Origin of the sequence: Pseudarthrobacter sp. NPDC058196 (assembly GCF_042882685.1) — a bacterium.
Taxonomy (GTDB): domain Bacteria; phylum Actinomycetota; class Actinomycetes; order Actinomycetales; family Micrococcaceae; genus Arthrobacter.
The window spans coordinates 56050-105571 of record NZ_JBHVVN010000015.1 but is presented as its reverse complement, the minus strand read 5'-3'; the positions used below and the strand labels follow the sequence as shown (position 1 = coordinate 105571).

Below are 49522 nucleotides of genomic sequence, written 5' to 3'. Positions count from 1 at the left end.
CAAAAGCGCCGGGTCCCGCTGCGTTGGGTAGTATGAAAAGGCGCCGTGCGGCGCCGTGCCAGCCGGCCGCCGTCGGACTTCCTGCGGAGCCATACCCGGCCGGCTGACGTTTGTTCCCAAAGGAGTTTTGTGTCTTCACATCCGATCCGTGTTGCAATCGTTGGCGTGGGTAACTGCGCCGCTTCGCTGGTGCAGGGCGTCCAGTACTACAAGGATGCCGATCCCGCGGAGACCGTTCCGGGCCTGATGCATGTTGAGTTTGGCCAGTACCACGTTGGCGACGTTCAGTTCGTTGCCGCGTTCGATGTTGACGGCAAGAAGGTCGGCGTTGACCTTTCTGACGCCATCCTGGCCAGCGAGAACAACACCATCAAGATCGCCGACGTCCCGCCCACGGGTGTGACGGTCCAGCGCGGCCACACCCTGGACGGGCTGGGCAAGTACTACCTCGAGACCATTGAGGAATCCACCGAAGAGCCCGTGGACGTGGTCCAGGCGCTCAAGGACGCCAAGGTTGATGTCCTGGTCTGCTACCTGCCCGTGGGTTCCCAGCAGGCGGCGGAGTTCTACGCGCAGGCCGCAATCGACGCCGGCGTGGCCTTCGTCAATGCACTGCCGGTCTTCATCGCCGGGACCAAGGCCTGGGCTGACAAGTTCACTGCCGCAGGCGTGCCGATCGTGGGTGACGACATCAAGAGCCAGATCGGTGCGACCATCACGCACCGCGTCATGGCCAAGCTGTTCGAAGACCGCGGCGTGACCCTGGACCGGACTTACCAGCTGAACGTCGGCGGAAACATGGACTTCAAGAACATGCTCGAGCGCGATCGGCTCGAGTCGAAGAAGATCTCCAAGACCCAGGCCGTGACCTCGAACGTTGAGGCCGAACTGGCTGCCAAGGACGTGCACATCGGCCCGTCCGACTACGTGCAGTGGCTGGATGACCGCAAGTGGGCGTTCGTGCGCCTGGAGGGCCGGAACTTCGGTGACGCCCCCGTCTCGCTGGAGTACAAGCTCGAAGTCTGGGACTCCCCGAACTCGGCCGGTGTGATCATCGATGCCATCCGTGCGGCGAAGATCGGCCTGGACCGTGGCATCGGCGGCCCGCTGCTGTCGGCGTCGAGCTACTTCATGAAGTCCCCGCCGGAGCAGTTCAACGACGACCTCGCCCGCGAAAAGGTCGAAGCCTTCATCCGCGGCGACCTCGAACGCTAACCCCTCTCTAGGGCGCTCCCTCACCCACGGGTGGGGGAGCGCCTTGTTTTAACACGCCCGCTCACCTTTGACATGTTTTACCCTAACGCCCGCTCACCTTTGACGTGTTTTACCCGAACGCCCGCTCAGCTTTGACGTGTTTTCCGCCCTCATCTGGCGGGGCAATCCCGCCTCCTGCGTGGGTCACGTGTTGGCGAAGCCCGAGGCAGTCACAGGATTGGTGGCGGAATTCCTGAGGGCGTGCCTGACTCTCTTGAGCGCACCAGCGAAACCGTCATCCTGATCGGTCTTGTCGACGATGATGACGGCCCAACCGGCTCGTTCGAAGGCCTTGTCCCTGCGCCGATCGATCCGTTTCTGCGGTTCTGAAAGGTGATGGCCGCCGTCGTACTGAAGGGCAACTCTGTGCTGGCGAAAGCCGAGGTCGGCTGATGGCGAGCGGGGGTCCCCCGGGCGAAGTCCAAGCTGCAATTCCGGTTCAGGAAGACCAGCGTCCAGCATGGACAATCGAAGGAATGTCTCCGGCGCAGAGTCCGCCCCTACCCGCATCAGGTCCAGTGCTTGCCGGGCACGGACAACGCCCTGAAGATTTGGATGTCGGGCCACCAAAGCCCGTAATTCCTCAAGTGTTGAGTACGAGCCCTCTCTGCCCTCGAATTCCGGCCGGGGTATCCGGATGAGTTGGTCTCCCGTGGCCACCTAATCGTTCAATGGGAGTTGCCGTGCCATATCCAGCCACGTCCGGCCCCTGGTGCTGAGCCAAATCCCTTCCACGAATTCAATCTCGCCAGGCTTCACAATGACCCGATGTCCAGAAATCCCTCTTCTCCGTGCTCCGGGAAGGCCACTGGGTTTGCTGAGGTGCAGCTCGTTGGAGTCTGTAAGCCAAGGCGGCAGGATGAAGCTCCGGAGTCGAGCCGCGGTGACATGGGAAACCCACGCCCCAGGCGTGGCCTCCGACAGGCCGCGGGCAGCGTCCTCCAAACAGAAATCCCAACCGGCCGGACGATAGAGCCCTCGGCTTACTCGCTCAACGTCTGTGCGCCGCAAGCGGCTGTAATGTAACCCCGCGCGCCTGGAACTCTCGAGAGTGAACGGGCTGCTGGCCAGGTGAGAGGGCAGCGGCGGCTGTGATCGCATACTGCATTCTTATTCAAGCAGCCGACGACCGTCGGGAGTTATCCACAGGCACTCATTCGGTCCCGTCAAAGGTGAGCGGGGGTTTGTTGGAGTCCCGTCAAAGGTGAGCGGGGGTTTCAGGTGAGGCCCACCGCGTTACCGTCGGCGTCCACGTCCATGCGGAGCGCGGCCGGCACGGGTGGAAGGCCGGGCATGGTCATCACGGCGCCTGTCAGCGCAACGATGAAGCCAGCCCCGGTCTTGGGCAGCAGGTCGCGGACGTGGATGGTGAAACCCTTGGGGGCGCCCAGGCGGGAGGCGTCGTCCGTGAAGGAGTACTGGGTCTTGGCCATGCACACGGGCAGCCCACTCCAGCCGTTCCGTTCGATATCGGCCAACCGTTTCAAGGCCGGCACGGAGAAGTCCACCCCATCTGCCCCGTAGATCTCCTGGGCGATGGTCCGGATCTTGTCCTCCACCGACAATTCCAGCGGGTACAGGTGCCGGAAATTGCCGGGAGCGTCCACCGCCTGTGCCACCAGCGCCGCGAGCTCGTCACCGCCGTCGCCCCCTCCGCCGCGGCCCCACACGTCCGCGACGGCGGCATGCACTCCCTCCGCGGCGCACCAGGCCAGCAGCCAGTCCAGTTCCTCCTGCGAATCGGACGAGAACTTGTTGATGGCCACCACCGGTGTGACCCCGAACTTCTCCACGTTGTGGACGTGCCGGCGCAGGTTCGCCACGCCTGCCTCAAGTGCGGCCAGGTCCGGGCGCGTCAATGCGTCCTTGGCCACGCCGCCTTGCATTTTGAGGGCACGCACCGTCGCCACCACTACGACGGCGGAGGGGGCTAGGCCGCCGTACCGCGCCTTGATGTCCATGAACTTCTCGGCTCCCAGGTCGGCGCCGAAACCGGCTTCCGTCACCACGAGGTCCGCCAGCCGCCGCGCGGTTTGGGTGGCAATGAGCGAGTTGCAGCCGTGCGCGATATTGGCGAACGGACCGCCGTGCACCAAGGCGGGAGTTCCCGCGATGGTCTGCACCAGGTTGGGCTTGACCGCCTCCTTTAAGAGCAGGGTCAGGGCACCCTCGACACCCAGGTCTGCCACCGTCACCGGAGTCCGGTCGTAGGTGTAGCCGAACGTGATCCGGCCCAGCCGCGTCCGCAGATCCGACAGGTCCGTGGCCAGGCAGAAGACGGCCATGATTTCGGACGCCACGGTGATGTCGAATCCGTCCTGCCGCGGTACACCCTGCGTGGGGCCGCCCAGCCCGATGACCACCTCGCGCAGCGCCCGGTCGTTCATGTCCAGCACGCGCTTGAACGTCATCCGGCGCGGATCGATGTTCAGCGCGTTGCCCTGGTAGATGTGGTTGTCCACCAACGCCATGAGCGCGTTGTTGGCCGAGGTGATGGCATGGAAGTCGCCGGTGAAGTGCAGGTTGATCTCGTCCATGGGCAGCACCTGCGAGTAACCCCCGCCGGTGGCGCCGCCCTTCATCCCGAGCACGGGTCCCAGGGACGGCTCCCGGAGCGCAATCATCACCTTGTGGCCTGCGCGGGCCAGGGAATCGGCCAGTCCCACGGTGGTGGTGGACTTCCCCTCGCCGGCCGGGGTGGGGGACATCGCCGAGACCAGCACCACCTTGCCGTGCGGGGCGGGGGCCTGGAGCCTGGCCGGATCGATCTTCGCCTTGTACCGCCCGTACAGTTCCAGGGCGTCGGCATTGATCCCGGCCGCAGCCGCGATCTCTCCGATGGGCCGGATCCGGGCAGCGCGGGCAATCTCAAGATCAGAAGGCAGACCAGACATCGTTGTCCTTTCCTGTACCGGCCGGCGCCGGACACCTGCCCCTAAGCTAACAGCACCCGGGCCAGGCCCGGAGGAACAGCCGTCAGCGGGACCGGCATTCGAAGCAGGTGCGGACGGTCGTCAGGAGGCGGGCACCGCCGGGGCGAGGCGGTGCCCCGAGTAATGGTCGACGGCGGCATGGTAGCTTTCGAGCGTGATGGCCGCAGTGCGCTGCCAGCCGGAGCTCTGGGCACGGATGGCGGCGGCCCGGCCCAGGTCCTCGCGGGTGGCGGGGTCGTCGTAGAGGGCCTCCAGCGCGTCGGCCCAGTCGGCCGCGTGATGGCCGTCCACCAGCAAACCGGTCCGGCCATGGAAAATTGCGCGGGACAGGCCGCCCACCCGGGTGGCCACCACGGGCGTCCCGCAGGCTTGGGCCTCAAGCGCCACGAGTCCGAAGGACTCGCTGAAGGAAGGCATCACCACCACGTCTGCCGCGCGGAACCAGGATGCAAGCTCAGGTGCCTTCACCGGCGGAAGCTGCGTGACGACGTCGTCCATTCCCGCCTCCGCCACCAGGCAGCGGAGGTTGAATTCCTTGTTGCCGCTCAAGGCGCCCAGGATGGTGACCCGAAGGTCGATGTCCGGGCGGCGTTTCCGCAGCAGTGCCGCGGCCTTGACCAGGACCTGCGGACCCTTGAGCCGCTGGATCCGGCCCGCGAACACCAAGTGGAAGGTGTCGGAGCTGACGCCGTGCTGCGCCCGGGACCGCGCCCGGAATGCCGGGGTGAAGGTGCTCAGGTCCACCCCGGGCGGCGCGATGTCGATCCGGTCGTAGGTGGCACCGTAGTGGGATACGAGTTCGGCGGCCTCGGAACTGGTGTTGGCGATAAGCCTGGCCGCGCCCTCCACGATGCGGTGCTCGCCCAGTTCGCGCCGGCGGGGTTCGGGCTGTTCGCCGGACTCCAGCAGCAGGTTCTTCACTTTTGCCATGGTGTGCATGGTGTGCACCAGCGGCACGTCCCAGAGCCGTGACAGCTCCAGGCCGGCGATCCCGGATACCCAGTAGTGCGAATGGATGACGTCGTACCGGCCGTGCGGCTGGCGGCGGCGGATCTGCTCGATTTCCGCCACCATGGCGTGCAGCAAGCCCGGCAGCTCCTCCTTGGGGACCTTGGTGGGCGGTCCGGCCAGGACGTTGTGAACGCAGACGCCGGGATCCGGGTGTTCGACGGCGGGCTGGTCGGCGGAGGTGGCGCGCGTAAAGATTTCCACCTCAACCCCGGCCTCCGCCAGCGCCGAAGCCAGCTCACGGATATAGACGTTCATTCCGCCGGCATCGCCGGAGCCCGGCTGTTCCATGGGGGAGGTGTGGAGGGAGAGCAAAGCGACCCTGCGGATCAGTGCCACGGGACCTCCTTCCGGCCGCCGGCGCGCGTGAGCGGAGCCGGTCGAGTGCACATTCGATAAAACATTACTCCTTCACCCAACGCCCGCCGCCCGCCCAGATCTTCCCCAGCGCCGGAAAAGCCTGCTCGTAACCGTCCAGCAGCCGGGCGGCCAGGTCCGTCGAAGCCACGAGCGGGTGCCGGGCGAAGGCCTGCACGGCGGCGTCACGGTTGCCCTCGGTAGCAGCCAGGACGGTGAGCCGTTCGACGTCCTTGACCTGCCGGATCAGTTCGAGCTGCGGTCCGGCGGGCGCTTGCTGGGGCAGGGGGACGGCGCCGGCGGGGGTGACAGTGCACGGAACCTCGACGACGGCGTCCGCCGGCAGGCCGGGGATGGCGGGTTGGGGAATACCCGGGTCTGCCGTGGCCGGCAGGGGAGCGGGACGTTCCGCGGCCGCTTCGGCGGATTGGCCGGCGGCCGGGAGGACGTTGCGGGTGTTGAGGATCAGCTGCGTGTCCCCGCCGCCGGCGAGGGCGCGCATGGCTGCGAGGGCAACACGCTCGTAGCCGCCGCCGGCCAGGTCTTCCTCGTTCCGGCGCTCGCCGGCACCCCGGGCTTCGGCCAGGTATCCCTCTTCGCGGGACCTGCGGGCCTCTTCCCACAGCCGGTAGGCGTCCGGGCCGGCTGCGGCAAGCCGGGGATACAGCTCCTGCTGCTGGCTGTGGATGGCCTCGCCGCGGGTCTGCGCCATGGCGTCCATGGCTTGCCGGGCGGCGTCGCGCCGATAGTAGTAGTACAGGTATTCGTTGGGGAGCATGCCCAGGCTGGCAAGGAATGGCTCCGGGAAGAGCCTGCCTTCTTCGAACGACTGGAGGGCCGGCGCGCTGGCGAGCAGGTCCGGCAGCACGTCCCGGCCGCCCGCTTCCAGCCGGTACAGCCAGCCAAGATGGTTCAGCCCGTAGTAGCCGACGCCGCTCAATCGTCCCTCCGGCAGGGGGACACCGGCGGCCGAAGCAGCCCGCTGCACCAGGCCGGCCGCTGAATCGCAGATTCCGATGACCCGGTGCCCCAGGACGGGGAGCAGCGCCTCCGTGACCATCCCCGCGGGGTTGGTGAAATTGATCAGCCACGCGTCCGGACAGTGTTCCCGCATCAGCCGGGCCAGCTCGAGCATGGGGGGAATGGTCCGCAGGGCGTACGAAATCCCGCCGGCTCCCGTGGTTTCCTGGCCGAGCAGGCCCAGGCCCTGCGGCACCTTTTCATCGATGATCCGGCCTGCGGTGCCGCCGGGCCGGATCGCGGCGAACACCATGGAAGCTCCGGCCAGGGCCCCGGCGGGATCGGTAGTGGCGTGCACGGCAGGCCCGGCACCCGAGCCGCCGGACATGCTGGCCAGAACGGCCGTGACGGCTTTGAGCCGGGCAGGATCGACGTCGTACAGGACCACCTCGGTGACCAGCCCGGAATAGCGGCCTGACGTCAGTGCCCGATATATCAGGGGCACACGAAAACCCCCGCCGCCCGCAATCAGAAGCCGCATACCATGCAGTCTAGGACCCGGGCCGGACAGCTTGTCCACACCGTTCCTCCGCCCCTACCGCGGCATGGCGGCACAGCGTATTGTGCCGAACATGGACGCGATTCCCGCACGCCCGTTCGATCCCCTGGCCGCCGTCCGTTCACCCGTCGAGCCGGGCTTCGATCTGTTGCTGGCCGGGACCGTTTTCCAGGACATCATCTTCACCGGCCTGCCGCACGGGCCGGAGCCCGGAACGGAAGTCTGGAGCGACGGCATGGGCAGCTGCCCGGGTGGGGTGGCAAACCAGGCCATCGCCGCCGCCAGGCTGGGCCTGCGCACCGGGCTGGCGGCAGCTTTCGGCGATGACGGGTACGGCGACTTCAACTGGAAGATCCTGTCCAGCCAGGAACATGTGGACCTCAGCCTCTCCCGCCGCGTCCCGGGCTGGCATTCCCCGGTGACGGTATCCCTGTGCGTGGACCAGGACCGCTCGATGGTCACCCACGGCCATTCAGCACCGGTGACCAACTCCGAGCTGATCGGGGAGCCACCCCCGGCGCTGGCCGGCATCGCGGAGCTGGGTGTGGAAGTGGAACCGTGGGCGAAGGCCGCCCACGCGGCGGGAGTCCGGCTGTTCGGCGACGTTGGCTGGGATCCCAGCGGGGAGTGGGCACCGGTGCGGCTCGAGAACCTGCAGCACTTTTACGCCTTCCTGCCCAACCAGCGCGAGGCCATGGCGCTCACCGGCAAGGACAACCCCTGGAGTGCCCTCTACGCGCTGGCGGACCGGGTTCCGGTGGCTGTGGTGACGCTCGGCGCCCAGGGCGCCATGGCGGTTGATTCCCAGACCGGGGAGGAGGAATGGGTTCCGTCCCTCCCGGTCAAGGCGCATGACCCAACGGGGGCCGGCGACTGCTTCGACGCCGCGTTCATTGTGGGCACCTTGGCCGGTTGGCCACTGGGGGACCGGCTGCGGTTCGCCAACCTGTGTGCCTCGTTGGCGGTCCAGGAGGTAGGCGGATCGCTGGCAGCCCCGGGCTGGGGGGACATCGCCGACTGGTGGAAACGCGCCAACGCCCGCCCTGAACGGCAGACGAGCCAGTGGCTGCGGCGCTTCGGCTTCCTCGCGGACATCGTCCAGGACGTGCCGCTCGCAGCCCAGCGCAGGGCGGCCGCCACCATCGCGCACCTTTCGGACGCCTGAGGCGCCCAGGCTGCCGCCGATTATTCGGCGCGAAGTGCCCGCACTAGAATCACTTAGGTGACTTACCCCGCAACAAACGGTGAATTCAGTGCTGCCTCCGGGCCGGACCCCCGCCACGAACGGTCCGCCGTGATCGACCTGGACGCCATCCGGCACAACGTCGGCCGGCTGGCCGACGCCGCTTCCCCCGCGAACGTCATGGCCGTGGTCAAGGCCGACGCCTACGGGCACGGCGCCGTTCCCGTGGCCCGCGCGGCCCTGCAGGCGGGCGCCACCTGGCTGGGGGTGGCCCACATTTCCGAAGCCCTTGCGCTCCGGGCCGCCGGCATCGACGCACCGCTGCTGGCCTGGCTGCACACCACCGACAGCAACTTTGGCGCCGCCGTTGCTGCCGGCGTCGACATTGGCTGCTCGGGGTGGGAACTGGAACGGATCGTTGCTGCCGCCCGCGAACAAGAGCGTCCGGCCCGGGTGCACCTCAAGGTGGACACCGGCCTGGGGCGCAACGGTGCCACCCCCGAAGCCTGGGACCGCCTGGTGGGCGAAGCCGTGGAATACCAGGACCAAGGACTGCTTCGCGTGGTGGGAATCTTCTCCCACCTTGCCGTGGCCGATGAGCCCGACCGCCCTGAAACTGATGACCAGTTGGCGGCGTTCCGGGAAGCGCTGGCCATTGCCGAGGACGCGGGCGTTGATCCGGAAGTCCGGCACCTGGCCAACACCCCCGCCACCTTGTCCCGGCCGGATACCCACTTTGACCTGGTGCGGGTTGGCCTGGGCATCTACGGGCTCTCGCCGTTCGAGGGGCAGGCATCCGCGGAGCTTGGCCTCCGCCCTGCCATGACGCTTCGGACGCTGGTGTCCCAGTGCAAGGGGGTTCCCGCCGGGCAGGGCGTTTCCTACGGCCTGCACTACCGGACCAAGGAGGCCAGCACCCTGGCATTGATTCCGCTGGGCTATGCCGACGGCGTCCCGCGCGCCGCCACCGGCGGGCCCGTCCGCGTGGCCGGGAAGACCTACCCGGTGGTGGGGCGGATCGCGATGGACCAGATGGTCATCGACCTTGGGCCGGCGGCCGCAGATTCCGGCCTGCCCGGTGCCGAAGCGGAGCTGTTCGGGGACGGTGCCGACGGCGGTCCCACGGCTGACGACTGGGCACAGGCGGCAGGGACCATCAACTACGAAATCGTCACCCGCATCAGCCCCCGGGTACCGCGCCGCTTCATCAATGAGGACCAGCCGGCCGGCAGCAGCCCCGGCCTGGCGGACGTACCCGGTCAAGCGGGGACGGCGTGAGCGGGACAGGGCAGCCGGCCGCCAACTGGGAAAAGGCGCTGACGGCCACGACGGCGGAGCAGACGCAGGCGTTCGGCCGCCACGTGGCGGAGGTACTGCAGGCCGGAGACCTGCTGGTGCTCTCCGGTGAACTTGGCGCCGGAAAAACCACTTTTACCCAGGGCCTGGGGGAAGGGCTGGGTGTCCGCGCGGGCATCATTTCGCCCACCTTCGTCCTGGTCCGCATCCACCCCAACCTTCCGGACGGTCCCCGTCCCGGCGGCCCGGACCTGGTGCACGTAGATGCCTACCGGTTGGGATCTGCGGCTGAGATTGATGACATCGACCTCGAGAACACGATGGACTCGTCGGTGACCGTGGTGGAGTGGGGCCATGACCGGGTGGAGCACCTGAGCGAGAGCCGCCTCGAGATCGACCTGCACCGCGCCATCGGTCTTGGCAGCGCCGCGGAAGCCCCCGGTGACGCCGGCACCACGGGCGGCGCGTCCGGAATCCTGGACTTTGACGACGACACCGACGAACCGCGAACCATCGTGGTGCGCGGATACGGGCCCCGCTGGGCGACGGTACCGGCGCTGGGCGGTTTTGAAGGGGGACTCCCATGCTGATCCTCGCCATTGACACCTCCGCGGTGGCCAGCGCCGCCCTGGTGTCCGACGACGCCCCTGAAAGCGTGCTCGCGAGCTTCGCGACGGCGGACACCCGCAGCCACGCCGAGGTGCTCGCCCCCGGGATCGACGCCATGCTGTCCGAGGCCGGAGTCAACGGCGCGGACATCGATGCCCTGGTGGTGGGCGTCGGCCCCGGACCGTTCACGGGGCTGCGTTCGGGCATTGCCACGGCCCGCACACTTGCGTTCGTTTGGGGCAAGCCCCTGCACGGCCTGATGAGCCTGGATGCCGTAGCCCTGGAAGTAGCCGAATCCACCGCTGCCGTTCCGGAATTCCTGGTGGTCACCGATGCCCGGCGCAAGGAGGTCTACTGGGCCCGCTACAGCTTGGCCGATGGCCAGTTGCCCCTGCTCCAAGACGGGCCGCACGTCAGTTTCGCCGCGGCCCTGCCTGACCTGCCCGCGTTCGGTGCCGGTGCCGGGCTGTACGGCGACGTCCTGAAAGCCCACCCGGAGTTCGCCGCCGAGCAGCCGGATGCGCTGTACCTTGGCCAGTTCGCCCTCGCCAGGTTGGCGTCCGGGGAAGCCCTCTTGGACTCCACCCCCCTGTACCTGCGCGAATCGGACGCCCAGGTCCCCGGACCACGGAAGAGGGCACTGTGACCACCATGCCGGATCCGCGGATGGCGGGAATCACGGTTCGCGACATGACCCTGGACGATGTTCCCGCCGTCGGACTCCTCGAACACCGGCTCTTCCCGATCGATGCCTGGCCCGTGCAGATGTTCCTGGACGAGCTGTCCCAGCCGGAAACACGCCGCTACCTGGTGGCGGAGGGCAACGATGGCATCGTGGGCTACGCCGGCCTGATGTGCATCGAACCGATTGCCGACGTGCAGACCATCGCCGTCGTCCCGGAGTACGAGGGGCGTGGCATCGGCAGCGACCTGCTCACCCGGCTCATCGGGGAGGCCCGCCGGCGGGGCGCCGCCGACATCCTGCTCGAAGTCCGGGCGGACAATCCGCGGGCCCAACAGCTGTACCTGCGGTTCGGTTTCGAGCAGATCCACATCCGTCCCCGCTACTACCGCGACGGCGTGGACGCCCTGATCATGCGGCTGCCGCTGGGCGCCGAGACCGCCCCTGACGAAGCATCGGAAGCAGGCAGCCAATGAACCGCGCACAGCCCCTGGTACTGGGCATCGAATCTTCCTGCGATGAGACAGGCGTGGGCGTGGTCCGCGGCACCACCCTCCTGGCCAACACCGTCTCCTCCTCGATGGACGAGCACGTCCGCTTCGGTGGCGTCATCCCTGAGATCGCCTCCCGTGCCCACCTCGACGCTTTCGTTCCCACCCTGGAGCAGGCACTGGCGGACGCCGGCGCGCGCCTGGCGGACGTGGACGCCATTGCCGTGACGTCAGGCCCGGGACTCGCCGGCGCGCTCATGGTGGGGGTCTGCGCCGCGAAGGCGCTCGCCGTCGCCACAGGGAAGCCGCTGTACGCGATCAACCATCTGGTGGCCCACGTTGGTGTCGGCCTCCTGGATGACCGGACAACCGGGAAGACGCAGGAACTGCCCTCCAACCTGGGCGCCCTGCTGGTGTCCGGCGGCCACACCGAAATCCTGCGGATCAACAGCATCACCAGCGATGTGGAGCTCCTGGGTTCCACCATCGACGACGCCGCCGGCGAAGCGTACGACAAGGTGGCACGCATCCTGGGCCTGGGCTACCCCGGGGGGCCTGCCATCGACAAGGTGGCCCGCAACGGCAACCCCAAGGCCATCCGCTTCCCCCGCGGATTGAGCCAGCCCAAGTACATGGGCACAGCGGATGAACCGGGCCCGCACCGGTACGACTGGTCCTTCAGCGGGCTCAAGACGGCGGTGGCCCGGTGCGTGGAGCAGTTCGAGGCGCGCGGGGAAGAGATCCCGGTGGCTGACATCGCCGCCGCGTTCCAGGAAGCGGTGGTGGATGTGATCTCGTCCAAAGCCGTCCTGGCCTGCCGCGAGCACGGAATCAAGGACGTCCTGCTGGGCGGCGGGGTGGCGGCCAATTCACGCCTGCGGGAGCTGACCGGGCAACGCTGCGCCTCCGCCGGTATCCGGCTGCACGTCCCCCCGCTGGACCTCTGCACCGACAATGGGGCCATGGTGGCCGCCCTCGGTGCGCAACTGGTGATGGCCGGTGTGGAACCCAGCGGAATCGGTTTCGCCCCGGATTCGTCGCTGCCCGTCACCTCGGTGTCGCTGCAGGCCTGACGGCAGAAGGCCCGGCGTCAGCGAACCGTCGCGGGGCGTTTTGGCGGCCCCGTCGTCGTACATCGCGACGGCGGCCGGCGTGTCCGTGCCGAAGTGCCCCACTTCGGCAGCAGCACGCTAGGCGGTGGGGCCGTTGCGCATCTGCTTGACCAGGTCCAGCACCACGGCCTGCAGGTTTCCGCCGTTTTCAGCTGCCACCCGGCGCTGGCGCTGGTACCCGGCCCCGCGCCGGATGATCTTCTCCACATCGGCGAGTTCGTCGGCGCAGCGCAGCTTGGCCGCCACGGGCTCCAGCCGGTTCAGCGTCTCCAGCAGGTGGTCGGTAACCAGCTGCTCCTTGCCGGCCGCGTCCAGGATGATGATGGCATCCATGCCGTAACGGGCGGCGCGCCACTTGTTTTCCTGGACATGCCACGGCGGCATGGTGGGGATGGTGCCGCCGTTGTCCAACGTGGTGGAGAACTCATCCACCAGGCACTGCGTGAGGGCGGCGATGGCACCCACTTCCTCCAGCGTTGCCAGGCCGTCACAGATCCGCATTTCGATGGTGCCCAGGGCCGGCACCGGCCGGATGTCCCACCGGATCTCTGAAATGGTGTCGATGACACCCGTGGTGAACATGTCCTGGACGTAGGACTCGTATTCCGCCCAGGATTTGAACTGGAACGGCAGGCCCGCGGTGGGGAGCTGCTGGAACATCAAGGCCCGCTGGGACGCGTAGCCTGTGTCCTCACCGCCCCAGAAGGGACTGGACGCAGAGAGCGCCTGGAAATGCGGGAAGTAGTTGACCAGTCCGTCCAGGATGGGCAGCGCCTTGTCCCGGCGGTCCAGTCCCACATGGACGTGGACGCCGTAAATGACCATCTGCCGTCCCCACCACTGGGTCCGGTCGATCAGCTTGGCGTAGCGCGCCTTGTCCGTGACCGGCTGCAGCTGGGGCGGGCTGAACGGGTGGCTGCCCGCGCAGAACAGCTCCACGCCCATGGGATCGGTGATTTCGCGGACAGCGGCCACCGACCGGCTGAGGTCCTCTTTGGCTTCGGCGGCTGTCTCGCAGATCCCGGTGACCAGTTCCACGGTGTTGAGCAGGAGTTCCTGCTTGATGTGCGGGTGTTCGTCGTCTTCGTTGAGTTCCGGGTGCCGGGAGGCCACGCCGCGGAGCACCTGGTTGGCGACGGAGGCGAGCTCGCCCGTCTTCCCGTCCACCAAAGCGAGCTCCCACTCAACACCGAGGGTTGACTGCCTCGATGACGCGAAGTCGATCTTCACACGTTTCCTTACTGTCCGGTTTGCCGCTGGCTGGTGCCGCTCACAGGCTGCAGCCGGCAGGCGAACGGATGGTCCAAGTCTAGTCCAGGGGTAGCATCGTACTGATGGCCTCGTTCCCGCTGCGTCACAGTCCCGCCAAATACTTTCCCCTCATCCTCGCTTTGTCAGCCGTTGCCCTGGGCTCCTGCACCGCCTCGCCAAGCGCCGTTCCGCCGTCGTCCCCGGCACCTGCGCCCAGCGCGTCCGCCGCGGAAAGTACGACGCCGGCAGCGCCTTCCGCTGCACCCTCGCCTGACGCAGGTTCCCGGCCCCTGGGGTGGGGACCGGAGCAGCGGGACCAGGACGCCGCCGCGGCCGCTGTGGCGGCCATGTCGCCGGAGGGAAAGGCCGGCCAGGTCCTGCTCCCGTTCTTCAAGGGCAACCAGGTGGAAGCCCAGGCGGCGCTCATCCAGCGCCTGCACCTGGCCGGGTCCATCATCATGGGCGACAACGTCCCGCGCGGCCCCCAGGGGAAGGTGGACGTGGCCGCGATGGGGGCCGTGAACCAGCGGCTGCGTCAGGCTGTGGCCGCGGACGGCCGGCCATGGCCCGGGATCATCGGCGTGGACCAGGAAGGCGGCGCAGTGGCACGCCTGGGCGCCCCGCTGACCGAATGGCCGGTGCCCATGAGCTACGGCGCCGCGGGCAGCGAAGACCTGACCCGCCAGGCCGGCAAGGCGCTGGCCGCCGAGCTGCTGCCGTTGGGGTTCGACCTCGATTTCGCGCCCGACACGGATGTGACCATCGGCCCCACGGACCCCACCATCGGGGCGCGGTCCATGTCCGCCGATCCGGCCGTGGCGGCGTCGCAGGGCGTGGCATTCTCCCGGGGCATGCTGGACGCAGGCATCCTCCCCACCGTCAAGCACTTCCCGGGGCACGGCTCGGTGACAACCGATTCCCACCTCAACCTCCCCGTCCAGCCTGCCACCGTCGACGAGCTTCGGGGCAGGGACTGGAAACCGTTCCAGGCCGCCGTGGCCGCCGGCTTGCCGATCGTCATGACCGGGCACATTGCCGTGCCCGCGCTGGAACCCGGTGTGCCGGCATCGCTCTCCGCGCCAAGCTACGCGGCGCTGCGGAACCTTGGCTTCCAGGGTGTAGCAGTGACGGACGCCCTCAACATGGGCGCCGTGGAAAAGCAGTATCCGGCCGGCGCGGCCGCCGTGAAGGCCCTGGCCGCGGGCGCCGACCTGCTGCTGATGCCCGAGGACGTGGAGCAGGCGCATGCTGCCATCCTCCAGGCACTGGCCGCCGGAACCCTCCCCGCCGCGCGGCTCGATGACGCCGCCCGGCGGGTTGCCACCATGATGATGTGGCACGCACGGACAGCGGCCCCCGCAGGGACACCTGGTGCAGGTGCTCCGGCCGGGAGCGGCGCAGCGTTGTCAGCCAAGGTCTCGGCGTCCGCCGTGACAGTCCTCTCCGGCCCCTGCCACGGACCCCTGGTGCCGGGATCGGTACGGGTCGAGGGTGGTGGCCCGGGGGACCGCGAACGCTTCGAAGCCGCTGCCGCCCGTGCCGGCCTGGCAGTGGGCTCCGGGCCCGTGGTCAACATCATCGGTTTCGGCGGCAAACCGGCAGGTGGCGACATCGCGGTAACCCTGGACGCGCCCTGGCCACTGCAGGAATCCAACGCGCCGATCAAACTGGCGCTCTACGGCCGCAGCGACACCGCCTTCGACGCCCTTGCCGCCGTCCTGGCAGGGAAGGCGACAGCGCCCGGAAAGCTGCCTGCCGCCGTCGGGCCCTATCCGGCCGGAACCGGCTGCAGCCCCTGACCTGCGAGCGGGAGCGGCGGGGGAGCGCGTTTAATGGTCGGGTGCCCATTCTGAATAAAGACATGACCCTCTGCATCTCGCTCTCCGCCCGTCCCAGCAACAACGGGACCCGGTTCCACAACCACCTGTACGGGCAACTGGACCTGAACTGGATCTACAAGGCGTTCGCGCCCACCAACCTTGAACAGGCCATCGCCGGTGTCCGTGGCCTGGGCATCCGGGGCTGTGCCATCTCCATGCCCTACAAGGAAGACGTCATCGCCCTGGTGGACGAGATGGACCCTTCCGCCAAGGCCATCGACTCCGTGAACACGATCGTGAACACTGATGGCCACCTCAAGGCGTACAACACCGACTACACGGCCATTGAGCAGCTGCTGGCCCGCAACGGCGTCCCCACCGGCTACTCCGTGGTGGTGCAGGGATCCGGCGGGATGGCGAAGGCCACGGTGGCGGCCTTGCGGGACGCCGGCTTCACCAACGTCACAGTCGTGTCCCGGAACGAGGCCTCCGGGCGGGCGCTCGCGGACCAGTACGGCTTCCAGTGGCGGGCAGCGCTCGACGGCGGCACGGCCGACCTCATCATCAACGTCACGCCCATGGGTATGGCAGGGAGTATGGCCGGCGGGACGGAAGCGGACACCGTGTCGTTCCCGGCGGAGGCCATCGAAGCGGCCCGCCTGGTGTTCGACGTGGTGGCCTTGCCCGCCGAGACGCCGCTGATCCGGGCCGCCCGTGCGGCCGGCAAGCCGGTCATCACCGGTGCCGAGGTGGCCACCATCCAGGCGCTCGAGCAGTTTGTCCTGTACACCGGGGTGCGGCCCACTGCGGAGCAGGTGCGGGCCGCCGAGGAGTTCATGCGCGCCCAGTAGCGGCGCGGCGGCCTTCCGGCGGCGCGCCTAGGGCATGCCGGCTTGGACGGGTTCCACCACGATGGCCACCCGGTCCTCGCCAATCCGGGTCAGGACCAGGGTGGCGGCCTTGCCGGCGCCCTTCTTGCCGGCCGCTTTTCCGCCCGGCAGCAGCTGCTTGCGCAGTTCTTCCGGGGTGACCGCCGTGCCCCGCTTCTTGATGTCCAGCACGGTGATGCCCTCCTGCTTTACCCAGGCTTTGAGCGCCTTGACGTTGTAGGGCATCACCTCCAGTACTTTGTAGGCGCGGGCGAACGGCGTGGCCAGGAGTTCCGGGGCGCAGATGTAAGCGATGTGCTCATCAACCAGGTGGCCGCCGAGTTCCAGCGCGACATCGGCCACCAGTCCGGCCCGGATCACGGCGCCGTCGGGTTCGTACAGGTAGCCCTCCGCCGGTCCCACCGGGGCCGTGGGACCTGCACCGAAATCGTTGCCGCTGGTCAGTTCGGCCGCACCCTCTGGACCAAGGACCAGGGCGGCGCGGCGCACCCCGGGCCGGCTGACGGCGTTGAACCACAGGGTGACCTCGGTGACGTCTCCGGCGACCGACACCCACTGCGCTTCGCAGCCGGCCGGCACGGATTCGTGCGGCATGCCGGGCCCCATCTTCACGCCCACCGCCTTCCCCGACGCCGCGAGCGATTCAACGAAGGACAACGGCGGTGAGAACGCCTCAGGGTCCCAGATCCGTTTGGTGCCGGACGTGGAGGTGACCCGCCGGGCAGGATCCAGCCACACGCCGTCGACCCCGTCCAGTGGAACCGTTGCCGCGTCCGCGTGCACCACGGTGGCATTGGGGAAGGGGATCAGGTTCACCGTGGCGCACGCGGCGGTGGTCTCGTCCATTTCGACGGCTGTGACGTTGAGGTCAAGGGATGCCAGGGCCAGGGAATCGGCGCCGAGGCCGCAGCCGAGGTCCGCCACGTGGCTGATCCCGGCGGCGGCGAAGCGCTGCGCATGGTGCGCCGCGACGTTCAGGCGGGTGGCCTGCTCCAGCCCTGCCTGGGTGAACAGCATCTGGCGGGCGAACTCCCCGAACTTCGCCTCGGCCTTGGTGCGCAGCCGCGACTGGGTCAGGACCGCGGAGACCAGTCCGGCAGGATGGCCGGCTTTCCGGAGCGCGGAGTTGAGCTCGAAGGAATCCTCGTCCCGGTAGGGGCCCAGGGAGGCCAGCAGCTCCCACCCTTCGGGGGTCAGCAGCGGTGCAATCTGGTCCTGGGGAGCGTGAGCCATGGGTTCCAGCCTAGTGGAGGAGCTCATGCCGGGTTGCCGATAGTGTGGACACCATGGATGAAACCGCAGCCCCCGGGGACGCCGGCGACCACGAACCCAAGGAGCGGGGTCCTGCCCGGTTTGCCCGCCCGGTCCTGATCGCCGCCGCAGTGGTGGCAGTGGTGTGCATCGCGCTCCTGGTGATCATCTTTGTCCTGGACACGTTCAACGCCACCGTCTACTCGGTGGGCGGCAACGACATCTCTGACAACACGCAGGAAGCCCGCGATATCCGTGGCCTGTACGACGGCGCGCGGGCAGGAAGCATCTTCTTCCTCGTTGCCGCGCTGCTCGCCGCGGCCGCTGCGGGCTGGGTGCTGTTCCGGGGCCGGAAGCAGGGTGGCAGCGATGCCGACGGCGGCGAGGACGTGGACTTCGACGATCTGGGCCGCTGAGGCTTCCTGCGTCCGGTGCGGGCCCGAAACGGTGCGACACCGAATACGCCGATGACGAAAAACTGGCACTCGCCTTGACCGAGTGCTAACCCTTACATAGAGTTTCAATTAGCACTCTCCCCCGGAGGGTGCTAACACATGAAGAGCTGCCAGCCAGGCTGCTGCCGGCACCGCGACGACGGTTTGCCAGCCACGGCGGAAAGCTTTCCAGTCCACGAATTTGCTGACGAAAAGGAGAGGTCCGAGTGTCGGTCTCTATTAAGCCTCTTGAGGATCGTATTGTTGTCCGCCCGCTCGAAGCCGAGCAGACCACGGCTTCCGGCCTGGTCATCCCGGACTCCGCACAGGAGAAGCCGCAGGAAGGCGAAGTTGTTGCAGTTGGCCCCGGCCGCTTCGAAGATGGCAACCGCGTTCCCGTCGACGTAGCCGTTGGCGACGTCGTCATCTACTCCAAGTACGGCGGAACCGAAGTCAAGACCGGTGGCACCGAGTACCTCGTGCTGTCCGCCCGCGACGTCCTGGCGATCGTCGTTAAGTAACATTTTTCGGATCCCCGTGCCGCCGGCCACGCTTACGCTGGCCGGCAGTGCGGGGTTTCTGTCTTTGAAAGGACAAAACCATGGCAAAGCAGCTTGCGTTTGACGACGCTGCCCGCCGGGCCCTCGAGGCCGGCATTGATAAGCTCGCCAACACCGTCAAGGTGACGCTCGGCCCCCGCGGCCGCAACGTCGTCCTGGACAAGAAGTGGGGCGCCCCCACCATTACGAACGACGGCGTCACCATCGCCCGCGAAGTCGAACTGGACGACCCCTACGAGAACCTTGGCGCCCAGCTGGCCAAGGAAGTCGCCACCAAGACCAACGACGTTGCCGGCGACGGCACCACCACCGCCACCGTCCTGGCACAGGCCCTGGTCAAGGAAGGCCTGCGCAACGTTGCCGCCGGCGCTGCCCCCGGCCAGATCAAGCGCGGCATCGAGGTTTCGGTTGAAGCCGTCGCCGCCCGCCTGCTGGAAAACGCGCGCCCCGTCGAGGGCACCCAGGTTGCCAACGTTGCCGCCATCTCGGCGCAGAGCGACGAAATCGGCGAACTCCTCGCCGAGGCCTTCGGCAAGGTGGGCAAGGATGGCGTCATCACCATCGAAGAGTCCTCCACCACCCAGACCGAACTGGTCCTCACCGAGGGCATGCAGTTCGACAAGGGCTACCTGTCCCCGTACTTCGTCACCGACGCAGAACGCCAGGAAGCTGTCCTCGAGGACGCCCTGATCCTGATCAACCAGGGCAAGATCTCCTCCATCCAGGAATTCCTCCCGCTGCTGGAAAAGGCGCTGCAGAGCTCCAAGCCGCTGTTCATCATCGCCGAGGACGTCGACGGCGAGGCACTGTCCACGCTGATCGTCAACCGCATCCGCGGCACCCTGAACGTCGTTGCCGTCAAGGCACCGGGCTTCGGTGACCGCCGCAAAGCCATGCTCCAGGACATCGCCACCCTCACCGGCGCACAGGTTGTCTCCCCGGAACTGGGCCTGAGCCTGGACACCGTCGGCCTGGAGGTGCTCGGCACCGCCCGCCGCATCACCGTCACCAAGGACAACACCACCATCGTCGACGGCGCCGGCTCGGCCGAAGACGTTGCGGCCCGCGTCGCCCAGTTGCGCGCCGAGCTGACCCGCACCGACTCCGACTGGGACCGTGAAAAGCTCCAGGAGCGCCTGGCCAAGCTGGCCGGCGGCATCGGCGTCATCAAGGTGGGTGCTGCCACCGAGGTTGAGCTGAAGGAAAAGAAGCACCGCATCGAGGACGCCGTATCCTCCACCCGCGCAGCCCTCGAAGAAGGCATCGTGGCCGGTGGCGGCTCGGCCCTGATCCACGCCCTGAAGGCACTGGATGAGGACCCGTCCGTCAAGGCACTCGAAGGCGACGCTGCCGCTGCCGTGGGCATCGTCCGCCGCGCCCTGGTCCAGCCGCTGCGCTGGATCGCCCAGAACGCCGGCTTCGACGGCTACGTCATCACCTCCAAGGTGGCAGACCTCGAAACCAACAACGGTTTCAACGCCAAGTCCGGCGAGTACGAGGACCTGATCGCTGCCGGTGTCATCGACCCCGTCAAGGTCACCCGTGCTGCCCTCCGCAACGCGGCCTCCATCGCCGCCCTGGTTCTCACCACCGAGACCCTGGTAGTGGAGAAGCCGGCCGAAGAGGACGAGCACGCAGGCCACAGCCACTGATCCCGCCCGTCTTCACCTGCTGAAAACCGGTCCAGCATCTGCTGGGCCGGTTTTTTGTGCACCCGGGGCCGCGGGTCAGGTCGCGGCCATCTCGGACGTCTCAACCCCGCCCGCGCGTTCGTACACCAGCGAAACCGCGCCTTTCGGGAAGCTGCGTGCCGGCTCGGCGAGGCGGTAGGACGCAGGGATGGTGCCGGCGTCGAACAGGCGTTTGCCCTGGCCCAGCGTGACCGGGTACAGCCACAGGTGGAGCCGGTCCAGTACGTCCGCAGCCAGCAGCGAGCGGATCAGGACCCCGCTGCCGAACATGTGCACCTCCCCGTACTCGTCCCGGAGGCGTCCCGCAGCCCCCTCGTCCGGCAGGACGGTGGTGCCGGCCCAGTCTGGAGCGGACAGCGTGCGCGAGACCACGAACTTGGGTACCCGGTTGAGTGCAGCGGCAATGTCCCCTGCCTGGTGCGGCCAGTAGGCCGAAAAGATGTCGTAGGTCCGCCGGCCGAGGAGCAGGGCATCCATTCGGCCGATCTCTGCGGCGATGGCGGCGCCGGCCTCGTCGTCGGATACCGGTGCCTGCCAGCCGCCGAAGGCGAACTCGCCGTAGGTGTCTTCCTCACGGCCGCCCGGAGCCTGGTAGACGCCGTCGAGTGTGATGAACAGGTTTGCCACGATGAATCCCATGCGTCCAGTGTGGGAGGGGCCTTGGGCGCTGTCCAGAGCTTGGGCGGGTGCGTGGCAGGATGGTGCCATGCTGCTCCTTGAGCTCGTCAAAACGTCGGACGCCGTGGCGTCCACCCGCTCCCGGCTTGCGAAGGTCGATGCGCTGGCGGACCTGCTGCGCAGGCTTGACCCGGCGGAGATTCCGACGGCGGTGGGTTTGCTGGCGGCGAAGCCCCGGCAGGGCCGCGTCGGAGTGGGATGGCGCAGCGTGGCGGCTTCGAAGGCCGAACCGGCCCTCGAAGCAAGCCTCACCGTGGCCGACCTCGACGCGGCCCTGGACACGCTGCTCGCCACCGCGGGGGCAGGTTCGGCGGCCGGCCGCGCCGCGACGCTGGGAAACCTGATGCGGGCTGCGACGGCGGGGGAGCAGGGTTTCATCTCCGGCGTCCTGCTCGGTGAGCTGCGCACCGGCGCCCTCGACGGCGTCCTGACCGATGCCGTGGCCCGCGCGGCGGAGAGGCCCGTCGCTGCCGTACGGCGCGCCGCGATGCTCTCGGGGGATCTCGGTGGGACCGCCCTGCTCGCCATGACGGGGACCGCAACCGAGCTGGAGGCGGTGGGCCTCGTCGTCGGCCGCCCCGTGCAGCCAATGCTTGCCGCCACCGCCTCCAGTCCCGGCGAAGCCCTGGAAACCACGGGGGAAGCCTCGGTGGAGTACAAGCTCGACGGCGCACGGATCCAGGTCCACCGGTCCGGCGCCGAGGTCAGCATCTACACCCGCAACCTCGCCGATGTCACGCACCGCCTCCCGGAGGTGGTTGACCTGGTGCGCGGGCTGCCGGTGCAGGATGTGATCCTCGACGGCGAGACCCTGGCCCTCGACGAAGACGGCGGGCCGCGGCCGTTCCAGGAAACAATGGCCCGGTTTGGCGCGGATGCTGTCCGGGAAACGGTGCTGCACCCCTGGTTCTTCGACGTGCTGCATATCGACGGGCGGGACCTGCTGGACGAACCGTTGTCGGTGCGCATCGACGCGTTGGAACGGATAGCCCCGGACCACCGGATCCCGGGCGAAATTACGGCGGACCCGGAGGTGGCGGAACGGGTTTCCCGCGACGCGTTGGCTGCCGGTCACGAGGGCGTGGTGGTGAAGGCCATCGGGTCCGCCTACGCCGCCGGACGGCGGGGATCCAACTGGGTGAAAGTGAAGCCGGTGCTCACCTACGACCTGGTGGTCCTTGCCTGCGAATGGGGGTCGGGGCGCCGGACCGGGCTCCTCTCGAACCTGCACCTCGGCGCACTGGACCCGGACGGGGACTTCGGTGAACCAGGCGGCTGCGTGATGGTGGGCAAGACCTTCAAAGGGCTCACCGATGAGCTGCTGCGCTGGCAGACTGAGAAATTCCAGGAACTCGAGGTGCGCAGCACCGCCGGCACCGTGTGGGTTGAGCCGGTCACCGTCGTCGAAATTGCAATCGACGGCGTCCAGCAGTCACCGCGCTATCCCGGCGGGATCGCCCTGAGGTTTGCCAGGGTGAAGCGCTACCGGGACGATAAATCCCCGGCCGAAGCAGACACCATCCGGACCCTGCGCGCCTTGCTGCGTCCCTAGCGGACAGTACCTCGTGGACTGTGCGGTTACCGTCCGGTCAGTTGCGGGTCCCACTCCGTTGGCCCCGCACGCTGCGCGCCGCTGCCGCGGGCCGCTGCTTGGCCACCACCCGGTAGAAGAGCAGGACGGCGACGGCGGCCACCACAATGCCGACGAGGTTCAGCAACAGCTGCAGGGCCGAGCCGGCCGCCTTCGGGTATTCACCCAGCACCAAAGCAACGGCAACGTACCCTGCCGCCGGGACCGTGGTCACTGAGATGAACACCCCGATCAGTGCCGCCGACCGCCGTCCGATGATCGACAGCATGCCCGCGATACCCGCCAACACGGCAACGATCAGTGAATATGGGCCTGGGTGGTAGATGAATTCGACGGCCGAACCCGTATCCAGGGCATCGCGCGGAAAGAGGCCCAGCGGGATCGACAGCCATGCGGTCAATGCCGCGAGCAGCATGGCCACGGGGAACCCGACACCCAGGGCAGTGGCAGCCCGGCGGCCAAGCTTCCACTGCCGGGTTGCCAGCGAAACGGCGAGGGCGGCCAGCGGCCCGAACTCAGGACCCACCGCCATGGCGCCCACAATTGCGATGGGCGAATCGGTCACGATGCCGATTCCGGCGAGCTGGGTCGCCAGTACCAGGAAGGCCAGGAAGTTCCAGGTCAACCTGGAATCCTCGCCCGTTTGCCGTGTCACGTCGTCCCAGATCACCGCGTCCGCGCCGTCCCCGGGTGCGGCGTGCTCCGCCCGGTCAGCACCGCTGGAGAGCACGAATTCCGGCGTCGTCATGGCAACGGATCCCACGTCGCGGATTTTCAGGACCTTGAGCTTCTCCAGGAGTTCCTCCACGGATTCCCTGGCGATCTGGACCTCGATGACGTCGCCCGCCGGCACCACGGAGGCGCCGCGGACCAACGCCACCCCCGCCGTTCCCACCTGGTCCCGGCAAGTCTTCACGGTCACCTCGGACAATTCTCCGGGCACGCAAATCCGCAATTGGACGATCACGCCGGCTCCCTTCCACGCCTCGGCCCAGCTTAGTTTGCGCCGGACCCCGGATTGGCCCTTCCAAACCCCGGTGCGTAGGCTGAATGTTTTGGCTGGCCGGTGGCGTGAGGGGTTTGGAGTGTCGACGACGGGAACCCCGACGGCGCCGGAAACGGCGGGAACCGCCTCCGGCCGCAACCGCAAACCGACCTTCCGGCCAGAGGTGCAGGGGCTCAGGGCCCTCGCTGTCCTCATGGTCGTGGCCTACCACGTATGGCTGGGACGCGTGTCCGGCGGCGTGGACATCTTCCTGCTGATCTCGGCCTTCCTGCTCACGCTCTCCTTCGTCCGCAAAGCAGAGTCCGGCCGGCCCTTCCGGCTGATGGCCCACTGGCTGCACCTCTTCAAGCGCCTGCTGCCGGCCGCCGTCGTGGTGATCCTCGGGGTGCTGGCCGGCACGTGGCTGGTTCTGCCCCAGGGCCGCTGGCCGCAGGTCCTGGACCAGGCCTGGGCCTCGCTGTTGTACAGCCAGAACTGGCTGTTGGCTGACGCCGCGGTGGACTACTACGCTCAGGACCACGCCGGAGCCAGCCCGCTGCAGCACTTCTGGTCCTTGTCCATCCAATGGCAGGTCTTCATCCTGTGGCCGCTGATCTTCGCCGCAACCGCAGCACTCCTGCCCACCGTCCGCCGGATTCCCCTGCTGCACCGGACGGCCTACCGGGGACTGCTGGCCGTGGTTTTTGGCGTGGTGTTCGCTGCGTCGCTGGCCTACTCGATCGACCAGACCGCCACCAACCAGGCCTACGCGTACTTCGATACCGGCGCCAGGCTCTGGGAGTTTGCCCTCGGGTCGCTGCTGGCGCTCGCGTTGCCTTACCTTCGGCCCGGCCGTGCGCTGAGGGTGGTCCTGGGCTGGGCAGGGCTCGCAGGCATGGTCTCGTGCGGATTGCTCCTCACGGTCGACAGGTCCTTTCCGGGCTATGTGGCCCTCTGGCCCACGCTGGCCGCCGCCGCCATCATCGTTGCCGGGCAGTCCGGCAGCCGCTTCGGCGTGGACAGGCTCCTGAGCAGCCGCCCGGCCGTCGCCTTGGGCGACAACTCCTACGCCCTGTACCTCTGGCACTGGCCGGTGCTGGTGCTGGCGCTGGCGGCCACGGGGGTGGAGGCGCCGAACCTCAAGCAGGGCCTCGGGATCGTTGCCGCCGCCGTCGTGCTGGCCATCCTTACCACCCGCTTCGTTGAAAAACCGTTGCGCGACTGGCACTGGCCCAAGCTCCGGGCGTGGCGCACCGTCGTCGTCATGGTTGCCTGCGGTGCCCTGCTGGCCGGTCCCGTCGCCGTCTGGCAAACATCGCTCACCGCGGAGGAAAGCGCGACGGCGGCACAGCCCCGGGAGCTGACGCCGGGTGCGTTGGCGCTCACCCCGGAGAACGAAAACGTGCCGGCGCCCCGGGGAAGGACCATTCCCGGGCCAACCGCCCTGGACAACGACTGGGCCGGAATCGACTCGCCCTGCACAGGTTCAAACGCCACCGGCGACCCCATCCTGGAGGGCTGCCGGCAGGAGCTGCCGGAGGAACCGGCCAGCAAACGCATCGTGGTGCTGGGGGATTCGCACGCCCAGCAGTACCTTGCCGCGCTGGCTCCGGTGGCGGCAGCACGCGGTTGGGAACTGGTGACATTGCTCATGCCGGCATGCCGGTTCGGCGCGGAATCGGAAACCCGCAACGCGGAATGCAACGCATACAACAGGGCCAGCTCCGCCTATGTCCTGGAACACCTTCCGGATGCTGTCTTCACGGTGGCGTCGCTGACCCATGAGGACGCTCCGTTCGAAACGGAGGTGCCCGGCTACCTTGCAGGAGTCGCTCCCTTTGCCGAGGCGGGAATTGAGATTGTGGGCATCCGGGACAACCCCAGGTTCACGTTCAACATGCCCCAGTGTGCGCAACGCAACGGCGCTGACGCGCCGGCCTGCAACCCGTCACTGGCCGAGTCCCTCGTGGAGCCGTCACCGCTGGAGAACTACCGGGGCAAGGTGCCGGGCCTGCACCTGATGGACATGAGCGACTTCATCTGCGCCCGGGGCGTCTGCCCTGCCGTAGTCGGGAATGTCTACGTCTACAAGGACGACAACCACTTGACCCGGACATACGTTGAAACCATGATCCCCATGTTCGAGCAACGCCTGCTGGCCGCAACGGGTTGGAGCTGAGTGCGGTTGCTCACATTGCGGGCCTGGAATAGGGGGATCGGGCCGGAGGTTCTAATATTTAGTCAACACTTTCTGCCCCCGGAACGCCGTCTCCCACGGTGGTCCCGCAGGAACGTCTGCACAGGCCAGTTCCGTAATCACGGGCTGGTCATCGGCTGCAACCCCTACCCGTGACCCAGCAACCAAGGTAAGAGGCGCACTCATGACCGAGCCCGAACACAACCCCTTTGGCTTCATTGGCCTGACCTACGACGACGTCCTGCTCCTGCCGGGCCACACCGACGTCATCCCCTCCGAGGCCGATACCTCGTCGCGGATCTCCAAGCGGATCAGCGTGCAGACCCCGCTGCTGTCGGCCGCCATGGACACCGTCACCGAGTCCCGCATGGCTATCGCCATGGCCCGCCAGGGTGGCTTGGGCGTGGTGCACCGCAACCTCTCCATCGCCGACCAGGCGGACCAGGTTGACCGGGTCAAGCGGAGTGAGTCGGGAATGATCACCAACCCGCTGACCATCCGCCCCGAGGCCACGCTGCGGGAGTTGGATGACCTCTGCGCCCACTACCGCGTGTCGGGCCTTCCCGTGGTGGACGAGGACAACCGCCTGCTGGGCATCGTCACCAACCGAGACACCCGCTTCGTGCCGGAGTCCGACTTCCCGCTGCGGCTGGTGAGCGACGTCATGACCAAGATGCCCTTGGTCACGGGCCACGTGGGCATCAGCCGCGACGAAGCCTCCCACAAGCTGGCCACCAACAAGATCGAAAAGCTCCCGCTCGTGGACGAGCAGGGCCGGCTCAAGGGCCTGATCACCACCAAGGACTTCACCAAGGCCGAACAGTACCCTCTGGCCACCAAGGACGATGAAGGCCGCCTCCGCGTGGGTGCAGCCATCGGCTTCTTCGGCGACGGCTGGGAGCGCGCCATGACCCTGGTGGACGCCGGGGTGGACGCCCTGTTCGTGGACACCGCCAACGGCCACTCCCAGGGTGTCCTGGACATGATCCGCAGGCTGAAGTCCGATCCTGTTGCCGCGCACGTGGACATCATCGGCGGCCAGGCCGCCACCCGCGAGGGCGCCCAGGCATTGATCGACGCCGGCGCCGACGGCATCAAGGTGGGCGTTGGGCCCGGCTCGATCTGCACCACCCGCGTGGTGGCCGGTGTGGGTGTTCCGCAGATCACCGCCATCTACGAATCCGCCAAAGCTGCCATCCCGGCCGGTGTCCCGCTGATCGCCGACGGCGGCCTGCAGTACTCCGGCGACATCGGCAAGGCCCTGGTGGCCGGTGCCGACACCGTCATGCTCGGCTCCCTGCTCGCCGGCTGCGACGAGTCCCCGGGCGACCTCATCTTCGTCAACGGCAAGCAGTTCAAGTCCTACCGCGGCATGGGATCGCTGGGTGCCATGCAGTCGCGCGGCAAGAACACGTCCTACTCCAAGGACCGCTACTTCCAGGCCGACGTGTCCGGCGACGACAAGCTGATCCCGGAAGGCATCGAAGGCCGCGTGGCGTACCGCGGCCCGCTGTCCTCGGTGGCCTACCAGTTGGTGGGCGGCTTGCGCCAGACCATGTTCTACACCGGCGCACCGACCATCCCCGAGCTGAAGGTCCGCGGCAAGTTCGTCCGCATCACCTCCGCCGGGCTGAAGGAATCGCACCCGCACGATATCCAGATGACGGTGGAAGCACCGAACTACGGCTCGCGGTAAGCACGGGAGTCAACAAAGGAGGCAGGGTTTCGACCCTGCCTCCTTTTGTTTTCCGCCGCAGGCCTCTTCGTCTTTGAATGTCAGACCCTCGCTGGATGATGTATCCATGGGAATCGGCACGGATCTGGCGACGGTGATGGAGGGTGTTTCTGCCTCTGTTGCTGCCCTCAGCGGGCTGGTTCTCGAGGACGCTTCCCTCGCTTCAGGTACCGGCGCTGGCGCTGATGTTGATGTGTGGCGGCGGCGGTATGGCTTGTGTTTGGAGCGGCTGGAGCTTGTGGCCCGGTTGGAGGCGCAGCTCGCGGCGGTGAAAGCGCGTGATGTGGCGGAGGCTGTTGAAGTCCAGCACGCTCTGCTTCCGCTGGCGGCCCCGGTGCATGAACGCACTTATGCGGAAATCTCTGCCGTTGAAGAAATCGCCGGGGTCCTCACCATCAGCTCTGGAGCCGCCGGGGCGTTGGTGGAGCAGTCCCGGCGGGCCTGTTCCCTGCCACCTGTGTTTGAGGCCTTGGCTGCGGGTGCGGTGTCGTGGCAGCACGCCCGGATTGTGGCGGATGAGACCGACGGGTTGACCCCCGCCGTGGCGGCTGGGTTGGTGGCGCATTTCTTCGACCCTGACGCGCCCAACCCGGCCCGGGGTGCTGCGCCCGGTGACCTTGTCCCGTCCCGGTTCCGGGCGAAGGTCCGAGCTTGGCGGGAACGCCACCACCCTGAGTCCTTGGAGAAACGGCATGTGAAGGGGGTGGCGGACCGGCGGATGGATTACGCTCCGGACCGGGACGGCATGGCCTGGGTTTCGCTCTACCTTCCCGGGGATACCGCGTGCGCCATCTGGAACCGGAGCACCGCTACCGCCCGCGGCCTCCAAAGCCCTGCGGAGCCCCGGACCGTGACCCAGCTGCGCGCCGACGTCGCCGCGTCCCTGCTCCTTGGTGCCGGAAACACGACCGCCGCGGGTGAAGCTGCCAGGAGCACCGGTGATATTGGCAAGGTTCCCGTTCCCAGGGCGGATGTCCTGGTCACGGTGCCGGTGTTCTCGCTGCTTGGCCTCACCGATGAGCCGGCCGTGCTGGACGGATTCGGGCCGATCCCGGCGTCCATGGCACGGGGACTCGTCGCCGGCGGGGCGGAATCGTTCTACCGGGTCCTGGTCGACCCGCGGGACGGGGCGCCCCTGGAGATCGGCCGCACCCGCTACCGGCTCCCGGAGACCATCAAGAAATGGATCCGGCTGCGGGACCGCAAATGCACCTTCCCCGGCTGCACCAACAACACCGCGGACAACGACACCGACCACCTCAACCCCTGGCACCACGGCGGCAGAACAGACGTCCGAAACTTGGCCCAGGTCTGCCCAAGGCATCACCGCCTCAAACACCACAGCACCTGGGTCCCCGACCCGGCGACCCCGAATGAACCACCCGGCTGGACCTCACCCACCGGCCGACACTACAAACCCGAACAAGCAGACCCCCAACCAACCCACTGGCCACCAGGAACTCTGCCGGCCAGTACTAGTGCACTGCCCGTCCGGTTCCTTGCTGAACAGGCAGATATTGAAGACCTCCCACAGTGGGAACCGGACGACGCCAACCTCATAGACCTCGACGACCTCCCGCCGGAGGATCCCGTCCGGGCCGAATTCTTCGCAAAACCGTTCGTGCTGTCGGTCTAGGCCATGTCTGCCGTCCGTCAGCGGATCGTCCTGTCCTGCCCGTTTAGACCTGGGCCAGCACTAGGCTGATTCCATGTCCCAACCGCGCCATCCGGCGGAACTCACCCCAAAACGCGATCCGCAAAAACGACTTGCCATAAGGCCATACGCGCGCGCCGTGGCCCAAGTCCTCAGGGTCAGTTTCCGGGCGTCCCCGGGCGCGGTGATCATGAAGGTGCTCGGCTCGCTGATTTCGGCCGTCCTTCCCCTGGTCACGACTTACTTTGCCTCACTGACCACCACGGCGTTGGCGGCTGCTTATGCGGGTGACGCTGGAGCTGGGCGCCTTGCGATCATCTACGTCGTCGTCACCGCGGCGCTGGGCCTCTTTTGGGGCGCCTTCAACAGCGTCGACCGCTACATCCAGCAGTTGATGAGCTTCAAGGTGGGCGCCATCGTGGGCGACCAAATGTACGAGCGCTTCCTTGCGCTGGAATTCTGGCGCTACGACGACAAGGAGACGGTGGACCTCTACGACCGTGCCAAGCGGTTCTCGGATTCGTATGCCCGCGTCCTGGACCGGATCGCCGCGATCTTCACGCAGTTGGTCTCGGTCATCCTGGCCATTGGTGCCCTGCTGCTGGTGAGCTGGTGGATAGCCGTCATCGTGCTGGTGGCTATCGTGCCCAGCGTGTACCTGCAGTTCAAACTCTCCCGGGAGCAGATCGCGCACTGGAACACGCAGGTGGATTCACGCCGCCAGCGCCGCATGATCGAAACCAACCTGCTCCGCCCGCAGCACATCGCGGAGATGCGGCTCTACGGGATTGTCGGATTCCTCATGGACCTGCGCTCCCGCCTCCGCGACGCGGACGAACGGCGCCGGCTCGATTACCAGCGGCGCTACATCCCCAGGCAACTGGCCGCGGATGCCCTGCAATACGGCGCCGAGGTGGTCTCGCTGATCTGGGTGGTGGGCCAGGTCATCGCCAGGGCCCAGCCCGTGGGCCAGTTCCTCTACGTCCAGCAGATCGTCAGCCGCGCATTGTCCACCGCCAACAACCTGGTGTCCTCCTTAAGTTCCATTGACGAAGACCTGGCCAATCTGACCGACTACGAGACCTTCATGGGGATGCCCGTTCACGCGGAAAATGCACCGCCCCTGTTGGAGGCTCCGCAGGAAGTGGAACTGAAGGACATCCGCTTTACGTACACGGGCAGCGATGTCGAAGTGATTCGGGGCATCAGCCTCACCATCAGGCGGGGCCAGCACATCGCCATAGTGGGGGAGAACGGCGCCGGAAAGTCCACGCTGATCCGCATCCTCGCCGGCCTCTACAGCCCGGACTCCGGACAGGTACTGCTCGACGGCGTGGACCTCGCCGCCGTCGACGTCACCTCCTGGCACAGGCACCTGGCAGTCCTCAGCCAGGAGTTCTTGAAGTACGAGTTCGCCACCGCCGCGGAGAACATCTATTTCGGCGACGTCGACAGCCGGCGCGACGACGGCCGCATCCGGCGGGCGGCAGCAGACGCCGAAGCTTTGGAGTTCATCAACAAGCTGCCCAACGGCCTGGACAACCACGTCAGCAACTGGATGGAGGATCCGCGCGGGCGTAAGGGCAGCGGCCTCTCCGGCGGCCAATGGCAGCGGCTGGCCATGGCCAGGAACTTCTACCGGGACGCCTCGTTCATGGTGATGGACGAACCGACGTCCGCCATCGACGCCCTTGCCGAGCACAGGATCTTCACCCGCCTTTTCGCCGACCGCGGCAGCACCATCATTGCCATCAGCCACAGGCTGGCCACCATCGAGAAGGCCGACGTCGTCTACATGCTCGAAGACGGCAGGATCGTTGAGCAGGGCACGCACAAAGAATTGGTGGCCCTTCGCGGCAGGTACTTCAGGATGTTCGAATCCCAGCTGACTGTCGAGGAACCGACCGGAACCTAGGCCTGCACAACGGTGGTGCGGACGCGCGCCACGCTGGGCCGGGGCGGAACGCTGCTGAACCCGAACGTCACGGCGGGCCGGATGGGAGCCAGCGTCCCGGCGTCGGCCCCTTCCCAGCTGACGACGGCGGAAGTGACGTGGTGCAGGTCGCTCACCCCGTAATACTCTGCCCTGCCGCTGCCCGCCGTGCCGTAGGTGCGGGCCCCCGGGGCCGCCAAGGCGGCAAGCGGATTGACGGCGGAGAGCCAGCGGGGGTGGACCGCAAGGCTGCGCGGTACGGCCCGCAACGCTGAGCCCAGGAAGGTCCTTGCCCCGGTGACGGCCTGGATTTCCAAGGGGCCGGCGTCGACCCTTAATGCCCGTTCACCCAGGACGGCGGAAACGTCAACCACCCGCACCTCATCGAAGGTGTAGGTGGCAGCGATGAACTCTGCCACGTCCGGGCCGGGCGCCAGCAGAACCCGCTGCCCTGAAGGTTGTTGCACCATGACATCGGCGAACGAACCGAAGGGGGAGTCCTGCCAGATGCCCACGACGGCGCGGAGCCCGGATGCGGTGCCAATGCCCGCTATATGCCCGTCGAAGATCCAGCGACTGCCCATCACAAGGCCATGGGTCAATGTCCGTCCTCCTCGATATCAGCCATCCGGATACTTGAGGCCTCGACATAATTCGGGCCTCGACGCAGACTACTGGTTTTGTCGAGGGCCGTCCAAGAGATCCGCTGCCCATGGCCGTGGGCAATGCTGGGATAACCTAGAGCAGTGACTTATGAGATCGAGATCGGCCGTGGCAAGCGTGGGCGTCGTGCCTACTCCCTGGATGACATTGCAATCGTCCCCAACCGTCGCACCCGCGACCCCAAGGACGTCTCCGTCTCATGGCAGATCGACGCATACCAGTTCAGCATGCCTGTGATCGCCGCCCCGATGGACTCGGCCATGTCCCCGCGGACCGCCATCGCACTCGGCCGCCTGGGCGGCCTGGGCGTGCTCGACCTGGAAGGCCTGTGGACCCGGTACGAGGACCCGCAGTCCGCGCTGGATGAGATCGCTGCCCTGCAGGACGAGGTCAACAGCCCCGCAGTGACGGGCCGGATGCAGGAGCTGTACCAGGCGCCCATCCAGCCGGAACTCATTACGTCCCGCCTGGCCGAGATGCGCGAGGCCGGAGTCACCGTGGCCGGATCGCTCACCCCGCAGCGCACCCAGGAGCACTACAAGACGGTGGTGGCCGCCGGCGTCGACATTTTCGTCATCCGCGGGACCACCGTGTCCGCCGAGCATGTCTCCAAGAACCACGAACCGCTGAACCTGAAGCAATTCATCTACGAACTCGACGTCCCCGTCATCGTGGGCGGGGCAGCCGGATACACCCCTGCGCTGCACCTGATGCGGACCGGCGCGGCCGGTGTGCTGGTGGGCTTCGGCGGCGGCGCGACCACCACCACGCGGCGCGCCCTGGGCATCCACTCGCCCATGGCGTCAGCCATTTCCGACGTCGCGGCCGCCCGCCGTGACTACATGGACGAGTCCGGCGGCCGCTACGTGCACGTGATTGCCGACGGCGGCATGGGCACCTCGGGTGACATCGTCAAGGCCATCGCGATGGGCGCCGACGCCGTCATGCTGGGCAGCGCGCTGGCCCGGGCGGAGGAAGCTCCGGGCAGGGGATGGCACTGGGGCCAGGAAGCGCACCACACGGAGCTCCCGCGCGGCGACCGCGCCAACGTCGGGACTGTGGGCCCGCTTGAGGAAGTCCTCTTCGGCCCGGGCCACCACACCAACGGCACGTCCAACCTCATTGGTGCGCTGCGCCGCTCCATGGCAACCACCGGCTATTCGGACTTGAAGGAATTCCAGCGGGTGGACGTCGTGGTCTCGCCGTACGCAGGGAACTGACCCGATTGGGCGGGGCGGGAGTCACCGCCGCCCTGCCCAAAGCGCGCCCCCAGCAAGTAGTGTGGGTTTACTACCGGCACTAGCGGCACTGGAGGCGTTCAATGAAGAGTGTTCCTGCAAACGGCGGAGTTCTCGGCCCGGAAGCCAGGGAAGCATCCATAGAGCGGTTGCGCGCCACCGCGGAACCCGGCCAGGAGCTGGACATCCTCATCGTGGGCGGCGGCATCGTCGGCGCGGGAGCAGCACTGGATGCCGTGACCCGCGGGCTGAGCGTCGGCATCGTCGAGGCAAGCGACTGGGCCGCCGGGACGTCGTCGCGGTCCTCGAAACTCATCCACGGCGGCCTGCGCTATCTGGAAATGCTCGACTTCGCCCTGGTCAAGGAGGCCCTCCAGGAACGTGGCCTGCTGCTCTCGGAAATCGCCCCGCACCTGGCCCGGCCGGTGCCATTCCTCTATCCGCTGACCAAGCCGTTCATCGAACGGCCTTACGTCGGCGCCGGCATTGCACTGTACGACATCATGTCGGTCTCCAGCGGGCACAGCCGCGGCGTGCCATTCCACAAACACCTGAGCAGGCGTGGAACCCTACGTGCCGCCCCGAGCCTGAAGGATGACGCCTTTGTGGGCTCCATCCGCTACTACGACGGCCAGGTGGACGACGCGAAGTACGTGGCCAACCTCATCCGTACCGCCGCCTACTACGGAGCCCACGCCGTCAACCAGATGGCCGTGGTGGACTTCCTGCGCGAAGGGGAGCGGGTGGTGGGAGCCAAAGTGTCCAACCGCGAGGACGGCACAGAGTTCAAGGTCCGCGCGAGGCAGGTCATCAACGCCACCGGTGTGTGGACGGATGAAACCCAGGCCATGGTCACCGACCGGGGCCAGCTCAAGGTCCGGGCCTCCAAGGGCATCCACCTGGTGGTTCCCCGGGACCGGTTCCAGTCAACCGTGGGGCTGATCCTTCGCACGGAGAAGTCTGTCCTGTTCGTGATCCCTTGGGGGCGGCACTGGATCATCGGAACCACCGATACCGACTGGCACCTGGACAAAGCCCACCCTGCCGCGTCCAGCAAGGACATCGACTACATCCTCGAACACGTCAACAAGGTCCTGAAGCGGCCATTGACCAGGGAGGACGTCGAAGGGGTCTATGCCGGACTGCGGCCGCTGCTTGCCGGTGAAAACGACTCCACGGCCAAACTGTCCCGCGAGCACGTGGTGGCCCACCCGGTCCCCGGCCTCGTAGTGGTGGCCGGCGGAAAGTGGACCACGTACCGGGTCATGGCCAAGGACGCCGTCGACGAAGCCACCCGCACCATGGACGAACGGGTGCCGCCCAGCTGCACCGAAACCATCCCGCTCCTCGGTGCCAGCGGCTTCCGGGCCGCCTGGAACCGGAGGAACCGCACGGCCGAGGAATCGGGCGTCCACGTGGCCCGGATTGAGCACCTCCTCAACCGGTACGGGTCAATGACGCCCGAGGTCCTGGCCATCATCGGGCAGGACAAGGAGCTGGCCGAACCCATTCCTGGGGCCGATGACTACCTGCAGGCCGAAGCCGTTTACGCCGCCACCCATGAGGGTGCCCGCCACGTGCAGGACGTCCTGACCCGCCGTACGCGGATTTCGATCGAGGCGTGGGACCGGGGCGTGTCTGCTGCCCCCGTTGTCGCTAAACTGATGGGTGACGTTCTTGGCTGGAGTGACGCGCAGCGCGAAAACGAAGTCCGCCACTACATTGCCAGGGTGGAGGCCGAGCGCCTCAGCCAGCAACAACCGGACGACGAATCCGCGGACGCGGCCCGCCTGGGCGTGGAAGACATCGTGCCCTTGCGCTGAGGGGCCGCTCGCCCCGCACTGCTGACTGAAGGGATACGCCTTGGCGGAACCACTTGACCCGTATGACGCCGAACTCACCACCCCCGAGATGGTGATCCTGGAGCTGGAGGCAACGGATAAGACCGACGCCACCAACCAGCTGGCGGAAAGGCTCCACGCCGCCGGGCGGATTTCCGACCTGGATGGATTCCTCAAGAACGTCAACGCCCGCGAGCACCAGCTGGCGACCGGCCTCCCCGGCGGGGTCGGCCTGCCACACGCCCGCAGCGAGTTCGTGTCCCGCACGTCGATCGCCGTGGGAATCACCAAGTATGGCCATGCCTTGGACTTCGGCGCCACGGACGGCCCGGCCACCGTCATCCTGCTGATCGCCACGCCCGCCAGCTCCTTCTCGGACCACCTGGAGGTGCTGGCCACGTTGGCCCGGTCGCTGTCCAAGGAGTCCTTCCGGGAATCCCTGCGGCGGGCCTACGACGCGGAAGTCATCGCCGAGCTCATTAATTCCAGCCTGGTGTTCTTCGACCACTAAGCAGGGTCTGTCCCTGCGCAGCAACAGGCGCATCAGGCGTTTAGTTGTTCTACAGAAGTACGAAGTACGGTTAAGACGTGTGGAAAACAGCCCTTAAACCCCGATGGATCGCAGGCTTCATCTTCGCGATCGCACTTTCCGGGGTCTTCGTGCTGCTCAGCCAGTGGCAGTTCGGCCGTTCCACCCAGCCTGAAGCGCCGGTCAACCCCGCCACCGAACAGGTCCAGCCGCTCACCAGCACCCTCCAGCCCGGGGAGTTCTTCCACGGCAGCGTCTCAGACCAGATGGTCACCGCCCAGGGGACGTACAGTCCCGACAAGCAGGTGCTGGTCCCCGGGAGGCTCCATGATGGAAAAACCGGGTATTGGGTGGTTTCCGCTTTCGCCGTCAACGCCGCCCCCACCCTGACGGGCGCGGCTGCGTCCCCGCAAACCTGGATTCCGGTGGCGCGCGGCTGGGTGGCGGACCCGGCCGACGCGGCAGCTCCGCCGTCGGGCCTGGTGGAACTGACCGGACGCCTGATTCCCTCTGAAGCACCGGTCCCCGGGAAGGCCCCCAAAGCGGGGGAGGCCTCGGCAGTGTCCGTAGCCGAACTCATCAACTATTGGGGTGTCAGCAGCTACCCGGGGTTCGTCTCGGCCACGGCGGAGGTGGTGGGCGGCAAGGATGCCAGCGCCACGGCCGTGCCTGGCAGCCTGCTTCCGCTGAACATCGGCCCGCAGCCGCCGTCGCAGCAGATCAACTGGCTGAACCTCTTCTACTCCATCGAATGGGTGGTTTTTGCCGGCTTCGCCCTCTTCATCTGGTGGCGGCTGGTCAAGGACGATTACCACCGCGACCTCGAAGAAGCGTTCGATGAAGCCGAAGCGGCCGATGCCCCTGAACAGCACCAGAACCAACAGCAGCAGAACGAACAGCAGCAACCTGATCAGCACCAGCAGAAGGTACAGCCATGATTGATCCGAAACCGGCCACCCCCTCGTCGCAGGCGCCCGGCACCAAAGCGTCCGGCAAGAAGCGCCGCTTCGGCGGCACGGAAGCGCAGATCCGGTCGGCCCTGAAGTTCTACAAAGTCATGGCCTACCTGACCGGCACCATGCTGCTCCTGCTGTGTGCGGAACTGGTGGCCCGGTACGGCTTCGGGCAGTACCTGTTCGCCGGCGGCACCAGCGCACTCACCGGCCAGCCCTTCGGGTTTGGATTCGCCGACGCCGAACCGCCGGCCGTCCTGAACGGTGTGAACGTCTCCGTCACGGTGCTGATCGTCCACGGCTGGATGTACGTGGTGTACCTGGTCTCCAACTTCCGGCTCTGGTCCCTCATGCGCTGGCCGTTCCTGAAGCTGGTCCTGCTGGCCCTCGGTGGCGTTGTGCCGTTCCTGTCCTTCATCGTGGAGAAGAAGTTCCACGCCGAGGTGGAGGCCGAGCTCGCCGCCAACCCGCAGGCACCCCAGCGCTACTGAGCGTTTCCGCCCTCGAGGACGTCTGCTCCGTCACAGGGAGGCTTCTCAAGGTGCGTCGGTGCAACGGCGCAAAGTACGCTATTACGGTGACTACTCCCACTGCATCCCAGACTTCCCAGAAGCCGGTGCTGGTTGTTGATTACGGTGCCCAGTACGCGCAGCTCATTGCCCGCCGCGTCCGGGAAGCGAATGTGTATTCGGAAGTGGTTCCGCATACCTACACCACCGAGCAGCTACTGGCCAAGAACCCCGCCGCCATCATCCTGTCCGGCGGCCCCTCCAGCGTCTATGCCGACGGCGCCCCGAGCGTCGGTGCCGACCTCTTCGAAGCGGGCGTCCCCGTCTTCGGAATCTGCTACGGCTTCCAGGCCATGGCCAACGCCCTGGGCGGCAAGGTGGACAAGACCGGGTTGCGGGAGTACGGCTCCACCGAGACCACCATCCTGGGTGACGGGCGCTCCGTGCTGGAAGGCATGCCGCAGCACCAGAAGACCTGGATGAGCCACGGCGACTCCGTCCACGAGGCTCCCGAAGGCTTCGATGTCCTGGCCACCACCGCCGGTGCTGAAGTCGCGGCCTTCGCCAATGAGGAAAAGTGCCTGTACGGCGTGCAGTGGCACCCGGAGGTCAAGCACTCTGCCTACGGCCAGCAGGTCCTGGAGAACTTCCTCTTCAAGGGCGCCAAGCTGGAACCCAACTGGACTACCGGCAACATCCTCGAGGAACAGGTGGAGCGCATCCGCCGGCAGGTGGGCGACGCCCGGGTCATTTGCGGGCTCTCCGGCGGTGTCGATTCTGCCGTTGCCGCTGCCCTCGTGCAGCGCGCCGTGGGCGACCAGCTCACCTGCGTCTTCGTTGACCACGGCCTGCTGCGCGAAGGCGAAGCAGAGCAGGTGGAGCGCGACTTTGTGGCCGCCACGGGAGTGAAGCTGTACGTCGCCAACGAACAGGAGCGCTTCCTCTCGGCGCTGGCGGGCGTCAGCGATCCGGAAACCAAGCGCAAGATCATCGGCCGTGAATTCATCCGCGCCTTCGAGGAAGCGGAACTGGCCATCATCGCCGATGCTGCTGCCCATGGTGAGAAGATCAAATTCCTGGTCCAGGGCACCCTGTACCCTGACGTCGTCGAATCCGGCGGCGGCGAAGGTGCCGCCAACATCAAGAGCCACCACAACGTGGGCGGCCTCCCGGAGGACCTGCAGTTCGAGCTCGTTGAACCGCTGCGCGCCTTGTTCAAGGACGAGGTCCGTGCCGTGGGGGCACAGCTTGGCCTGCCGCAGGAAATCGTCGGCCGCCAGCCCTTCCCCGGCCCCGGCCTGGGTATCCGGATCGTCGGCGACATCACCAAGGAACGGCTGGACTTGCTGCGCAAGGCCGACGCCATCGCGCGTGCCGAACTGACCGCCGCTGGCCTGGACGACGAAGTCTGGCAGATGCCTGTCGTGCTGCTCGCCGACGTCCGCAGCGTCGGCGTCATGGGCGACGGACGCACCTACGGCCACCCGATCGTGCTCCGTCCCGTGTCCTCCGAGGACGCCATGACCGCCGACTGGTCGCGCCTGCCCTACGATCTCCTGGCACGGATCTCCAACCGGATCACCAACGAGGTGGACGGCGTCAACAGGGTGGTGCTGGACGTCACCAGCAAGCCGCCGGGAACCATCGAATGGGAATAGCCCCTTGAGTGGCCGGCCTCCGCCAGTGGAGGCCGGCCACTGTTTTTCCCGGGAGAATCAGCGCAATTTCCTGTGCTCCAGTGTTGCGGTCGCCAAAGTCCGGCACCGGAGCGGCTACTCTCGAATCTATGCCGGTATGGTCCAGGGCGTCACGTGCAAACGCAGAAAAGAAGGCAGAAGTGTCAGTTGGTCAAGGCCACCCCGAAGGCTCGGAAGAGCTTCGCAAATGGCTGTCCGGGCTTAAACCCGTCACTGGCGCGGACACGATGCTGCGCTTCACCAAGACCCCCGAAGGCTCCATCGACCTCACCTCGGCGCATCCCTCGGGGCTCGCCCAGCTCATGGCAGGACGCCGCACACGCCTGTCCACGCTGATCCGGGACCGCCAACAGTACGTCGTGGCGGCCAGGGCATCGCGCAACATCCGGTCAAAGATCTTCGAGCTCTCCAACGACCGCGGCATTGACGCCGGGTACCTGTCCGCAGGCACCGTGGTGTGGACGTCCGCCGTCGGGGGCAAACCCCAGCGCGTATCCGCCCCCGTCATGCTGACCGCCATCTCCCTCACCGTCCGTCCGGGGGAAGACGACTTCGAGCTGCAGCTCACCGAGCAGGCGCACATCAACCCTGCGCTGGTGCGGCATCTGAAGAACATCCACGGGATCGTCTTCGACGTCAACGCCGTGACCCGCCTCGCCTACAGCACCGCCCGGTTCGACCCCCAGCCCGTCCTGGACCGGTTGGCCACGCTGATCCGGCCTATCCACGGCGCCGAAACCCAGCACAACCTGCTCGTTTCGACCTTTGCCGATCTCTCCGGCAACCTGGACGACCCCTGGATCAACGACTCCCACCCCATCGTCTCGGCGCTGGCGACCGCCGCCGGGGGCGAGGTAGTGGATGTCGAAGATCCGGACCCCTCGCGTTTCCCGCACCTGGACAACAGGCATCCCAAGGACGAGCTGCTGCTGCTGGACGCTGACACGGACCAGCAATATGTGATCGATGCTGCCCGCGCCGGTGACTCCCTCGCTGTCAGCGCCTCGCCGGGTACCGGCCAGACCCAGACTGCCATCAACACCATCGGTGCCCTGGTGGACGCCGGGAAGACGGTGCTGGTGGTGGGTGACCGCCGGGCCAGCCTGAACGAGGTCTCCGGCCAGCTCGAATCGCTGGGGCTGGAATCCATCCTGTTCCAGCTCTCCGGGAACGTCACGGCGCAGCAGCTGAAAGGCCAGCTCGTTCGGGCAATCGTCCGCAACGAAAAGTCCCTGGAACCGCAGCTTGGCAACCTTCACACCACCCTGACCGAGCATAGGCACGCGCTCATGGACCACGTGGCGTCGCTCCACAACGTCCGGGACCGGTGGGGCTGCTCGCCCTACCAGGCCATGCAGTCGCTCGCGGAGCTCACCTCAATCCATCCGGCGCCGGCCACCACCGTCCGGTTGAAGCGAAGCGTCCTGGACAGCATCCGCGACCGCGAGGAGCTGGCCGGCAGGCTGCGCCGTGCCGCCGAGCTGGGCAGCTTCAGCAAGGCTGCCACCACCAGCCCCTGGCACGGGGCGCGGCTGCTGACCCGGAAGGAAACCGAGGAAGCCCAGGACCTGGTCCGCTCAGTGGCCAAGAGCCTCCCGGTCCTGCGCGACCGCATGGACGCCGTAGCCGAGCACGCCGAAATCCGGCTGGGGGAGTCCTTTGCCGAATGGGGTGAGCAGTTGGAGTTGCTGGTTGCCGTCCGCGGCAGCCTCGACAAATTCACGCCGGACATCTTTGACCGGCCCGTGACGGACCTGATTTCCGCCACGGCCCCGTCAGCGTGGCGCCGTGAACGCGGCATCGAGATGACGTCCATGCAGCGGTCCAGGCTGCGCCGGGTGGCCAAGGAATACGTGCGCCCCGGAGTGCACATCGCCGACCTGCACACATCCTTGGTCCTGGTCCAGGAGCAGCGCGCCCTCTGGGCGGGGTACGCCACAACCCAACGCCATCCTGCGGTGCCGTCCGGCCTGGCCGAAATGAACGCCATGTACCGCTCGCTCGACGGGGAGCTGGCACAGTTGGGCCTAGCGCTCCGGCACACGGAAGCCGGCGGCTCCCTCGCCGCTGTGCCCTATGGCCAGTTGATGGAGCGGCTGGAACGCCTTGTGGCGGATACCGACACCCTCAAGACGTTGCCCGAACGCACCCTGCTGATCGAAAATATGCGGGAGCATGGACTGGGAGAACTCCTCGCCGACCTCGCGGAGCGGGAAGTCCCGGAACGGTCCGTTGCCGCCGAGCTGGAACTGGCATGGTGGCAGTCGGCCCTTGAGGCCATGATCAGCGGCGATGACTACCTGGCCATGTCCGACGGCGATGCCCTCCGCCAGCTCGAAGCCGAGTACCGGTTGGCGGACAACGCCCACATCGCCAGCGGTGCCGCTCGCCTTCGGTGGGACCTGGCGGAACGCTGGCGCGGAGCCATCGCCGAACAGCCGCGCCAAGCCGGCCTCCTGCGCAGCCTGCTCAAGGACGGCCGGGTATCGCTGCCCGCCCTGACCGCCCAGGCCCCTGACCTGATCGGCACGCTGGTGCCGGTGTGGTCTGTCAGCCCTTACCTGATGACCGGGCTGCTCCCGGCGGAGCAACACTTCGACGCCGTCGTGATCCTGGATGCCGAGGCCACGTCGCTGCAGGCCGTCCTGCCGTCGATTGCCCGTGCACGCCAGGTGATTGCGTTCGGTGACCCGCGGATCGCGTCGCCGCGGACCTTTACCGTGGGCGTGGAACGCCTCGCCGCCGGTGAGTCCGCCCACCACCGGGTGGAGAGCGCCTTCACGGCTCTCTCCGCGGTGCTTCCGGTTTGGCGGCTGAATGTGGTGTACAGGGCTGTGGACGAGGACCTCGTCCTGCAGTTGAGCAAGAACTTTTACGACGGCGGCCTGCGCCGGCTGCCCGAAGGCCAGTCAGCCACGGGCTTGGACCGCGCGCTGCTGGTGGAGTACCTGCCGGACGGTACCGGCCTGCCCAGCGCCGACCATGAGGGCGTGGAGTCCGTGGTGGCTGAGGTCAACCGTGTGGTCGAGCTCGTATTCGAGCACGCCCGCCTGCGTCCGCGTACTTCGCTCGCCGTGGTCACCGCCAGCCTGCGGCACGCTGCCAGGATTGGCGAGTCCATCCGCCTCCAGCTGTCCAACAATCCCGGGATGGCCGGATTCTTCGGTGCCGGCCCGGAGTCCTTCAGGGTGGTGGACCTCGAAAGAGCCCAGGGGCTGGTCCGAGACCACGTTATTTTTTCGCCAGGCTTCGGGCGCACCCCGCACGGCCGGGCGCTCCACAACTTCGGGCCATTGTCCGCTGAGGGTGGCAGGGAGAAGTTCGCCTTGGCCATGACGCGCGCGCGCCGGTCCATGCATGTGCTCACCTGCTTCCGGCCCGAGGACCTGGACCACACCAGGCTCACGCACGGGGCGGTGGACCTGTACGCGCTGCTGAACCGCGAAATTTCGGGTAACACTGACCTCGGAACTCCTGCGTCCCGGGCCGCCGCCAGCGAACAGGCACTCGGCGCGGACCCGCTGGTAGCCGACCTGGGTGACCGTTTGCGCGCCCGCGGCGCCAGGGTTTGGCACCAGTATGACGGCGCCATCGACGTTGTGGCCGCGGCTGACCCCCTGAACACCATGGGCAAGGACGAAGCCGACCTGCCACGACCAGTGGCCATCGAGTCTGACGGCACCGGGCAGTACCGCACCATGAGCGTCCGGGAACGCAGCAGGCTCCGCCCGCAGCTGCTGGAACGCCTTGGATGGCGTTACATGCCGTTGTGGACCATCGAGGTATTCACCGACCCGTCGTCCTGTGCCGACCGCATCGCCGGGTACCTCGGGCTGGAAAACCTGGTGCTGCCGGGCAGGACCGTGCCCTCGGCCGGATTCCTTGACGACGACGTTGACCAGGCGCTCAATGGTATCGATGCAGCACCGGCCACAGGGGTTGCCTACCTGCCGCGGAACGCCAATGGCGGGAACCGGAACGACGCCGGAGACACTGCCGCGGGCATCCGCCCAAGCCAGGGCCGGCGGGCCGGTGGCCTGGGCGCCAAGGAGGCTGGCGGCATGGCCGCGCAATACACTGTTTCCGACCAAGAAGGGCCCGCGGAAGATCGGGCCGGGGACGACATGAGCGAGAACGAGAAGACGGAAATGGCAACTGACGGTGGGAATCCGGCAGGGACGCCGCAGTCCGCTCCGGCGGCAGCGCGGGCAACCGCAGGTACCGACGCTATCCTGCCCAGCAAAGCCGCGGAGGACGACGCCCGCAGCTGGGGCGACCGTGAGGACGACCACGACGCCTGGTTGAAGGAACAGAAACCGCCGCACTGGGGCTGACCGGCAGTCAGGCCTCAGCGCCCGGGCAACCGAGGGGTTGCCCGGGAGTCGTTGCCGCGGTGTCACGGCGGACCAACCAGGACGAAGAAAAGCCTGCCCTGCGTGGAAGCTCCAGCCAGCCGGGATGACTGTTCCGCGTTGGCTGCCACCACGATCAACCCGTCGGTCTCCGTTGTACCCAGCCACTGGCCGCTCTGGCCGCCCTTGTTCGAAGTCCACAGCACGGGAACCGCAGACGCCAGCACCTCTGAGGGACCTTGCTGGTCGAACCCGTTGGCAGAGGTGAGCACCACGTTGACCAGCTGGCCGGGAGACACCAGTTGGATGGAGGATGGGTCCGCCATACGGAGCGGAACCGCGGCTGAGCCCGGAGGCGTCCCAATGAGGAGGCCCGGGCCAAGGAGTTGAGCGTCAGTAACGAGCTGGCCTTTTCGCAACGGTCCTGCGAGCTGTTTGCCGGCGGCTGCGGCGGTGTCTTGGAGGAAGCCCTCCGCCACCATTCCGGGCGGCACATGGACGCTGGCCAAATCTGCCGCCGTCACAGCGGTACCTGCCGGAAGATCCCGCGCAGCAGCGAGGGCTGTCACGGTCGAGAGCGGAGCAGGCGTCAGTTGATTGACGGTGATGGCCGCCGCTGCACACAGGAGCAGGGCGGCGGCCAGGCGGCGGTTTCGGCCCAGCCAAAAGGCTACCCGCGCCGGGATGGGGTAGTTCGTCTTGGCGGGACGGCTGGTATTGCGGGACTTTGTGGGAATCCGGAGGCTGTCGCGGCCGCGGCGTGGATATGCAGGCATGCGCCCACGCTATTGGCGGCCGAAGCGCCAGGATAGTGGTGGCGGAAGCTATGTGGACAAAGACGGCCGGCGCCAGAAGGCGCCGGCCGTCGTCGTTATCAGTGCGTGGGCTAGTTGGCCGCAGCAGCCGGGGCGGGCGCGGCGACCGGCGCCGTTGCCGGGGCAGGGGAGACCGAGCTGCCCTTGGAATCGCGGGAATCGGTGCGGTAGAAACCTGAGCCCTTGAAAACCACACCCACACTGTTGAACTTCTTGCGCAGCGCGCCCTCGCATTCGGGACAGGATGTCAGGCTGCTGTCCGAAAACGACTGGACGATATCGAAGGCGTGGCCGCAATCCTTGCAGGCGTAAGCATATGTTGGCACTGGTGCTCCTCCTCTTGGGCAAACGAGAGGTCCCGTGCTGCCATCCGGTAATCCGTTAGCAGTCGCAGGGCCTGAGTGCTAATTCTATCACTGCGTCCGGAAAGGACCGGGCTCAGTCGCCACCCGCCAGGTCCCGGTACCCGGACGGCATCAGGACACCCGGGACCGGGCGGTCGAATTCCTCGGCAGGAATCCGGCCCGCGGGAAGCAGTTCATCGTCGTAGATAACAGCGGCCAACGGTATTTCCTTCCCGGCGGTGGCGAGGTGCCCCAGGAAGGTGTCGTAGTAGCCGCCCCCCTGGCCGATCCTGTTTCCTGACAGGTCCACGGCAGTGGCGGGGATGATGAGCGCCGCTGCGCTCCCGGCCACCTCGGGCCCGTGCCGTCGCCCGGCGGGTTCCAGGATGGGCGCGTACCGGCTGCGTTCGAAGCTGATATCCGGGGCCCAGAACACCCAGCTCAGCTCCCGGCCCGGCTCGCATACCGGAAGCAGGACATCGTGGCCGCTGCCGTGCAGCGCACGGACCAGCGGCATGGTGGGCGGTTCCTTCCCGACACCCAAATAGACGCATACGGTGCCGGGGCGCCACGCGGTGACGGATGCCGCCCACGCTTCCCCGTGGCGCGCCAAGTCCGACCCGGCGGCGTCCAGCTCCGCCTCCGTTCGGGCGGCCCGCCGGCGCCGATGGGCCGCCCGGATATCGTCCTTGACGGGATTCGTCTTCTCCTGCATGGTGTCCTTCCTCGGTGCCCGGCGTTCCGTGGCATCACGGGCGGATGACGGCCCGCTGTGCCGGTGGTTACTGAAATGCTTGACGCTGACGTTAGATTAGTCCGGTGACTACCAGTAACCCCAGAGTCCGCAAAGCCGTCATCCCAGCAGCGGGCCTGGGCACCAGGTTCTTGCCGGCCACAAAGGCAATGCCGAAGGAAATGCTCCCCGTCGTGGACAAACCTGCCATCCAGTATGTGGTGGAGGAAGCCGTCCACGTGGGCCTGAACGACATCCTGATGATTACGGGCCGAAACAAACGTGCACTGGAAGACCACTTCGACCGCGTGCCCTCGCTCGAATCGACGCTCGCCGACAAGGGCGACACGGAGAAGCTCGCCTCCATCCAGGCGGCCAGCCAGTTGGGCGACATCCACTACGTCCGGCAAGGCGACCCCCACGGCCTCGGCCACGCCGTGCTCCGCGCCAAACAGCACGTTGGCGACGAAGCCTTCGCTGTCCTGCTGGGTGATGACCTCATCGACGCCCGCGACGAACTTCTCAGCACGATGATCGACGTGCAGGCGAAGACCGGTGGCTCCGTCGTCGCCCTCATTGAGGTGGAGCCGGCGCAGATCAGTGCCTACGGCTGCGCCGATGTCCAGGAACTGGACGGCGAGGGCTATGTCCGCGTCAACCGGCTCGTGGAGAAGCCCTCACCCGAGGAAGCACCGTCCAATCTGGCGCTGATCGGCCGCTACGTCCTGCACCCCGCTGTATTTGACGTCCTGGAGCACACCGCGCCCGGCCGCGGCGGCGAGATCCAGCTGACCGATGCCTTGCAGGAACTCGCGTCCGGAGACGGGGAGGGCTACGGGGTCTACGGGGTAGTGTTCCGCGGCCGCCGCTATGACACCGGTGACAAGCTCAGCTACCTGAAGGCCTGCGTCCAGCTGGCCGTCGACAGCGATGACCTGGGCCCCGGCCTGCGGGACTGGCTGCCCGGTTTCACCGCCGGCCTTTCCAGCTAGCGGCGTGCGTACCGGTCCCATCTGGCCGGTCACCCTCGAATGCGGTGACCTGGTCCTGCGGCCCATCCGATACCGCGACAAAAGGGAATGGACCGAGGTGCGGTCCAGGAACAGCGAGTGGCTGGCGCCTTGGGAAGCCTCCAACCCCGAACCGGGAGGCGGTCTGCCCGACTACCGGCATATGGTGCGCTCATTGAACGCGCAGGCGGCCCAGGCGACAGCGCTTCCTTTCGTCATCACCGAGCGGACGCCGGGACACCGGAATCCGGCCATAGTGGGCCAGCTGACGGTGTCTTCGATTGTGTGGGGTTCGGCCATGATGGCCACACTGGGGTATTGGGTGGATCGAGGCAGGGCCGGCCAGGGGATCGCGCCGACATCAGTGGCACTGGTGACGGACCACTGCTTCCGGACCCTTGGCCTGCACCGGATGGAAATCAACATCCGGCCGGAGAACGGGCCCAGCCTGCGGGTGGTGGAGAAGCTGGGATTCCGGGATGAGGGATACCGGCCCCGTTTCCTGCACATTAATGGCCGGTGGGCGGACCACCGTTCGTTTGCCTTGACCTCCGAAGAAGTCCCGGAGGGCCTGCTGGCCCCGTGGCTGGCGTCCCGCCCGTCATAAATCCATCGGTTTGTGGACAGGGGTACGACACACCGGGGCTAATGCGGCCTGAGCAGGCATGATGCTCATACGGTTTTGAGTGTGGACTTCCCCCTTAGCAGCTCAGTGATCCTCGTGGTTGCCGTCGCGCTCTGGATCCTTTGGGTAGCCCCGTACGTCCTCCGGAACCGAAGGCGCCAGCAGGCCGCCGGCGACTTCCTGGCAGACGTCCCCGTCGATGAAAGGCCGGACCAGCCCGCCGGCAAAGTCTTGAACGTCGCCGCCCAGCAGGAGAAAGCCATGGAACCCAGGAAGAGTGCCGCAGCCGCTGCCAGTACCCCGCCCCCGGCCCGGTTCCGCATCCGGTACGGCCGGACGGCCTTGGCCCTGGCCGGGCTGCTGTTCTTGGTGACCGCGTTCATGTCAGGTGTGCTCCTTTCCTTCGGTGTGGGATCGCCCGTTCTTCCCCTCACCGCCTTTGCGATTGCCTTCGGTATGGTGGCCCTGCTCCGCTGGCTGGCCATCCGGGACCGCAAAGCGAAAGTCAACGCGGCCTTCCACTCAGCCATGAGTGCGCCTTCCCGGCGCCAGGGGCCGGACCCCATCACCGTGCCTGAACCTGAGGCAGCTCCGGTCCGGCCGGAAAGCCCGCTGTTCGATGCCGAGGCGGGGCAGGCCAAGGCCAAGCCGCTCACTGCCGTGGAACTGCGTGAGGCGGCCCTCGCCGTCGCCGTTGCCGCCGGTGACACCAGTGCGGCCGCCGCCGCAGCAGGTGCTCCCGCAGGCACGCCGTGGGAGCCCGTTGAAGTTCCCAGGCCAACCTACGTTGAGGCAGCCAAGGCTGAGCGTCCCGAGCCCCTGCCGCTTGAACTGCCGGAGGCTCCGAAGGCGGTCGGCAAGCCGTCGCTGAAGCAGGGGGCTGCCGGCGTCGACGCCCCGGAGGCCGCGTCCCAGCCCGCGGGTTCACCGCAGTTGACCAAGGCGCAGAGTGCCTTGAGCAACCTTGACGACGTCCTCCAGCGCCGCCGCGCGTAGGCGGCGGCGCGAAAGTATTCCCATCGCTTTTCCGGGCCGGGCGTGCCAATTTGGTGTTGGACACGGATTATTTGTAGCCTAGGGACACCGGTTCCGCACCCGCCCGGAGTATCACGCAGGTTGCGGCAATTCCCGGGGCTATAGCTCAGTTGGTAGAGCGCTTCGTTCGCATCGAAGAGGTCAGGAGTTCGAATCTCCTTAGCTCCACCAAAAGCTCACCCCTGCATGTTGATTGGCGAAACGCAGTCGAATGCCCGGGCCAGTGCAGCCGGGCGGGCCTAGAGTGGCCCTATGGGAATAATCATCGGACTTCTTGTCATTTGGCTCATTCTGTCTATTGTCGGCTTCGTCGTGAAGGGCCTGCTCTGGCTCGCCATCATCGGCCTGGTCCTGTTCGTCGCAACCGGTGTCTGGGGTTGGCTCAAGCGCAGGACCAACGCCTGACCTGACCGCTGCCGGCCGCAATGCATTCCCCGCCCGGGGCGCCACCTTTGACGAAAGGTGGCGCCCCGGGCGTCGAGTTTTAAATCCAGCCCTTCTTCTTGAAGATGCCGTACATGAGGGCCGCAACGGCAACCATCAGGCCCAGCGCCATCGGGTAGCCCACGGGCCAGTGCAGTTCGGGCATGTTGTCAAAGTTCATGCCGTAGATGCCGGCAACGAACGACGGTGCGAACAGGATGGCCGCCCACGACGAGATTTTCTTGACCTGTTCGTTCTGCTCGGCGCTGGCCTCGTTCTGCCGGTTGGCCGTCAGGGTTCCATCAAGGGTCAGGGCGTTCTGCAACAGATCGCGGAAGGAGTCTGCCCTGGAGATGACCCGTTCAACGTGGTCTTCAACGTCCCGCAGGCTGTGCCGCAGGTCTGTCTCCACGCCGTACTTCTCGAAACCCCGCTTCAGCTGGTCCATCATCTCCGGCAGCGGGTGGATGGCGCGCTGGAACTGGATGACTTCCCGTGCCAGTTCGTAAATCCGGCGGGACACCGAGGAGTCTCCGCTGAACAGCTGGTCCTCGATCTCGTCAATGTCGTTCTCGAGTCCGGCCACCACCGGCGCATAGTCGTCCACCACCCGGTCCAGGAGGGCGTACAGCACCGCCTCCGGCCCATGCTGGAGGAGGTCGGGCCGCGCCTCCAGGCGTTGCCGCACCCTGGCGACCCCGGCCGTTTCGGCATGGCGCACGGTCACAACGAAGTTCTTGCCGGTGAAGACGTGGAGCTCACCGAACTCCACCGTTTCGTTGGCGTCCACGTAGCGGGCAGGCCGCAGCACGGTAAAGAGGTTGTCGTCGTACCGCTCCAGTTTGGGCCGCTGGTGGGCTGAGACGGCATCCTCCACCGCCAGGCCGTGCAGCCCGAATTCCGCCGCCACAGCCGCCATTTCCTCCGCGGTGGGCCGGTAAAGCCCGATCCACGCCATGCCACCGTGCCGGGCGAGGGTTTCGAAGGTTTGTTCCAGGCTTTCGGGCTCCGCATGGCGGACTCCGTTGACGTAGACGGCGTTATCGATGATGGTCATTCAGGAAATCCTAGTCGTCGCAGATGCGGCATTGCTGAGGCCGCTGATGAGGGGCTCGGTCCGGTACGGGATATGGGTGTGCAGGGCCAGTACCGTCTCGGTCCGGATGACCCCCTTGATCCTCAGGACCTGGCGCAGGGATGCCTGGAGATTGTGCGTGTCCGTTGCTACCACCCGGCACCAGACGTCCCCGCGGCCGGAGATTTCGTGGACCTCCAGGACCTGCGGGATAAGCCGGAGCGCCGCCACCACCCCGTCCAGTTCACGGTGGGAGACCTCGATGGTCACGAAGGCCACCACGTCATAGCCCACCGCGTCAAGGTCAACCTCGCGGCCGCCCGGACGCAGGACGCCTGCCCGGAGTAACCGGCGCACCCGGGACTGGGCAGTATTGCGCGCTATGCCCAAGGACTCGCTGAGTTCGCCGATCTGTATCCGCGGATCCCTGATGAGGGCCAGGAGGATCTTCAGGTCAGTGGGGTCCAACTTGTTCACGATCGTCACTCTCCACCACATTGGGATCCAATATTTGATGATTCTGCTCAATTATCCATCCAGGAACGGTTTGATCACGCAATCCTGCC

The 49522-nt window shown here is 67.0% G+C and carries 42 protein-coding genes and 1 tRNA gene; 29 read left to right on the top strand and 14 right to left on the bottom strand.

Translation table 11 applies throughout. The features are described from left to right. Nucleotides 1-129 precede the first annotated feature (129 nt). On the top strand, nt 130-1215 hold the full coding sequence (locus ACFVVC_RS19655) for an inositol-3-phosphate synthase (protein WP_387457151.1): 1086 nt from the start codon (nt 130-132) through the stop codon (nt 1213-1215). A 183-nt stretch (nt 1216-1398) separates the two neighbouring features. Here the strand turns inward: ACFVVC_RS19655 and ACFVVC_RS19650 are convergent, their stop codons facing one another. From ACFVVC_RS19650 to ACFVVC_RS19635, 4 genes are all read right to left on the bottom strand, one after another. After that, on the bottom strand, nt 1399-1722 hold the full coding sequence (locus tag ACFVVC_RS19650; RefSeq protein WP_387457148.1) for a hypothetical protein: 324 nt from the start codon (nt 1720-1722) through the stop codon (nt 1399-1401). Nucleotides 1723-2471: 749 nt separating this feature from the next. Further along, nucleotides 2472-4148, bottom strand: coding sequence for a formate--tetrahydrofolate ligase (locus ACFVVC_RS19645; protein WP_387457145.1), 1677 nt, complete (start codon nt 4146-4148; stop codon nt 2472-2474). A gap of 120 nt (nt 4149-4268) precedes the next feature. Next, on the bottom strand, nt 4269-5534 hold the full coding sequence (gene mshA / locus ACFVVC_RS19640; RefSeq protein WP_387457142.1) for a D-inositol-3-phosphate glycosyltransferase: 1266 nt from the start codon (nt 5532-5534) through the stop codon (nt 4269-4271). Nucleotides 5535-5598: 64 nt separating this feature from the next. Next, complete coding sequence (locus tag ACFVVC_RS19635) at nt 5599-7053, bottom strand: 6-phospho-beta-glucosidase (RefSeq protein ID WP_387457139.1); 1455 nt, start codon at nt 7051-7053, stop codon at nt 5599-5601. A gap of 91 nt (nt 7054-7144) precedes the next feature. On the opposite strand from ACFVVC_RS19635, the gene ACFVVC_RS19630 reads away from it, so the two are divergent. The 6 genes from ACFVVC_RS19630 to tsaD are packed head-to-tail and all read left to right on the top strand — an operon-like array spanning nt 7145 to nt 12405. Continuing rightward, on the top strand, nt 7145-8236 hold the full coding sequence (locus ACFVVC_RS19630) for a carbohydrate kinase family protein (RefSeq protein WP_387457172.1): 1092 nt from the start codon (nt 7145-7147) through the stop codon (nt 8234-8236). Between the two features lie 57 nt (nt 8237-8293). After that, complete coding sequence (gene alr, locus ACFVVC_RS19625) at nt 8294-9532, top strand: alanine racemase (protein WP_387457136.1); 1239 nt, start codon at nt 8294-8296, stop codon at nt 9530-9532. Then, nucleotides 9529-10140, top strand: a complete 612-nt coding sequence (gene tsaE, locus ACFVVC_RS19620; protein WP_387457133.1) for a tRNA (adenosine(37)-N6)-threonylcarbamoyltransferase complex ATPase subunit type 1 TsaE — start codon at nt 9529-9531, stop codon at nt 10138-10140. The genes alr and tsaE overlap by 4 nt, the downstream gene beginning before the upstream one ends. Further along, nucleotides 10134-10805 carry a tRNA (adenosine(37)-N6)-threonylcarbamoyltransferase complex dimerization subunit type 1 TsaB gene (gene tsaB, locus ACFVVC_RS19615; RefSeq protein WP_387457130.1) on the top strand — a complete coding sequence of 224 codons (672 nt, stop codon included), beginning with the start codon at nt 10134-10136 and terminating at the stop codon, nt 10803-10805. Before tsaE ends, tsaB begins: the two co-directional genes overlap by 7 nt. A gap of 5 nt (nt 10806-10810) precedes the next feature. Beyond that, nucleotides 10811-11317 (top strand): ribosomal protein S18-alanine N-acetyltransferase, encoded by a 507-nt coding sequence (gene rimI / locus ACFVVC_RS19610; protein ID WP_387457169.1) that lies wholly within the window; start codon nt 10811-10813, stop codon nt 11315-11317. After that, nucleotides 11314-12405 (top strand): tRNA (adenosine(37)-N6)-threonylcarbamoyltransferase complex transferase subunit TsaD, encoded by a 1092-nt coding sequence (gene tsaD, locus ACFVVC_RS19605; protein ID WP_387457127.1) that lies wholly within the window; start codon nt 11314-11316, stop codon nt 12403-12405. Before rimI ends, tsaD begins: the two co-directional genes overlap by 4 nt. 117 nt (nt 12406-12522) lie before the next feature. Here tsaD and ACFVVC_RS19600 read toward each other — a convergent pair whose 3' ends face one another. Continuing rightward, nucleotides 12523-13674: a glutamate--cysteine ligase gene (locus ACFVVC_RS19600; protein ID WP_387457124.1), complete on the bottom strand. Its 1152-nt coding sequence runs from the start codon at nt 13672-13674 to the stop codon at nt 12523-12525. A 368-nt stretch (nt 13675-14042) separates the two neighbouring features. On the opposite strand from ACFVVC_RS19600, the gene ACFVVC_RS19595 reads away from it, so the two are divergent. Next, nucleotides 14043-15494, top strand: coding sequence for a glycoside hydrolase family 3 N-terminal domain-containing protein (locus ACFVVC_RS19595; RefSeq protein ID WP_387457166.1), 1452 nt, complete (start codon nt 14043-14045; stop codon nt 15492-15494). Nucleotides 15495-15535: 41 nt separating this feature from the next. Next, nucleotides 15536-16366: a shikimate 5-dehydrogenase gene (locus ACFVVC_RS19590; RefSeq protein ID WP_387457121.1), complete on the top strand. Its 831-nt coding sequence runs from the start codon at nt 15536-15538 to the stop codon at nt 16364-16366. A gap of 27 nt (nt 16367-16393) precedes the next feature. Here ACFVVC_RS19590 and ACFVVC_RS19585 read toward each other — a convergent pair whose 3' ends face one another. After that, entirely contained in the window at nt 16394-17638 is a 1245-nt protein-coding gene (locus ACFVVC_RS19585) for an SAM-dependent methyltransferase (protein WP_387457119.1), read from the bottom strand. Nucleotides 17639-17691: 53 nt separating this feature from the next. On the opposite strand from ACFVVC_RS19585, the gene ACFVVC_RS19580 reads away from it, so the two are divergent. The 3 genes from ACFVVC_RS19580 to groL all read left to right on the top strand — a co-directional run bounded on the left by ACFVVC_RS19580 (nt 17692) and on the right by groL (nt 20302). Beyond that, a complete protein-coding gene (locus tag ACFVVC_RS19580; protein WP_387457116.1) occupies nt 17692-18072 on the top strand; it encodes a hypothetical protein in 381 nt (126 codons plus the stop codon). 245 nt (nt 18073-18317) lie between these two features. Further along, nucleotides 18318-18611: a co-chaperone GroES gene (groES, locus tag ACFVVC_RS19575; protein ID WP_003805290.1), complete on the top strand. Its 294-nt coding sequence runs from the start codon at nt 18318-18320 to the stop codon at nt 18609-18611. Between the two features lie 80 nt (nt 18612-18691). After that, nucleotides 18692-20302: a chaperonin GroEL gene (groL, locus tag ACFVVC_RS19570; RefSeq protein WP_018760377.1), complete on the top strand. Its 1611-nt coding sequence runs from the start codon at nt 18692-18694 to the stop codon at nt 20300-20302. Between the two features lie 75 nt (nt 20303-20377). On the opposite strand, the gene ACFVVC_RS19565 is transcribed toward groL, so the two are convergent. Next, the gene (locus ACFVVC_RS19565; RefSeq protein WP_387457113.1) at nt 20378-20980 is read right to left on the bottom strand and encodes a dihydrofolate reductase family protein; all 603 of its coding nucleotides are present in this window, start codon (nt 20978-20980) and stop codon (nt 20378-20380) included. A gap of 67 nt (nt 20981-21047) precedes the next feature. Between ACFVVC_RS19565 and ACFVVC_RS19560 the strand changes: the two genes are divergently transcribed. Next, nucleotides 21048-22571, top strand: coding sequence for an ATP-dependent DNA ligase (locus ACFVVC_RS19560; protein WP_387457110.1), 1524 nt, complete (start codon nt 21048-21050; stop codon nt 22569-22571). A 37-nt stretch (nt 22572-22608) separates the two neighbouring features. Here ACFVVC_RS19560 and ACFVVC_RS19555 read toward each other — a convergent pair whose 3' ends face one another. After that, the gene (locus ACFVVC_RS19555; RefSeq protein ID WP_387457107.1) at nt 22609-23532 is read right to left on the bottom strand and encodes a DUF389 domain-containing protein; all 924 of its coding nucleotides are present in this window, start codon (nt 23530-23532) and stop codon (nt 22609-22611) included. Between the two features lie 163 nt (nt 23533-23695). On the opposite strand from ACFVVC_RS19555, the gene ACFVVC_RS19550 reads away from it, so the two are divergent. The 4 genes from ACFVVC_RS19550 to ACFVVC_RS19535 all read left to right on the top strand — a co-directional run bounded on the left by ACFVVC_RS19550 (nt 23696) and on the right by ACFVVC_RS19535 (nt 31096). Continuing rightward, a complete protein-coding gene (locus tag ACFVVC_RS19550; RefSeq protein ID WP_387457104.1) occupies nt 23696-25774 on the top strand; it encodes an acyltransferase family protein in 2079 nt (692 codons plus the stop codon). 202 nt (nt 25775-25976) lie between these two features. After that, nucleotides 25977-27488, top strand: a complete 1512-nt coding sequence (gene guaB / locus ACFVVC_RS19545) for an IMP dehydrogenase (protein ID WP_387457101.1) — start codon at nt 25977-25979, stop codon at nt 27486-27488. A 106-nt stretch (nt 27489-27594) separates the two neighbouring features. After that, nucleotides 27595-29163: a DUF222 domain-containing protein gene (locus tag ACFVVC_RS19540; RefSeq protein ID WP_387457098.1), complete on the top strand. Its 1569-nt coding sequence runs from the start codon at nt 27595-27597 to the stop codon at nt 29161-29163. A gap of 73 nt (nt 29164-29236) precedes the next feature. Continuing rightward, a complete protein-coding gene (locus ACFVVC_RS19535) occupies nt 29237-31096 on the top strand; it encodes an ABC transporter ATP-binding protein (RefSeq protein WP_387457095.1) in 1860 nt (619 codons plus the stop codon). On the opposite strand, the gene ACFVVC_RS19530 is transcribed toward ACFVVC_RS19535, so the two are convergent. Then, nucleotides 31093-31698 (bottom strand): hypothetical protein, encoded by a 606-nt coding sequence (locus tag ACFVVC_RS19530; protein ID WP_387457163.1) that lies wholly within the window; start codon nt 31696-31698, stop codon nt 31093-31095. The two genes, ACFVVC_RS19535 and ACFVVC_RS19530, sit on opposite strands and share 4 nt — an antisense overlap. Before the next feature lie 162 nt (nt 31699-31860). On the opposite strand from ACFVVC_RS19530, the gene ACFVVC_RS19525 reads away from it, so the two are divergent. From ACFVVC_RS19525 to ACFVVC_RS19495, 7 genes are all read left to right on the top strand, one after another. Then, complete coding sequence (locus ACFVVC_RS19525; protein ID WP_387457092.1) at nt 31861-32997, top strand: GuaB3 family IMP dehydrogenase-related protein; 1137 nt, start codon at nt 31861-31863, stop codon at nt 32995-32997. A 101-nt stretch (nt 32998-33098) separates the two neighbouring features. After that, nucleotides 33099-34838: a glycerol-3-phosphate dehydrogenase/oxidase gene (locus tag ACFVVC_RS19520; RefSeq protein ID WP_387457089.1), complete on the top strand. Its 1740-nt coding sequence runs from the start codon at nt 33099-33101 to the stop codon at nt 34836-34838. Nucleotides 34839-34878: 40 nt separating this feature from the next. Then, entirely contained in the window at nt 34879-35367 is a 489-nt protein-coding gene (locus ACFVVC_RS19515) for a PTS sugar transporter subunit IIA (RefSeq protein WP_018760364.1), read from the top strand. A 77-nt stretch (nt 35368-35444) separates the two neighbouring features. Next, complete coding sequence (locus ACFVVC_RS19510; protein WP_387457086.1) at nt 35445-36323, top strand: SURF1 family protein; 879 nt, start codon at nt 35445-35447, stop codon at nt 36321-36323. Further along, nucleotides 36320-36829 carry a DUF3817 domain-containing protein gene (locus tag ACFVVC_RS19505; protein WP_387457083.1) on the top strand — a complete coding sequence of 170 codons (510 nt, stop codon included), beginning with the start codon at nt 36320-36322 and terminating at the stop codon, nt 36827-36829. Before ACFVVC_RS19510 ends, ACFVVC_RS19505 begins: the two co-directional genes overlap by 4 nt. An 86-nt stretch (nt 36830-36915) precedes the next feature. Next, complete coding sequence (gene guaA / locus ACFVVC_RS19500) at nt 36916-38505, top strand: glutamine-hydrolyzing GMP synthase (RefSeq protein WP_387457080.1); 1590 nt, start codon at nt 36916-36918, stop codon at nt 38503-38505. 128 nt (nt 38506-38633) lie between these two features. After that, nucleotides 38634-42878, top strand: coding sequence for an AAA family ATPase (locus ACFVVC_RS19495; RefSeq protein WP_387457077.1), 4245 nt, complete (start codon nt 38634-38636; stop codon nt 42876-42878). 62 nt (nt 42879-42940) lie between these two features. Here the strand turns inward: ACFVVC_RS19495 and ACFVVC_RS19490 are convergent, their stop codons facing one another. From ACFVVC_RS19490 to ACFVVC_RS19480, 3 genes are all read right to left on the bottom strand, one after another. Continuing rightward, entirely contained in the window at nt 42941-43672 is a 732-nt protein-coding gene (locus ACFVVC_RS19490) for a Flp pilus assembly protein CpaB (protein WP_387457074.1), read from the bottom strand. 110 nt (nt 43673-43782) lie between these two features. Beyond that, a complete protein-coding gene (locus tag ACFVVC_RS19485; protein ID WP_387457071.1) occupies nt 43783-44037 on the bottom strand; it encodes an FmdB family zinc ribbon protein in 255 nt (84 codons plus the stop codon). 112 nt (nt 44038-44149) lie between these two features. After that, nucleotides 44150-44770, bottom strand: coding sequence for a 5-formyltetrahydrofolate cyclo-ligase (locus ACFVVC_RS19480; protein WP_387457068.1), 621 nt, complete (start codon nt 44768-44770; stop codon nt 44150-44152). 104 nt (nt 44771-44874) lie between these two features. On the opposite strand from ACFVVC_RS19480, the gene galU reads away from it, so the two are divergent. The 5 genes from galU (at nt 44875) to ACFVVC_RS19455 (ending at nt 47863) form a co-directional block, all read left to right on the top strand. Beyond that, entirely contained in the window at nt 44875-45780 is a 906-nt protein-coding gene (gene galU, locus ACFVVC_RS19475; protein WP_387457065.1) for a UTP--glucose-1-phosphate uridylyltransferase GalU, read from the top strand. A gap of 4 nt (nt 45781-45784) precedes the next feature. Continuing rightward, the gene (locus ACFVVC_RS19470; RefSeq protein ID WP_387457062.1) at nt 45785-46405 is read left to right on the top strand and encodes a GNAT family N-acetyltransferase; all 621 of its coding nucleotides are present in this window, start codon (nt 45785-45787) and stop codon (nt 46403-46405) included. 105 nt (nt 46406-46510) lie between these two features. Continuing rightward, nucleotides 46511-47419 (top strand): hypothetical protein, encoded by a 909-nt coding sequence (locus tag ACFVVC_RS19465; RefSeq protein WP_387457160.1) that lies wholly within the window; start codon nt 46511-46513, stop codon nt 47417-47419. 134 nt (nt 47420-47553) lie between these two features. Beyond that, nucleotides 47554-47629 (top strand) — tRNA-Ala (locus ACFVVC_RS19460). Between the two features lie 81 nt (nt 47630-47710). Continuing rightward, on the top strand, nt 47711-47863 hold the full coding sequence (locus ACFVVC_RS19455; protein ID WP_018760353.1) for a hypothetical protein: 153 nt from the start codon (nt 47711-47713) through the stop codon (nt 47861-47863). A gap of 79 nt (nt 47864-47942) precedes the next feature. Here ACFVVC_RS19455 and corA read toward each other — a convergent pair whose 3' ends face one another. After that, nucleotides 47943-48938, bottom strand: a complete 996-nt coding sequence (gene corA / locus ACFVVC_RS19450; RefSeq protein ID WP_387457059.1) for a magnesium/cobalt transporter CorA — start codon at nt 48936-48938, stop codon at nt 47943-47945. Then, nucleotides 48939-49433, bottom strand: coding sequence for an Lrp/AsnC family transcriptional regulator (locus ACFVVC_RS19445; RefSeq protein ID WP_387457057.1), 495 nt, complete (start codon nt 49431-49433; stop codon nt 48939-48941). Nucleotides 49434-49522 lie beyond the last annotated feature (89 nt).

Bases quoted from the DNA above. Each gene is read 5' to 3' on its own strand.
- ACFVVC_RS19645 (WP_387457145.1), bottom strand. From the start codon at position 4,148: ATGTCTGGTCTGCCTTCTGATCTTGAGATTGCCCGCGCTGCCCGGATC.
- ACFVVC_RS19635 (WP_387457139.1), bottom strand. From the start codon at position 7,053: ATGCGGCTTCTGATTGCGGGCGGCGGGGGTTTTCGTGTGCCCCTGATA.
- ACFVVC_RS19630 (WP_387457172.1), top strand. From the start codon at position 7,145: ATGGACGCGATTCCCGCACGCCCGTTCGATCCCCTGGCCGCCGTCCGT.
- tsaB (WP_387457130.1), top strand. From the start codon at position 10,134: ATGCTGATCCTCGCCATTGACACCTCCGCGGTGGCCAGCGCCGCCCTG.
- rimI (WP_387457169.1), top strand. From the start codon at position 10,811: ATGCCGGATCCGCGGATGGCGGGAATCACGGTTCGCGACATGACCCTG.
- tsaD (WP_387457127.1), top strand. From the start codon at position 11,314: ATGAACCGCGCACAGCCCCTGGTACTGGGCATCGAATCTTCCTGCGAT.
- ACFVVC_RS19595 (WP_387457166.1), top strand. From the start codon at position 14,043: ATGTCGCCGGAGGGAAAGGCCGGCCAGGTCCTGCTCCCGTTCTTCAAG.
- ACFVVC_RS19585 (WP_387457119.1), bottom strand. From the start codon at position 17,638: ATGGCTCACGCTCCCCAGGACCAGATTGCACCGCTGCTGACCCCCGAA.
- ACFVVC_RS19580 (WP_387457116.1), top strand. From the start codon at position 17,692: ATGGATGAAACCGCAGCCCCCGGGGACGCCGGCGACCACGAACCCAAG.
- groL (WP_018760377.1), top strand. From the start codon at position 18,692: ATGGCAAAGCAGCTTGCGTTTGACGACGCTGCCCGCCGGGCCCTCGAG.
- ACFVVC_RS19565 (WP_387457113.1), bottom strand. From the start codon at position 20,980: ATGGGATTCATCGTGGCAAACCTGTTCATCACACTCGACGGCGTCTAC.
- ACFVVC_RS19560 (WP_387457110.1), top strand. From the start codon at position 21,048: ATGCTGCTCCTTGAGCTCGTCAAAACGTCGGACGCCGTGGCGTCCACC.
- guaB (WP_387457101.1), top strand. From the start codon at position 25,977: ATGACCGAGCCCGAACACAACCCCTTTGGCTTCATTGGCCTGACCTAC.
- ACFVVC_RS19540 (WP_387457098.1), top strand. From the start codon at position 27,595: ATGGGAATCGGCACGGATCTGGCGACGGTGATGGAGGGTGTTTCTGCC.
- ACFVVC_RS19535 (WP_387457095.1), top strand. From the start codon at position 29,237: ATGTCCCAACCGCGCCATCCGGCGGAACTCACCCCAAAACGCGATCCG.
- ACFVVC_RS19530 (WP_387457163.1), bottom strand. From the start codon at position 31,698: ATGGGCAGTCGCTGGATCTTCGACGGGCATATAGCGGGCATTGGCACC.
- ACFVVC_RS19520 (WP_387457089.1), top strand. From the start codon at position 33,099: ATGAAGAGTGTTCCTGCAAACGGCGGAGTTCTCGGCCCGGAAGCCAGG.
- ACFVVC_RS19505 (WP_387457083.1), top strand. From the start codon at position 36,320: ATGATTGATCCGAAACCGGCCACCCCCTCGTCGCAGGCGCCCGGCACC.
- ACFVVC_RS19495 (WP_387457077.1), top strand. From the start codon at position 38,634: ATGCCGGTATGGTCCAGGGCGTCACGTGCAAACGCAGAAAAGAAGGCA.
- ACFVVC_RS19490 (WP_387457074.1), bottom strand. From the start codon at position 43,672: ATGCCTGCATATCCACGCCGCGGCCGCGACAGCCTCCGGATTCCCACA.
- ACFVVC_RS19480 (WP_387457068.1), bottom strand. From the start codon at position 44,770: ATGCAGGAGAAGACGAATCCCGTCAAGGACGATATCCGGGCGGCCCAT.
- ACFVVC_RS19455 (WP_018760353.1), top strand. From the start codon at position 47,711: ATGGGAATAATCATCGGACTTCTTGTCATTTGGCTCATTCTGTCTATT.
- corA (WP_387457059.1), bottom strand. From the start codon at position 48,938: ATGACCATCATCGATAACGCCGTCTACGTCAACGGAGTCCGCCATGCG.